46 protein-coding genes (2 of these 46 cut by a window edge) are annotated in these 57,671 nt (G+C 57.2%); 29 read left to right on the top strand and 17 right to left on the bottom strand.

The features are described from left to right. The 4 genes in view from IEY52_RS16160 to IEY52_RS16145 are tightly spaced (at most 10 nt apart) and all read left to right on the top strand, a layout consistent with a single transcriptional unit that may run on beyond the window. Positions 1–1,226: the 3' portion of an ABC transporter substrate-binding protein gene (locus tag IEY52_RS16160; RefSeq protein WP_189004179.1), read on the top strand. It extends 34 nt beyond the left edge of the window; only the last 1,226 of its 1,260 coding nucleotides appear in the window; the start codon falls outside the window, past its left edge; it ends in the stop codon at positions 1,224–1,226. Then, positions 1,226–2,158, top strand: coding sequence for a carbohydrate ABC transporter permease (locus IEY52_RS16155; protein WP_229684847.1), 933 nt, complete (start codon positions 1,226–1,228; stop codon positions 2,156–2,158). Before IEY52_RS16160 ends, IEY52_RS16155 begins: the two co-directional genes overlap by 1 nt. 10 nt (positions 2,159–2,168) lie before the next feature. Next, the gene (locus tag IEY52_RS16150; RefSeq protein ID WP_189004176.1) at positions 2,169–2,996 is read left to right on the top strand and encodes a carbohydrate ABC transporter permease; all 828 of its coding nucleotides are present in this window, start codon (positions 2,169–2,171) and stop codon (positions 2,994–2,996) included. Then, the gene (locus IEY52_RS16145) at positions 2,993–4,429 is read left to right on the top strand and encodes a glycoside hydrolase family 32 protein (protein ID WP_189004174.1); all 1,437 of its coding nucleotides are present in this window, start codon (positions 2,993–2,995) and stop codon (positions 4,427–4,429) included. The genes IEY52_RS16150 and IEY52_RS16145 overlap by 4 nt, the downstream gene beginning before the upstream one ends. 70 nt (positions 4,430–4,499) lie before the next feature. Here the strand turns inward: IEY52_RS16145 and IEY52_RS16140 are convergent, their stop codons facing one another. Beyond that, complete coding sequence (locus tag IEY52_RS16140) at positions 4,500–6,146, bottom strand: tetratricopeptide repeat protein (RefSeq protein WP_189004172.1); 1,647 nt, start codon at positions 6,144–6,146, stop codon at positions 4,500–4,502. Positions 6,147–6,739: 593 nt separating this feature from the next. Between IEY52_RS16140 and IEY52_RS16135 the strand changes: the two genes are divergently transcribed. Further along, a complete protein-coding gene (locus IEY52_RS16135) occupies positions 6,740–9,097 on the top strand; it encodes a diguanylate cyclase domain-containing protein (protein ID WP_189004170.1) in 2,358 nt (785 codons plus the stop codon). Between the two features lie 53 nt (positions 9,098–9,150). Here IEY52_RS16135 and IEY52_RS16130 read toward each other — a convergent pair whose 3' ends face one another. The 5 genes from IEY52_RS16130 to IEY52_RS16110 all read right to left on the bottom strand — a co-directional run bounded on the left by IEY52_RS16130 (position 9,151) and on the right by IEY52_RS16110 (position 15,272). Then, on the bottom strand, positions 9,151–9,675 hold the full coding sequence (locus IEY52_RS16130; RefSeq protein ID WP_189004167.1) for a hypothetical protein: 525 nt from the start codon (positions 9,673–9,675) through the stop codon (positions 9,151–9,153). 276 nt (positions 9,676–9,951) lie between these two features. Continuing rightward, a complete protein-coding gene (locus IEY52_RS16125; RefSeq protein WP_229684846.1) occupies positions 9,952–11,472 on the bottom strand; it encodes a sugar ABC transporter ATP-binding protein in 1,521 nt (506 codons plus the stop codon). A 506-nt stretch (positions 11,473–11,978) separates the two neighbouring features. Beyond that, positions 11,979–12,983 (bottom strand): LacI family DNA-binding transcriptional regulator, encoded by a 1,005-nt coding sequence (locus IEY52_RS16120; RefSeq protein ID WP_189004165.1) that lies wholly within the window; start codon positions 12,981–12,983, stop codon positions 11,979–11,981. A 333-nt stretch (positions 12,984–13,316) separates the two neighbouring features. Next, on the bottom strand, positions 13,317–14,903 hold the full coding sequence (locus IEY52_RS16115; protein ID WP_189004163.1) for a sugar ABC transporter ATP-binding protein: 1,587 nt from the start codon (positions 14,901–14,903) through the stop codon (positions 13,317–13,319). A gap of 15 nt (positions 14,904–14,918) precedes the next feature. Next, on the bottom strand, positions 14,919–15,272 hold the full coding sequence (locus IEY52_RS16110; RefSeq protein ID WP_189004161.1) for a hypothetical protein: 354 nt from the start codon (positions 15,270–15,272) through the stop codon (positions 14,919–14,921). A gap of 168 nt (positions 15,273–15,440) precedes the next feature. Between IEY52_RS16110 and IEY52_RS16105 the strand changes: the two genes are divergently transcribed. The 13 genes from IEY52_RS16105 to IEY52_RS16045 all read left to right on the top strand — a co-directional run bounded on the left by IEY52_RS16105 (position 15,441) and on the right by IEY52_RS16045 (position 32,518). Beyond that, on the top strand, positions 15,441–16,412 hold the full coding sequence (locus IEY52_RS16105; RefSeq protein ID WP_189004159.1) for a sugar ABC transporter substrate-binding protein: 972 nt from the start codon (positions 15,441–15,443) through the stop codon (positions 16,410–16,412). Positions 16,413–16,542: 130 nt separating this feature from the next. Next, positions 16,543–17,538, top strand: coding sequence for an ABC transporter permease (locus IEY52_RS16100; RefSeq protein WP_189004157.1), 996 nt, complete (start codon positions 16,543–16,545; stop codon positions 17,536–17,538). Between the two features lie 4 nt (positions 17,539–17,542). Beyond that, positions 17,543–18,001 carry an RbsD/FucU family protein gene (locus IEY52_RS16095; RefSeq protein WP_189004155.1) on the top strand — a complete coding sequence of 153 codons (459 nt, stop codon included), beginning with the start codon at positions 17,543–17,545 and terminating at the stop codon, positions 17,999–18,001. 683 nt (positions 18,002–18,684) lie between these two features. Further along, a complete protein-coding gene (locus IEY52_RS16090; protein ID WP_189004153.1) occupies positions 18,685–20,733 on the top strand; it encodes a glycoside hydrolase family 32 protein in 2,049 nt (682 codons plus the stop codon). A 30-nt stretch (positions 20,734–20,763) separates the two neighbouring features. Further along, on the top strand, positions 20,764–21,396 hold the full coding sequence (locus IEY52_RS16085; RefSeq protein WP_189004151.1) for a hypothetical protein: 633 nt from the start codon (positions 20,764–20,766) through the stop codon (positions 21,394–21,396). 541 nt (positions 21,397–21,937) lie between these two features. Further along, positions 21,938–23,977 (top strand): glycoside hydrolase family 32 protein, encoded by a 2,040-nt coding sequence (locus IEY52_RS16080; RefSeq protein ID WP_189004148.1) that lies wholly within the window; start codon positions 21,938–21,940, stop codon positions 23,975–23,977. Between the two features lie 228 nt (positions 23,978–24,205). Next, on the top strand, positions 24,206–25,219 hold the full coding sequence (locus tag IEY52_RS16075; protein ID WP_189004146.1) for a LacI family DNA-binding transcriptional regulator: 1,014 nt from the start codon (positions 24,206–24,208) through the stop codon (positions 25,217–25,219). A 102-nt stretch (positions 25,220–25,321) separates the two neighbouring features. Next, positions 25,322–26,572 (top strand): ABC transporter substrate-binding protein, encoded by a 1,251-nt coding sequence (locus IEY52_RS16070; protein WP_189004144.1) that lies wholly within the window; start codon positions 25,322–25,324, stop codon positions 26,570–26,572. An 83-nt stretch (positions 26,573–26,655) separates the two neighbouring features. Next, complete coding sequence (locus IEY52_RS16065) at positions 26,656–27,771, top strand: carbohydrate ABC transporter permease (protein ID WP_229684845.1); 1,116 nt, start codon at positions 26,656–26,658, stop codon at positions 27,769–27,771. Further along, positions 27,768–28,682, top strand: coding sequence for a carbohydrate ABC transporter permease (locus tag IEY52_RS16060; RefSeq protein WP_189004142.1), 915 nt, complete (start codon positions 27,768–27,770; stop codon positions 28,680–28,682). The genes IEY52_RS16065 and IEY52_RS16060 overlap by 4 nt, the downstream gene beginning before the upstream one ends. Positions 28,683–28,684: 2 nt before the next feature. Then, positions 28,685–30,115, top strand: a complete 1,431-nt coding sequence (locus tag IEY52_RS16055; RefSeq protein ID WP_189004140.1) for a glycoside hydrolase family 32 protein — start codon at positions 28,685–28,687, stop codon at positions 30,113–30,115. 122 nt (positions 30,116–30,237) lie between these two features. Beyond that, positions 30,238–31,428, top strand: coding sequence for an ROK family transcriptional regulator (locus IEY52_RS16050; protein ID WP_189004138.1), 1,191 nt, complete (start codon positions 30,238–30,240; stop codon positions 31,426–31,428). A gap of 190 nt (positions 31,429–31,618) precedes the next feature. Then, entirely contained in the window at positions 31,619–32,518 is a 900-nt protein-coding gene (locus IEY52_RS16045; protein WP_189004136.1) for a LysR family transcriptional regulator, read from the top strand. 7 nt (positions 32,519–32,525) lie between these two features. Here IEY52_RS16045 and IEY52_RS16040 read toward each other — a convergent pair whose 3' ends face one another. Next, positions 32,526–32,864 carry a hypothetical protein gene (locus IEY52_RS16040; protein ID WP_189004134.1) on the bottom strand — a complete coding sequence of 113 codons (339 nt, stop codon included), beginning with the start codon at positions 32,862–32,864 and terminating at the stop codon, positions 32,526–32,528. Positions 32,865–33,201: 337 nt separating this feature from the next. Between IEY52_RS16040 and msrB the strand changes: the two genes are divergently transcribed. From msrB to IEY52_RS16025, 3 genes are read left to right on the top strand one after another with little or no spacing between them, the layout of a single operon-like run. Next, a complete protein-coding gene (gene msrB / locus IEY52_RS16035; protein WP_189004132.1) occupies positions 33,202–33,615 on the top strand; it encodes a peptide-methionine (R)-S-oxide reductase MsrB in 414 nt (137 codons plus the stop codon). A gap of 27 nt (positions 33,616–33,642) precedes the next feature. Further along, the gene (locus IEY52_RS16030; protein ID WP_189004130.1) at positions 33,643–34,641 is read left to right on the top strand and encodes a LacI family DNA-binding transcriptional regulator; all 999 of its coding nucleotides are present in this window, start codon (positions 33,643–33,645) and stop codon (positions 34,639–34,641) included. A gap of 39 nt (positions 34,642–34,680) precedes the next feature. Further along, on the top strand, positions 34,681–35,484 hold the full coding sequence (locus IEY52_RS16025; protein WP_189004128.1) for a carbon-nitrogen hydrolase family protein: 804 nt from the start codon (positions 34,681–34,683) through the stop codon (positions 35,482–35,484). A gap of 129 nt (positions 35,485–35,613) precedes the next feature. Here the strand turns inward: IEY52_RS16025 and IEY52_RS16020 are convergent, their stop codons facing one another. Further along, on the bottom strand, positions 35,614–36,045 hold the full coding sequence (locus tag IEY52_RS16020) for a MerR family transcriptional regulator (protein WP_189004126.1): 432 nt from the start codon (positions 36,043–36,045) through the stop codon (positions 35,614–35,616). A gap of 193 nt (positions 36,046–36,238) precedes the next feature. Continuing rightward, positions 36,239–36,667 carry an ester cyclase gene (locus tag IEY52_RS16015; RefSeq protein WP_189004124.1) on the bottom strand — a complete coding sequence of 143 codons (429 nt, stop codon included), beginning with the start codon at positions 36,665–36,667 and terminating at the stop codon, positions 36,239–36,241. A gap of 231 nt (positions 36,668–36,898) precedes the next feature. Here IEY52_RS16015 and IEY52_RS16010 point away from each other — a divergent pair, with 231 nt between their 5' ends. Next, entirely contained in the window at positions 36,899–37,768 is an 870-nt protein-coding gene (locus IEY52_RS16010) for an SDR family oxidoreductase (RefSeq protein ID WP_189004122.1), read from the top strand. Positions 37,769–37,786: 18 nt separating this feature from the next. On the opposite strand, the gene IEY52_RS16005 is transcribed toward IEY52_RS16010, so the two are convergent. From IEY52_RS16005 to IEY52_RS15995, 3 genes are all read right to left on the bottom strand, one after another. Beyond that, the gene (locus tag IEY52_RS16005; RefSeq protein ID WP_189004119.1) at positions 37,787–38,782 is read right to left on the bottom strand and encodes a glycoside hydrolase family 76 protein; all 996 of its coding nucleotides are present in this window, start codon (positions 38,780–38,782) and stop codon (positions 37,787–37,789) included. 3 nt (positions 38,783–38,785) lie between these two features. Then, on the bottom strand, positions 38,786–40,303 hold the full coding sequence (locus tag IEY52_RS16000; RefSeq protein ID WP_189004116.1) for a glycoside hydrolase family 76 protein: 1,518 nt from the start codon (positions 40,301–40,303) through the stop codon (positions 38,786–38,788). Positions 40,304–40,545: 242 nt separating this feature from the next. Next, the gene (locus IEY52_RS15995) at positions 40,546–41,616 is read right to left on the bottom strand and encodes a LacI family DNA-binding transcriptional regulator (protein ID WP_229684844.1); all 1,071 of its coding nucleotides are present in this window, start codon (positions 41,614–41,616) and stop codon (positions 40,546–40,548) included. A gap of 438 nt (positions 41,617–42,054) precedes the next feature. On the opposite strand from IEY52_RS15995, the gene IEY52_RS15990 reads away from it, so the two are divergent. The 5 genes from IEY52_RS15990 (at position 42,055) to IEY52_RS15970 (ending at position 47,645) form a co-directional block, all read left to right on the top strand. Next, positions 42,055–42,999, top strand: coding sequence for a carbohydrate ABC transporter permease (locus IEY52_RS15990; protein WP_229684843.1), 945 nt, complete (start codon positions 42,055–42,057; stop codon positions 42,997–42,999). Positions 43,000–43,017: 18 nt separating this feature from the next. Continuing rightward, the gene (locus IEY52_RS15985; RefSeq protein WP_229684842.1) at positions 43,018–43,914 is read left to right on the top strand and encodes a carbohydrate ABC transporter permease; all 897 of its coding nucleotides are present in this window, start codon (positions 43,018–43,020) and stop codon (positions 43,912–43,914) included. A gap of 107 nt (positions 43,915–44,021) precedes the next feature. Next, entirely contained in the window at positions 44,022–45,302 is a 1,281-nt protein-coding gene (locus tag IEY52_RS15980) for an ABC transporter substrate-binding protein (protein WP_189004111.1), read from the top strand. Positions 45,303–45,375: 73 nt separating this feature from the next. Continuing rightward, positions 45,376–46,725: a glycoside hydrolase family 125 protein gene (locus IEY52_RS15975; protein ID WP_189004109.1), complete on the top strand. Its 1,350-nt coding sequence runs from the start codon at positions 45,376–45,378 to the stop codon at positions 46,723–46,725. Next, positions 46,722–47,645, top strand: a complete 924-nt coding sequence (locus tag IEY52_RS15970) for an ROK family protein (RefSeq protein WP_189004107.1) — start codon at positions 46,722–46,724, stop codon at positions 47,643–47,645. Before IEY52_RS15975 ends, IEY52_RS15970 begins: the two co-directional genes overlap by 4 nt. Before the next feature lie 42 nt (positions 47,646–47,687). On the opposite strand, the gene IEY52_RS15965 is transcribed toward IEY52_RS15970, so the two are convergent. After that, positions 47,688–48,158 carry an SRPBCC family protein gene (locus tag IEY52_RS15965; protein ID WP_189004104.1) on the bottom strand — a complete coding sequence of 157 codons (471 nt, stop codon included), beginning with the start codon at positions 48,156–48,158 and terminating at the stop codon, positions 47,688–47,690. Positions 48,159–48,666: 508 nt separating this feature from the next. On the opposite strand from IEY52_RS15965, the gene IEY52_RS15960 reads away from it, so the two are divergent. Continuing rightward, positions 48,667–49,134 carry a VOC family protein gene (locus IEY52_RS15960; protein ID WP_229684841.1) on the top strand — a complete coding sequence of 156 codons (468 nt, stop codon included), beginning with the start codon at positions 48,667–48,669 and terminating at the stop codon, positions 49,132–49,134. Between the two features lie 331 nt (positions 49,135–49,465). On the opposite strand, the gene IEY52_RS15955 is transcribed toward IEY52_RS15960, so the two are convergent. The 3 genes from IEY52_RS15955 to IEY52_RS15945 form a co-directional block, all read right to left on the bottom strand. Further along, on the bottom strand, positions 49,466–54,220 hold the full coding sequence (locus tag IEY52_RS15955) for a DUF5724 domain-containing protein (protein WP_189004102.1): 4,755 nt from the start codon (positions 54,218–54,220) through the stop codon (positions 49,466–49,468). A gap of 1 nt (position 54,221) precedes the next feature. After that, positions 54,222–54,626, bottom strand: a complete 405-nt coding sequence (locus IEY52_RS15950; protein ID WP_189004100.1) for a hypothetical protein — start codon at positions 54,624–54,626, stop codon at positions 54,222–54,224. 96 nt (positions 54,627–54,722) lie between these two features. Beyond that, positions 54,723–55,856, bottom strand: a complete 1,134-nt coding sequence (locus tag IEY52_RS15945) for a diaminopropionate ammonia-lyase (RefSeq protein ID WP_189004098.1) — start codon at positions 55,854–55,856, stop codon at positions 54,723–54,725. Positions 55,857–55,945: 89 nt separating this feature from the next. On the opposite strand from IEY52_RS15945, the gene IEY52_RS15940 reads away from it, so the two are divergent. After that, positions 55,946–56,587, top strand: coding sequence for a hypothetical protein (locus IEY52_RS15940; RefSeq protein ID WP_189004096.1), 642 nt, complete (start codon positions 55,946–55,948; stop codon positions 56,585–56,587). Between the two features lie 21 nt (positions 56,588–56,608). Here IEY52_RS15940 and IEY52_RS15935 read toward each other — a convergent pair whose 3' ends face one another. Next, on the bottom strand, positions 56,609–57,671 hold the 3' portion of the coding sequence (locus IEY52_RS15935) for an ArgE/DapE family deacylase (protein ID WP_189004094.1). It continues 80 nt past the right edge of the window; the window shows 1,063 of its 1,143 coding nt (coding positions 81–1,143); the start codon falls outside the window, past its right edge — the gene reads right to left on this strand; its stop codon occupies positions 56,609–56,611.

Genomic DNA, 57,671 nt, shown 5'->3' with positions numbered 1-57,671 from the left:
CTCTCGCCCTGCTTGCCCAGGCCGCCCAGGCCGAAACCCTCACCGTGCTGGTGGAAGGGGGAGGCTTCCAGTTGCAGGAAGCCATCGCCAAAAAATGGGAAAAAACCACCGGAAACAAAGTCACTTTTGTGAATGTGCCCTACGCCGGGGTGCTGGAAAAGCTCTCTGCAGAGATGGCTTCCGGTAGCGCTTCATTTGATGTGGCGACGGTGGATGTGGCCTGGCTTCCCATGCTGCAGGGTTTTGCAGAACCCCTGGACAGCCTCTTCACTGCAGCGGTGAGGAAAGACATCTTCCCGGCTTTGTTGGCAGATGCCCAGTACGGCGGTCACTACATTGGCATGCCCACCTGGACCAACGCCGAAATCCTGCTCTACCGCAAAGACCTCTTTGCAGACCCCAGAAACAAAGCAGACTTCAAAAAGCAGTTCGGATACGACCTCAAAGTCCCCACCACCTGGAAAACCTTTCAGGATGCTGCAAAATTCTTCACGCGGGACACCAACAAAGACGGCATCATCGACCTGTACGGCACCGATGTCAAAGGCAAGGTGGAAACCGAATTCCTGGCCTACGCCCTGCAGGCCGGAGCGAAGGGCCTCTTTGTGGACGACAAAGGCAACGCTTTAAAGCAGTACCGCAATGAATACGTCTCTGCCCTGAAGTACCTGACCGACCTGTACCGCACCCAGAAGGTTTCCCCTCAACCCCTGGATGTGGACTGGAACGCCGCCCAGCAGCTCTTTTACCAGGGCAAGAGCGCCATGACCATCTTCTGGGCACATGCCTACAAGCTCACCCCCGAAGACTCAAAAGTGGAAGGCAAAGTCGGCGCGGCCCCCATCATTGGAGGGAAGTCAGGCGCAGCCGCCATTGCCGGGTCCTGGTACAACATCGTGCCAAAGACCTCCAAAAAGAAAGCCCTGGCAGAAGAATTCGTCAAGTTCGCCTACCAGAACAACGTGCTGGGTCTGGATGCCCCACTGGGACTGGCTGCCCGCAAATCCGCCTTCGCCTCCTACCAGAAAAAACCCGGTTATGAGCACCTCTCTGCCCTGATCAAAACCCTGAACTTCAAGAACACCGCCGGACGCCCCAGGGTGGAAAGCTGGCAGCAGATCACCGATGAGGTGCTGGTCCCCATGATCCAGGACGCTTTCTCTGGCAAGAAAACCCCCGAGCAGGCCGTGGACTGGGCCCTTTCCGAAGTCGAGAATTACCGCTGATGGTCAGCCGTGGCGGCCAGACGCACACCCGTCCCCGGAAACCCCGGCGGGGCCTCTCCGATCAGAATTACGTCCTCATGCTGCTGCTGCCCGCCGCGATTTTCATTGGCATCTTCATGCTCTATCCGCTGGGGATTCTGGTGTACAACAGCTTCCAGCACATCAAACTCACCAATCCCGACAGCAGCACTTTCGCGGGCCTGCAAAATTACCTGGAACTCTTTTCCTCCAGTCGGGTCAGAACTTCGGTGGGCAGAACCCTGCAGTACACCGCTGTCACCCTGCTTGCCGAATTCCTGCTCGGGTTCACCTCTGCACTGCTTTTCTCCTTCCTGGGCAGGAAATCCGACCTGATGCGCACCGTCTTCCTCTTCCCGCTGATGATCTCCCCCCTGGTGGGGGGGATCCTGTGGCGCTTCATGCTGATCGACAATTTCGGCATTGTGAACTGGGTGCTGTACTGGATGCACCTGATCAAAACCCCCAACGACATCAACTGGCTGAGCAGCCCTGACCTGGCCATCTACTCGGTGACTTTGCCCGATGTGTGGCTCACCACCTGCTTCGTTTCCATGATCCTTTACGCCGGGCTGCAGAACATCCCTGTTGAACTCAAAGAAGCCGCCAACATCGACGGAGCCAGTCCTTTGCAGGTGTTCATGCACATCATCCTGCCGCTTTTAAGGCCCGTGATTGCCGTGGTGCTGATCTTGCGCGGCATCGACGCAGCCCGCACCTTCGACATCATCTGGGTGATGACCGGAGGCGGCCCGCAGTTCTCCACCGATGTGCTGAGCCTGCAAATTTACCGCGAAATGGTGCGTTACGGAGACCTCGGGTCCTCTTCTGCCACCGCGACATTGTTTCTGGTGGGCTTACTCATCGCCAGCCTGACGCTCTTTTTCTCCATCTGGAAGCCCGGAAAGCACTGAGGAGGATGCCATGACCCCCCGCCTGACCCTGCAATTGATCGCTGGATTTGCCATCCTGCTGTTCCTCTCCGCCTACGTGTTTCCCTACTTCTACCTGCTCTCCACCTCTTTAAAGCCTGCAGTGGACGCCATCACCGTGCCGCCCACTTTGCTGCCAGAGGCCTTCAGTTTGCAGAATTACCTGACCGTGCTGGCCAACCCTGGCACCCTCAAATCCTTCTCCAACAGCCTGATCATTGCGCTGTGCAGCACGCTGCTTTCCCTGGTGCTCTCGGTGCCAGCAGCTTACGGGATCACCCGCTATTCCACCGTTCCCGGCAGGCTTTTTCTGGTGCTGGCCCTGTGTGCCCGCATGATTCCCTACATCTCCATCGGGGTGCCCCTGTTCAATTTCATGAAGAACCTGCACCTGATCGACACCCACCTGGCGGTGATTCTGGCCCACACCACCATCAATTTGCCCTTATCGATCTGGCTGATGTGCAGTTTCTTTGAAGGCTTCCCAACCGCCATTGAAGAAGCCGCACGGGTGGATGGTTGCTCCCGTTTCGGTGCCCTGATCCGGGTGATTGTGCCTGTTGCGAGTGGAGGCATTGCGGTGACCGCGATTTTCGCCTTCCTGACCTCCTGGAATGAGTTTCTGTTTTCGCTTCTCCTCACCACTGTGAATGCCAAAACTGCCCCCATCGCCATCGCAGAATTCAACACCCAGTACAGCGTGGACTGGGGGGCCATGGCGGCCATGTCCATCCTGTTTTCCCTTCCGGTGATGCTGTTTTCCTTCTTCATGCAGAAGCGCATCGTGTCGGGCCTGACCATGGGAGCCGTGAAGCAATGATTCAGGAAACCTCAGTCCAGGCGCTGTTTCAGGAGCAGCACCGCCCCCAGTACCACTTTTCTGCTGCAAAGAACTGGCTCAACGATCCCAACGGCCTGATCTTTTTGAACGGGGAATACCATCTTTTTTACCAGTACAACCCTCACGGCACCGACTGGGGCAACATGAGCTGGGGACACGCCGTGTCAAAAGACCTGATCCACTGGGAAGAGTTGCCTGTGGCCCTGCAAGACGATGGGGAAACCATGGTTTTTTCAGGAAGCTGCGTGCTGGACCAGGAAAACACTTCTGGGTTTGGCAGTTTGGAAAACCCACCCCTGGTTGCCCTGTACACCGGACACCAGCGCAGTACGGAAATTCAGGTGCAGTGCCTCGCTTACAGCCTGGATCAGGGCAGAAGCTGGACCAGACACGGCACCGTTCTGGATGAGCAAAAAACGGCTTTTCGGGACCCCAAAGTGTTCTGGCATGAAGCCTGTAACTGCTGGGTGATGTTGCTGGCCCTCCCAGAAGACCACCAGATTGCCTTTTACCACTCCGATGACCTGAAAAACTGGACCCTGCAAAGCCACTTTGGACCCACCGGTCACACCGGAGGCATCTGGGAGGTCCCGGATCTCTTCGAACTGGAAACCGAACAGGGCAGCACCCACTGGGTGCTCAAAGTGGATGTCTTCCCCGGAGGACCGCATGGCGGATCGGGATGCCAGTACTGGGTGGGGCACTTCGATGGTGAAACTTTTGCGCCCACCCAGGATGCCAGATGGGTGGACCACGGCAAGGACTTCTATGCTGCCCTCAGTGTGGCCAACCATCCCGAACGCACCGTCTGGCTGGGCTGGATGAACAACTGGCAATACGCCAGAAAACTGGACTTTCATGCCTGGAACGGCCAGATGTCCATCCCCAGAAGCCTGTCTCTGAAAAGCGGTGAAACCGGACTGGAACTGGTGCAGCATCCCATTTCTGAACTTTCTCAGTTGCGCCTGTCCTCTCAGCGCTTGCCTTCCCCCACCTTGCAACCCCATCAGGAGGTGCTGCTTCACGCCCAAGGGCACGCTGCACTGGAACTGCACCTGGAAATCCAGCCCCAGGACACTGCAGAATTTGGCCTCAACTTCCGTTTTTGTGGGTTTCTGGAAATGCAGCTGGGTTACCAGCAGGACGAGCTTTTCCTGCGCAGAAACAGTGCCTTTCCAGAAGAAGGCTTCAATGGCCTCCACACCGCACCCCTCACCCTGAAAAACGATCCCCTGAAGCTGCGCATTCTGCTGGACTGGTCTTCCATCGAGGTTTTTGCAGAGGGCGGGCGGGTGGTGTTTTCCGAGGTGCTGTATCCCAATTGCGGCCCGGTCAGCATCTCCTGCTACAGCACCCGTGGAACGGTGCAGGTGCTCTCTGGGATGGTGTGTGAACTGCAAAGTTACCGCTGAGCAGGGACAAAGGGTCCAGCAACCAAAAAGGGAAGACCGCGTTTCGGGTCTTCCCTGGAATTCTGGATTTTCAGCTGTGCATGATGCGACCATTGAAATCCAGTACCCACTCGCTGCCACTGGAGGGCAAAAACACCTGGTCTGATTTCTGGTTTTTCTCCAGGTGCTCCTGCACATCGAGCACCACCCGGTACTTGGATTCAATGCTGTACAAACGGGTGTTCTTGTCATACTCGATCCACAACAACCCCACTTTTTCGGCCACCTGGTGTTTGATCTGGTGGAAGTAATTCTTGGCCTTGATGGGATCCAAATCTTCAAAAACATGGGTCAGGATGCTGTTGAGGGAGACTTTCTTGTGCAGCAAGATGTAAACGATGAGCTCCAGGGATTTGCTGAGGGGCAATTTGAGGTCCCGGCCATTGTACTGGATGCGTTCTGTGCCCAGGGTCTGGATTTCCAGCTGGTTGCTGCTCACCTTGGGGAGCAAATCCGGGTATTTGACGTTGATGAAATCAAACACCTCTTCAATGATGATCCAATCTTCAAAAGTGCCGTTGCACTGGTCTGTGCGAACCATGAACTGCACCAGTTCGTCCACAGCGGCTTCAAAGCGTTCCGGGAAGTGCTTGCGGAACACCTCGCAGCGGTACATGTACACCCGCATGGTTTCCAGCAAAACGTCACTGGATTCTGCGTAAGCCAGGGCTTCATCGCTGAGCCGGAGGGCTTCCTGTGGGGTCAGGGAGTCATCCATGTAAGCCAGCTGACACTTCAGCACGCTTTCGTCGATGCCAGCGGTGGCATGGGGCTTCATTTTGTTGAGCATGACCCACATTTTCTGTGGCATCTTCAATTTGTAGTAAATCATGGACAGGTACCCATAAATGATGCTCAGGTTTTCCCTCATCACAGCCTGCCTGGCTCTGGAGAGGGCCTCTTCAAAGTACTTGCGGGCTTCTTGAAGTTGTCCATAACACATGAAGATCCGACCAATGGACACTGTGGAAATCACGACGTGGCGTGGATTGTTGCTGCCCTCAATGATCTCCAGGGCCAGATCGACCATGCCGTCCAGATCGGTGTTGTCCAGGTTGGTCAGCATGATGATCAATTTGATTTGCCATTTGTATTTGGTCTGGCAGAGTTCTTCTGCCCTGGACAGGTAATAAACCCGTTTGTCTTCGTTGCCCACTGCTGCATGCAGGTTGGAACACATCAACAGGACTTCAGAGGCATAAAACTTGAATTCAGGGGCGGTCTGAATGACCTGCCAGCTTTTCTCAATGTTCAGCAGGGCCACCTTGACATTGTTGTTTAAAGAATGCACCAGGGCGAGGTTGCGGTACCAGATGGCCTGATTGAACTTGCTGAACTGGGAGACATCCAGGGTGTTGACCAGTTGCCACATCTCTTCGGGTTTGCCCAGCATGTAATGAAGCGGCACCAGATCAATCTGGGCTTCTTCATAGCCCATTTCAATGGCCCTGAGCAGGTGTTCATAGGCCCGTTCACGTTGCCCCAGAATCGCACAGCACAGGCTCATCCAGCGTTCGTCTTGCCTGGTGGGTTTGTCCAGCGTGTTGTAGAGCTGTTGTCCCAGTTCATGCTCAAACATCAAATGGCAGAGTTGCAGGTCACATTCGGGTTCAAAATCTGGCTCAATGGTTCTCGCCTGTAAACGCATTTCCTGAAGTTGTTGTTGCAGTGTTGACATGACATCCCTTTCCTGTCCCATCTGAAGCGCACAAACGGCCCGGTTCCTGGTCCCAGATCAAGCTCTGAAAATGGATCTGGGCGGACACATTGAAATGTATTGTCAACCATTGAATACTTGATGTCCTGCAAATGCATTGGGCTTGCATGCCTGATCATTCAGCCCATCTCGCTGTTTTGAAAACATGTGCTGCCAGCGCAAGAGGACAGTGAACATGTTGAGATGAAGCAGGCAAGAAAGGCATGCCCATTTATTTTAAAGGGTTTGGGATGAAAGTCATCTGAGCCATTTAGAACAATGCCAGAGAGGTTCTGGCTTGCCTTTCCGGGAGAACCACATGGAAATGCAGAAAAACGCAGGGGCCATGTGGCCCCTGCTGCAGGTGTTGTGCCCATGATCGCCATTTTCGCTTTCCTGACAACAGAGACTGTCATAACAGCTTGTTTTTGATTTTTTCTCCAAAGGTGTAACAGGGTAAGTATCCTGACAGGCTGTTTTCGTTACCCTGAATTCAACCCATCCAGGTTTCGGTGCATCCAGATGTGCCTGTTCTGGTCTGCCTGTGCTGGCAGACCCCGGGGAGGAATTGCAGCATGAAGAAAACCCGCTGGACCCCCACCCCTTCCCACCGCATTTCTGTGGACCTCAAAGCCTGCTGCCGCATGTTTCAGGTGCCCCTGTGGCTGATGACCCTGGACGGACAGGTGGAGGAAATCAGCGATCAGGCCGTGAAAACCCACCAGCTCAGCCGGGAGAACCTGATCGGGCATCCCATTTTTGTGTCCTCGGTGTGGGAGGCCCGCACCCTTGCCCTGTTGCAGCAGGAGGTGCAGCAGTTCAGCCACAGCAAAACCCTGGACCTCACCCTGTCTGATCCAGATGGCATTTTCAGGACCTTTCAGTTCCGTCTGGAAGCCGTGGTGCACGATGGGAACCCGCTGGCTTTGCTGCTGTATCTGGTGTCTGGTCTGGATCCGGCGGTGGCTTTGCAGGAGGTGTGCGAGCAGAGCGACCTGGGGCTGGCAGTGGTGACAGAGCAGGGTGAAGTGGTGTGGCACAATGCGGGTTTCCTGCGCCTTTTGCAGCAGGGTACGGCTGGACTGGACGCTTTGCAGGTGCAGCATTTCCCTGAATTGCCACTGGACCTCGCCGCCACACAGCCGTTCAGTCGCACCCTTTCCCTGAAACGGGGTCGCCAGGTCAACTGGCTGCACCTGACTGGAAGCCCGATGGTCCTGTCAGGTCAGAAGCACCTGTCTGTGATGCTGCAGGATGTCACCGCGTTCCAGCAGCAACTGGCAAGGCAACAGGTGCAGGAGGTGCAGGTGCAACTGGCGGTGTCTGCAGGCAGCATGGTGCCCTGGACGCTGGACGTGCAGAGCCAGGCCTTGCAGTTTGATTCGGTGATGGTGCCTTTGCAGCCAACCTTTTCCCTGACCCTGGACAGCGGGCTGGACTGGATTCACCCGGAAGACCAGGAAAAGGTGCGCTGGACGGTTCGGCAGGCCCGTTCAGGATTGCCCTTTCAGGTGGAGTGCCGCCTGATGCTGCCCTCGGGCGGAATCCGGCAATTGAAGATCTCTGGTCAGCAGGTTGTGCAGGCCGGCCGGGAGGTGTTGGTGGGCTGCTGCTGGGATTTTACGGAACAGCACAATTTGCAACAGGAATTGCAGGAAGCGTACCGCATCGCCCAGTTCAGCCGCTGGAGGGTTCACCTGCCTTCAGGCACGCTGGAATGGAACGCTGAACTGCTGCACCTGCTGGGTTTGCCCGCTCCCCTGCCAAAAGAACATTGGGAGCAGGTGCTCACCCCGCAAAGCTGGCAGCGCCTGCAGGACCTGAAAAACGCCTTGCAGAAAGATGCCAGCCAGAAAGACACCAGCTACTTTCAGCTGGATCTGGAGGTGCACCTCCCTGAACAGCCCACCCTGTGGCTGAATGTGCGGGGCAGGGTGGTGTGCACTGTGCAGGGTCAGCCCGAATTTGTTCACGGCACCGTGCAGAACATCACCGAAATGGTGCAGGCCAGACAGCAAATGCAGGCCCTCTCACGCCGTCTGGTGCTGGCCACCGAAACCGGAGGCATCGGCATCTGGGAACTGCACCCCCACAGCATGGAACTGGAGCTCGATCCCACCCTGCAGGAATTCTTTGGGGTGCAGCAGGCCCACGGGCACATCACCCTGGACTTTTACGCCTTCAGTGAGCGCTATGTGCACCCCGACGATCAACCGCTGCTGGAAGGCATTTTTCGCCGTCTGACGGCAGAAGAAGGACGGCCAGAGACCACCCAGAGTGTGGATTTCCGGGTCAAATCCCTGCTGGGTCAGGAGAAGGTGCTGCGCTTTTACGCGCAGGTGGTGCAGGAGAACACCCACAGGCGCATTCTGGGCACCGCCCAGGACATCACCGAGCAAAAGCAGGCCGAGCAGCGCATCCGCCACCAGGCCCACCATGACCCCCTCACCGATCTGCCCAACCGCCGCCTGTTCTTCGAGTTGCTTTCCCAGCAGGTCCGGGAGCATGCCCGCACCCAGGAGAAATCTGCCGTGCTGTTCATTGATCTGGATCGGTTTAAAGAGGTCAACGACACCTACGGGCACCAGGCCGGAGACCAGCTTTTGCTGGAGGTCACCCGCCGCCTGAGGGAGTGCACCCGCAGCAGCGATGTGCTGGCCAGGCTGGCCGGGGATGAATTCGTGATCCTGCTGACCCGCCTCTCGGACCGCCAGACTGCCGCCATGATTGCAGACCGCATCCTGCACCTGCTGAACAAACCGGTGCAGGTGGGTCGCAACGAGGCCCACATCTCGGCCAGCATCGGGATTGCCCTCTTTCCACAAGATGCCGACGATGCCGAAACCCTGATGATCCACGCCGACCAGTCCATGTACCACGCCAAGAAAAACGGCAAGAACCAGTACCATTTCTTTGAGGGAAATCGGGTTTAGCCCTCAAAAGAAAAGCCGGGACCTGTGGGGTCCCGGTCTGGGTCTGGTCATGTTCAGAACAAATTTTTCAGCTTCTGTCTGACGACTTTCAGTTCTTCCTGGGTCAGCACGGGCTGCTTGGTGGCTTTCAGGTGCGGCCCGAAGCTTTCCCATGTGAGCAGTTTCACCCCGATGAAGTCCCACTGGCGGGGGTGTTTGCTGTCGTAAAACCCGTCTCTGGCTTCTTCTGCGTCGATGAGCTGGCGGTGCAGCATGATGGGGATGACCGGGCAGTTCAGCATGCGTTTCAGGTTCACGGTGCTTTTCAGGATGCTTTCGGCCAGTTTGCTGATGTTCTCGTTGTTGATCACCAGCCGGTAGCGGTAATGGTCCACCACCCCGTAGACCGTCTGGGGAAAGACCACATGCACCCCGTACACCGACAGAAACACGTACAGGTTGGTGAAGTGCCCGAGGTGCACGTGCTCGATCATTTCCCACTCGTCGCCCAGAGAGTAAAGGGCTTCTTCAAATTTGGAGGTCTTGGGGAGGTTCTGTGCGCTCAGCATGGCATGTCGTTCGGTGTCGCTACCGCTCATGGTTCTTTCTCCTTCTGCAAAAACGGGAGGTGCGGATGAAGATGTCCTGGTCCCAGGTGGTGGGCCGGACGGCCATCAGAAGGGGAGGGATGGCAGGCGCCATCCGTCTGGAGGGGTAGAAAATCAGAAGTGGAAGAGGTTCCAAAAACAGTGTAGCGCACCCATGCAAGCTGAACAACAGCTGAAATCTTAAGCGTTCGGTAAGGAAAAAGTAACGTCCAGAAAACCAGAAAAGGAGTGTGCAGGAGGTCTTCTGGACGCTGAGAGGGTGCTGCTTTACGCTCCGACCAGGGCTGAAGGAATGTACTCCGCTCCGGTGGCCATGCGCATGATGTTGTCCTGCTCGATTTCCTTGCCACTCACCTCCCCGACGATTTCACCTTCACGCATCACCAGGATGCGGTCTGCAAGGCCCATCACTTCCAGCAGTTCGCTGCTGATGCAGATCACCGCCACGCCCTTTGCGGCCAGTTCGCCCATCATGCGGTAGATTTCGCTCTTGGCCCCCACATCCACCCCACGGGTCGGTTCGTCCAGAATCAGCACTCTGGGCTGAATCTCCATCCAGCGGGCCAGCAGCAGTTTCTGCTGGTTGCCTCCCGACAGATCAATGGCCAGATCCCTGGGACTGCTGACCTTCAGGGCCATGGACTGAATGGCGTCTTTGGTCAGTTTCTCCAGCACCCTGTAATTCAGCAGGCCCCACTTGCTGTGTTTTTCCAGCACGTTCATCCCGATGTTTTCCAGGGCGCTCATCTGCAGGAAGAGTCCCTGCGATTTGCGGTCCTCTGGCAGGTAGCCAATGCCAGCCCTTACGGCATCCTGGGGGGAACGGATGTTCAGTTTTTCGCCTTGCAGCCACACCTCGCCAGAAGACCTGGGGTCTGCACCAAAGAGCAACCTCGCCAGTTCGGTGCGGCCTGCACCCACCAGTCCGGCAATCCCCAGAATCTCTCCGGCATGCACTTCAAACGAGCAGGGATGCACCACCCCTTTGCTGGAGAGGTTGTCCACTTTCAGCATCACCTCGCCAATGTGGGAGAGTTTGCTGCGCTGGTAGAAATCGGTGAGTTCGCGGCCCACCATCATGTGCACGATGCGGTCCGGGTCGATTTCATGCTTCTGCAGGGTGCCCACGTAGGTGCCGTCCCGGATGACAGACACCCGGTCTGCCAGTTCATAGACCTCGGGCATGCGGTGCGAGATGTAAATGATGGCGATGCCCTCATCGCGCAGTTGCCGGATCAGGGCAAACAGACGCTCGGTTTCGCGGTCTGAAAGGGTGGCGGTGGGCTCGTCCATGATCAAAACTTTGCTCTTGTGCACCAGTGCGCGGGCAATTTCCACCAGTTGCTGCTCTGCAATGGACAGTTCACTGGCCATGGTGTGCGAATTGAAGCGTGCCCCCAGTTTCTCCAGCACTTTGGCGGTCTCGGTGTGCATGTGGGCAAAATCCACAAAACCCAGCGCATTCTGGGGCTGTGCCCCCATGAACACGTTCTCTGCCACATTCAAATGAATGGCGATGCTGAGCTCCTGGTAAATCAGGTTGATGCCTTCTTTGCGGGCCTGCACAGGGTTCTTGATGTGCACTTCCTTGCCGTCAATTTGCACGCTGCCGGTGTCACTGGAGTACACCCCGGCCAGAATTTTCATCAGGGTGGATTTGCCTGCACCGTTTTCACCCATCAGGGCCAGCACCTCTCCGGCGTAGGCTTGCAGTTGCACCCCCTTCAGGGCGTAGAAGTTGCCGAAGCGTTTCGAGATGTCTTTCATGTCCAGCATGGGTTTCTTCATTTGACGGGTCCTTTGGAAAGCAAAACGAGAGCGTTCTGGGGAAGGGCTTGAAGGGGAGAAAATGGAGCCAGCGATCCCTGCTCAAAGGGGCAGGTCGCCAGAAAGGGCTGAACCGGGACAGCAGGTGTCGCAGGATCCATCCATGCAGGATGACCGGTTGTGGGTTGTGTCTGTGGGCAAGGTGAACGGGTCTTGTGTCTGTCTGGTCATTGTGACACACCCTCTGCAAGATGGCAAGGTTTATTCTGCAAACTTGTTTGCAATTTTCATGAAATCTTGCATTTGAGGGTTTGCAGGGGGAAAGATGCCGAGCGACCCAGCGGTCACAAACCGCTTTGGACCGCGTCGTCGGGTCAAGAAGGGCCGAGGGCCGAGGGCAACAGATCAAAACATGGAATTGATCAATGTAGGGGGCACGCCTCGCCCCTATTGGACGAAATTTCAAACCAGACCTGCAGGGGGGCAGCGTGCTGCGCCCTCTCGGCAGGAAGGGTTTTAAATCCCCCTCAGCGCAAACGTTCGGTGGATCCCCGCACAATCAGCTGTGTGGGGAGGCGGATGTTCAGTGGTGGAAGCACAAATTCCCGTTGCAGGTTCTGCATCAGGATGCCGCAGGCCACCCGGCCCATCTCGTAAGGGGACTGGGCCACCACGGTCAGGGGAGGCTGCAGGATTTTGGCCCAGGGGGGATCATCGAAACCCACCACGGAGACATCCTGGGGCACTTTCAGTTTCAGGTCCTGCAGCGCAGTCAAAGTCCCGATCATCATGTCTGCATTGCCAACAAAAAGCGCAGTGGGACGGGGCTCTTTGGGCAGGGCCATCAGTTTGCGGGTGACTTCTGCTGCCCCAGATTCCAGACCGTACCCATAAGTGATCCAGCGGGGGTCCCGCAGCAACCCTGCCAGCGCGAGGGCCTGCTGGTATCCTTCCAGGCGTTCTGCTGTGCTGGACATGTCTGGAGGTCCACCAATGAACCCAATTTTCTTGTGCCCCAGCGAAATCAGGTGGTCCATGGCCAGCACGGTGCCCCGCACGTTTTCCGCCAGCACCTGACCCACCCCGGAGAATCCCGAAGCACAGTCCAGTTCCACCACGGGCACTTCTGCAAGCTCTTTCAGGTGGTTCAGGGTGCCTTTGGTCGGCACGATCAGCAGGCCCTGGATTTTCTGCTGCATGGCGACTTTCAGGAAGCGCTCTTCTTTCAGTTCGTCTTCCTCGGTGTCGTACAAAAGCACGTTGCAGCCGTGCTGGTCTGCCACGGCCTGCACCCCCTTGGCGAGGGTGGCATAAAAAGGATTTTCCAGATCGGTGACCAGCAGCGCAATGGACGTGGAGGCCTGCTGTTTGACCAGCCTGGCCTGCTGAATGGCCTGATACCCCAGCTGGTGGGCCACCGCCAGAATGCGGTCCCGGGTGTCCTGGGAAACCATGTCCGGCCTGCTGAGTGCCCTGGACACCGTGCTCGGGGACACCCCCGCTTCTTTTGCCACGTCTTCAATCGTCGCCATATCGTTTACCCTCAGATTCTATCCGATCTTGTTGTGGTGTGAAGGGGTGTTTTGTGCGTTGGGACGGGGGTGAAAGAATGCCGAGGGCCGAGGGCCGAGGGCCGAGGGCATTTGATCTGAATGGGTGGAGCCCATCAGGGCCTTGCTGGAAGGGTTTCTGAAGCCGTTGCATCGGAATTTGGGAAGAAAGAAGGTTTCTTGCAAGCGAATTGCTTCCTGTGGCATCACCACATGTGTTCAGCAGAACCCAGCCTGAAAGAGATCGTTGCCCTCGGCCCTCGGCTCTCGGCTCTCGGCTCTTGTCTTTCGGCCCTCGGCCCTCGGCTTTACCCCTCACAGCACATGCCTCTTCTTCCAGTCCTCAGGCGTGAAGCCCTTCAAACCTGTAGCAAACTCCATGATGTGTTCCAGGGTGATGCTTTCTCCGCGTGCAGGATCGATTTCTCCCACCAGTTCGCCTTCTTTCATCACCAGCACCCGGTCTGCGATCTGTACCAGTTCTGCGCTGTCTGAGGAGATGAACAGGATGGTCATGCCAGATGCTGCAAGGCTGGAGAGGGTGCGGTACAGTTCGGCACGGGTGGCCACATCAATTCCGGCGGTGGGTTCGTCCAGCAGCAGGATTCTGGGGTTCAGGGACAGGTAGCGGGCCAGCAGCAGTTTCTGCTGGTTGCCACCAGATAGGTCTTCCACGGTGGTGTGCAGGCTGGAGAGTTTGATGTTGAGGCGTGTGACGGTGTTTTTGACCTGTCTGGCCACCTCGGAGAAGTTCAGCAGGCCCATGTGGGAGTGGCGTTCCAGCACCCCGATGGAGATGTTTTCGGAGACACTCAGGCGAGCAAACAGGCCGTCGTTCACGCGGTCTTCCGGGACATAAACCATGCCTGCCTGGATGGCGTCTCTGGGGCTTTTGAGGTCCAGCATGTTGCCTTGCAGCCAGATTTTGCCGCTTTTGAGGGGAGAGACCCCGCAGATCAGCCTGGCCAGTTCGGTGCGCCCGGAGCCCACCAGGCCACCCAGTCCCACTATTTCCCCTTCTCTGAGGGTCAGGGAGGTGGGTTTGATTTTCTTGCCATCTGTGACCTGAATGAGTTCCAGAACGGGTTTTCTGGGGGTGCCCTGGGGGTTTTTCTGGAATTCCTGCAGGGATTGTCCCAGCATCATCTGCACCAGTTTTTCGGCGTTGATGCCTGCCCGCCTGGGGTCCACGGGGGAACGGTTGGGGTCTTCGGGTCCGCGTTGCACGGTGCCGATCAGCACGCCATTTCTGAGCACACTGACCCGGTCTGCCAGGTTGTAGACCTCCGACATGCGGTGCGAAATGTACACGATGCCCAGACCCTGCCCCCGCAGGTGTTTGATGATTTCAAAGAGCCGCTGGCTTTCGTGCTCACTCAGCGCTGCAGTGGGTTCGTCCAGCACCAGCACGCGGGGTTTGAAGGCCAGGGCGCGGGCAATTTCCACCAGTTGCCCTTCTGCACGGGACAAATCTCCCACCAGGGCGTCTGGCGAGAAGGTGGCCCCGACCTGTTCCAGCACCTGCTGGGTGATTTTGCGCATCTGCTGGAAACTGAGGAGTCCCCACTGGGTTTTTTCTGCGCCCAGGAAGATGTTCTCGGTGACTTTCATGTTGAGGGCCAGGTTGGGTTCCTGGTAGATCAAATGGATGCCCATGCCCCGTGCAGAGCGCGGGTCTTTCATGCGCACGGCTTTGCCATCGATGAAAATCTGGCCTTCGCTGGGCTGGTAGGCCCCCACCAGCACTTTCATCAGGGTGGATTTGCCCGCGCCGTTTTCGCCCATCAGGGCCAGCACCTCGCCGGGGTACAGCACCAGGTTGACCTGATGCAGGGCTTTGACGCCTGGAAAGTGTTTGCTGATGGCGCGCATCTCTAAGAGGGGAGGCTGGATCGTGGACATGAAGGCTCCTGACCATTATGGCAAAACCGCAGCAAGGTCATCCAGCAGGGTCATGCAAATGCATGCAAGAAGGGTGTGCAGCGTCTGGGTCTTGTTCTGATTGTACTGAAATTGCAGCCACTTTGGTTTTCTGTGGGAATGTTCACAATGTGCTGCTGGTGCAAATGGGGCAGGAAAGGGCTTGCAGAACAGGTGTTTTGCTTCACAAGCGGTTTGTACCGGGTACATTGAAGGTGGAGTAAAGCATTTGTTTTGATTGATTGTCTGCCTTTCGATCAGGCTATGGGAAGCGGTTCCATGTGGTTTTTTCATCCATTGCAAAGACTTTTCTGCAACTTGCAGTGAGAGTTTGCAGAAATATTTCTGCAAATGTGCAGGGTTTGTAATGCATGCAGCGATTGACCTGGGTGAAAACTTCGAGTACAGTCCATGTCAGGACCGCAACAACTTCACCCCACAAAACGTGCAAAAGAGCTGCACACCATACCCCTGGTGTGACCGCCAGTTCTGTTGTCTGTCCACAGGAGAGAAACCACCATGAACATGAAACGTCTGTCTGCCCTGTCTGTGCTGCTCACCGCCACCGTTGCCTTCGCTGCCGACCAGCCCATCATTGGCCTGATCACCAAAACCGAAACCAACCCCTTCTTTGTGAAGATGAAAGAAGGCGCACAGAAAGCCGCCAAGGCCAAAGGTGCCAAACTGCTGACCGGAGCAGGCAAAGCAGACGGAGACAACGCCGGACAGGTGACTGCTCTGGAAAACATGATCGCTGCCGGAGCAAAAACCATCCTGATCACCCCCAACAACGCGCAGGCCATCGTGCCCGCTCTGGAAAAAGCCCGCAAGCAGGGCGTGATGGTGATTGCCCTGGACAGCCCCACCGACCCTGAAAGCGCCGTGGACGCCCTGTTCGCCACCGACAACTACAAAGCAGGCATGTTGATCGGACAATACGCCAAGGCTGCTTTTGGCAACAAACCCGTGAAGATCGCCACCCTGGACCTCTTCCCTGGACACCCCGTGGGCATCGACCGTCACAATGGCTTCCTGAATGGCTATGGCATCAAAAACGACAAAGATGCCCGCGTGGTGTGCATGCAGGACAGTTACGGCGACCAGGCCAAAGGCCAGACCGCCATGGAGAACTGCCTGCAGAAAGACCCCGAAATCAACCTGGTGTACACCATCAACGAACCCGCCGCTGCAGGTGCTTATCAGGCCCTCAAAGCCATTGGCCGCGAAAAAGAAGTGATGATCGTCTCCATTGACGGTGGTTGCACCGGAGTGAAGAACGTGCAGGCCGGAGTGATCGCTGCCACCTCCCAGCAGTACCCCCTGAAAATGGCTTCTCTGGGCGTGGAGGCCGGGGTAAACTATATCTTGACCGGCAAAAAGACCACAGGCTACACCGACACGGGCGTCACCCTGATCACCGACAAACGCATGAAAGGGGTGCCCAGCAAAGACACCAAGTTCGGCCTCAACAACTGCTGGGGTGTGAAGTAAGACCTTTCAAATTGTGACGGCACAGCAGCGTCAGGAAAGCAGGATCAGGTGAAACCGCTGACTGACATCTTTCATCCATCCACACAGGGGAGAAGGTCAAAAAACCTTCTCCCTGGAAAGGCCTTTCACCATGACCATCCAGAACACCAGCAAAGCCCGCACCACAGGGGGCAATCCCGTGCTTAAACGCCTCAACAGCCTGAATTTGCTGGGTCCCATCGTGGCCCTTCTGCTTGCCAGCGCTTTCTTCGCCACCCAGTCGGACCGTTTTCTCAGCGGGCAGAACTTCTCCCTGATTTTGCAACAGGTGATGGTGGTCGGGGTGATGGCCATTGGCCAGACCCTGATCATCCTGACCGCGGGCATTGACCTGTCCTGCGGGATGGTGATGGTGCTCGGAACCATCGTGATGACCAAACTGGCGGTGGAATCTGGCCTCAACCCCATCCTGGCCATCATGGCGGGTGCACTGGTCTCCACAGCGGTGGGCTTCTTGAACGGGCTGCTGGTGACCCGTATTAAACTGCCGCCTTTCATCGTGACCCTGGGCACCTACAACATCGCCTTTGCCATCACCCAGATCTACTCCAACGCCCAGACCCAGACCGGACTGCCTGCCGCCCTGACCTTCTTTGGCAACACCTTTCACATTGGGGGCACCGCCATCACCTACGGCACCGTGCTGATGATTGTGCTGTACATCGTGGTGTGGATTTTCCTGACCGAAACCGCCCCTGGCCGCCACATTTACGCTGTGGGCAACAACCCCGAAGCTGCCCGTCTGACCGGCATTCCCACCAACCGTGTGCTGCTGGGCGTGTACACCATGGCTGGATTGATTTACAGCGTTGCAGGCCTCTTGCTGGTGTCCCGCACCGGAGTGGGCGACCCCAACGCCGGAGCCACCGACAACCTCGACACCATCACCGCAGTGGTGCTGGGCGGAACCAGCCTGTTCGGTGGGCGCGGCATGATCTTCGGAACCCTGCTGGGCGCACTGATCGTGGGTGTGTTCAGAAACGGCCTCACCCTGACCGGCGTCCCCTCGGTGTACCAGATCCTGATCACCGGCATTCTGGTGATTCTGGCCGTGGCTGCAGACCAGCTCACCCGCAAGAAAGCCTGAACGCATGCTCAGAGGCATCGATCCCCTGCTTTCCCCGGAGCTTTTGAAACTGCTCTGCGAGATGGGGCATGGAGACGAACTGTTCGTGGTGGATGCCAATTTCACAGCGTCCACCCTCGCCAGGGGCCGCCCGATCCTCAGGCTGGACGGCATTTCGCTTCAGCGGGCCTGTGAAGCGATTCTGTCGGTGTTCCCGCTGGACCAGGTGAAACACCCAGTGGGCTACATGCAGGTCTGCAACGCCCCAGAAGGTTTTGTCAATTCCGCCCAGCAGGACGTTTTACAGGTGCTGGCACAACACGAGATCAGGCCGGAGCAATGTGAACCCATCGAACGCTTCGCTTTTTACGAACGGACCCAGAACGCCTACGCTTTTGTGGTGACCGGAGAGCTGCGCACCTACGCCAACTTCTGCTTCAAAAAAGGCGTGGTGGTGCCAGAACCCACAGGGGCTTTTGTTTGAACTGAAACCTGAGGTCTGCGCCGGGATCCAGCGTTTTGGGGATCCCGGTTTTTTGATGCTGAGGGCGCAGGGCCGAGGGCCGAGGGCCGAGAGCCCAGGGTCAGAAATCTGAACCGAGGACTGTAGGGGCGAGGCATGCCTCGCCCCGTGGCAGAAATCTATGAGGGGTTGAAGGTAAGCTGCTGGATTCATCAGGTGCAGAAATCTAAAATCGCACCTGTAGGGGCGAGGCACGCCTCGCCCAGTGGAAGAAACCTCAGGCCTCGCCCAGCACAAGAAGCCGTGCTCTGGACATCAAACCACAAACGCCTCTGCCCGATTCCAGACCTCCTCAAACCCTGGTTTGCTTGCATCTTCTCGAATAAATTTGCAAGAAAATTCAGAAAAACTGAATAAAAACCTCAATGGATTTTCTGATATTTTCTCAAAGAGAGAACGTATCAGAAATAAAATATTCTTATCTGGATGTCAAATTTATAAACCCGGTTCAATTGAATAATTTTGAATTTTTATGCTTGACAGGACAACGTTGACTGTGTACGCTCGTAACAGACACCCTTACAACCTGAATTTCTGGCCTGATCTTCCAAGATCCAAAAGGCCACCACCCGTGGGTCGTGGATGAAAGGCCCACAGGTGCCTCTTTCGTCATCCTCTGGCTGTCTTACACGAAAGGAAACCTGATGACTGTGAAACCCATTGCCGCAAGTTTGTTGCTCACCCTTGGCCTGACCCTCACCGCCTGCTCTTCGGTGTCGGTGCCCCCACCGGGTGGATTTCAGCCGCCAAATGCCAGTTACAACGAACAGTGGCGTCCAAAGCTGCATTACACCCCGCAACGCAACTGGATGAACGACCCCAACGGCATGGTCTACCTGAATGGGGAATACCACCTCTTTTACCAGTACAATCCGCAGGGCATCAAATGGGGCCACATGAGCTGGGGGCATGCGGTTTCACGTGACCTGATCCATTGGGAAGAATTGCCCATTGCCATTCCTGAAGCTCCAGACATCGCCATTTTCTCTGGGTCGGTGGTGTATGACAGAAACAACACCTCCGGGTTTGGCACCACTGCAAACCCGCCACTGGTGGCACTCTTCACGGGCTGGAACAAATCCAACAACAACCAGTCGCAGTATGCGGCGTACTCGCTGGACCAGGGGCGCACCTGGACCCGCTATGGCACGGCTCCGGTGCTGGACATTGGCAGCACCGAATCCCGCGACCCCAAGGTCTTCTGGCATGCCGCCACCAGCAAGTGGATCATGGTTTTCGCACGGGCCACCGACCACAAGGTCGCAATTTATGGTTCCACCAACCTCAAAAACTGGACTTACCTGAGCGACTTTGGACCGCTGGGTGCAGGCACAGCACCGGGTCAACTCTGGGAGGTTCCTGATCTGGTGCAACTCCCCATCGATGGCAACACCGCCAACCAGAAGTGGGCCTTGCTGCTGAGCATCAACGGAGGAACGCTGTGGGGTGGCTCTGGGATGCAGTATTTCCTGGGGAATTTCAATGGGGTCACCTTCACCCCTGACCCCCTGCCTGCCGTGAATGAACCCGGAGGGGTGCTGTACCAGGACTTTGAGGGCAGCACCTATGGAAGCTGGACGGTCACCGGAAATGCTTTCGGTGCGGGGCCAGCCCAGGGCACCCTGCCCGATCAACAGGTGGTCACAGGCTACAGGGGCAGCAGACTGGTCAACACCTTTTTGAACGGAGACAGCACCACCGGAACCCTCACCAGCCCGGATTTTGTGATTGGCAAACCTTACATTTCCTTCCTGATTGGCGGGGGAAACCACCCTGGAGAAACGGCTTTCAATTTGATTGTGGATGGCAAAGTGGTGCGCAGTGCCACCGGACAGAATGAGGAACTGCTGCGCTGGAACGCCTTTGATGTCACGGCCCTGCAAGGCAAGACCGCCAGACTGCAAATTGTGGACACCCACACCGGACAGTGGGGCCACATCAACATCGACCAGATTGTGTTCTCGGACAATGCTTTTACGGAGAACGACAACCGGGTGCTGTGGGCGGATTTCGGACGGGATTTTTACGCGGCCTCCACCTTTGACAACCACCCCACTGGAGACAAGGTGTGGATCGGCTGGATGAGCAACTGGCAGTACGCCGAGAAGGTGCCCACCTACCCCTGGCGCAGTGCCATGACTTTGCCCCGCAAGCTGACCCTCAAGACCACACCAGACGGCATCCGTTTGCATCAGGAACCTGTGGCGGCCCTGACCACCCAGCATGCCGCCAGCCTAAAGTTCACCAATTTGCCCCTCTCGCAGATGAGACAGAACCTCACGGCTGCAGGGGTCAGGGGCAAAACCCTGGAAGTGCTGCTGGAAGTGGACACCACCGGACCCGGCAGCATCGGGCTGAAAATGCACACCTCTGCTTTTGAGGAAACCGTGCTGCAGTACAACCCCATCACCCAGAAGCTCTCTCTGGACCACCAGAAATCCGGGGATTCCAGTTTCGATCCGGGCCTTTCAGAGGTGCATGTGGCCACTTTGCGCAACACCGGAACCCTGAAACTGCGTGTGGTGCTGGACACCTCCTCGATTGAAGTCTTTGCCCAGGATGGCAAATTGGTGTTCACGGATTTGCTGCTCTCCAGCCCCAGCAGCGATGGTTTCGAGCTGTACAGCAGCAGCGGAGATCCGCTGGTCAAGAACCTGGAAGTGTACGAACTGAAAACCATCTGGAACCCCTGAGATCTGCCCTGAAGCACGGAAAGGAAATGCATGTCCAAGATTCAAACGTTCAATCCCAAATGGTCTTTGTTGTGTCTGGTCGCGGGTGGTCTGGTGTCCTGCTCCAATCTGGCAGGTGCCCTCATTCCCCCGCAAACCTTGCAGGACAACCCGCTGGGCATCAACCAGACGGCCATCCAGACCAGACCCGGCAACATTCTGGATTACACAGCTGCACCTTTCGGGGATTACGTGGCCCAGAGTCCTGCCCCCAACACCGTTGAGGTGGGCATTGTGATCAGCAAGGTCACGGTGAACGCCTCCTGCCTGACCCTTCCGGCCAGTTTCAGCGTCACGCTGCGGGACATCAAGGTGCAGGTGCGGGACCAGTCCGACACCTTTGCCCAGAAAGCCACCATCAAAGGCACCACCGAGAACCCCATCACCGTGACGGCTTCCAACAAAGTGCTGCGGCCAGAACTCAGCGTGTATGCGTATGCGCTTGCTGCCCCCAAAACCATCAAGATCATCTATGACCGGCAGCTTTACAACATCGTGACCTCAGGCGGGGCCAATGTTGCTCGCCTGACCGGAACGCTGGAGATTGCGGATCCGAACCTGGTGGGCTGCAGGGTGGGGGCCCTGGTGGACAGCAATTATGTGAAGCTGAGCAATTTTGGCTGAGCCAAAAACAGAAACCTTGAACGAGACTGTAGGGGCGCAGCGTGCTGCGCCCTGCGGAAGAAATGTTGAACGCAGTCGTAAAAGGCTCACCCTACTGTCAAAACCCCCTCTGGAACAACAATTCATCTTTCTGATCCTCCAGAATCACCCCTCGGGAAAGGCAGGGATGCAAAAGTGCATCCCTGCCCAAACACACCCAATCAATGCAATTTCTTGCATAAAATTTCAAAACGGCTCACAGGGACGTTGCTTGGTCTCTGGGAAATTTCCAATTCAAACGATAATAATCCATATGAAGCCCTGATCCATCAATGCATCTTCTTTCATTTCTTGCATGCAAGAGTGTTGACAACGTTGCCCCCGATCCGTATCCTCTAAGCAAGGCTCTACATTCCCACCCTTTCAAAAGGCACAAGGCTGCTTTCTACATTCCAGACCTGAAATTCTGATCAGGCTGCTGGGAGGTCTGCTGTTGTGCTGCATTTCCACAGGCACAGGGCAAGTCCCTGGGTCTCTGAGGTGTTGAGCCAGGAAAGGTCCCATGAACAGAAAACCCCACCTCCCCCTCCTGACGGCCCTGCTTTCCCTGACCCTGGGCAGCTGTGCCACCATCGCCCAGCCCGGAAACACGTTTCCTTTGCCCAGAGCCACCTACGATGAGCAGTGGCGGCCCCAGGTTCATTTCACCCCTCAACGCAACTGGATGAACGACCCCAACGGTCTGGTGTACCTGGATGGGGAATACCACCTGTTCTTCCAGCACAACCCTTACGGCAACGTCTGGGGCCACATGAGCTGGGGGCATGCCGTTTCAAAGGATCTGGTGCACTGGGAAGAACTCCCCGTGGCCATCCCCGAAGCAGAGGACATCGCCATTTTCTCGGGGGCTGCCGTTTACGACAGAGACAACACCTCCGGTCTGGGGACCGCAGCAAAACCCCCACTGGTGGCCATTTTCACCGGATGGAACAAGAGCACCAACAACCAGTCGCAGTACCTGGCCTCCTCTGTGGACAGAGGGCGCACCTGGACGCGCTATGGCAAGGATCCTGTGCTGAACATTGGCAGCACCGAATCCCGTGACCCCAAGGTGTTCTGGCATGCCGAAAGCAATCAGTGGATCATGGTGTTTGCCAAAGCCAGAGAACACAAGGTGGCCATTTACGGCTCCAAAGACCTCAAAACCTGGACGTTCCTCAGCGATTTTGGTCCTCTGGGTTCTGAAGGCGACGTGTGGGAGGTCCCCGACCTGATCCAGCTTCCAGTGGATGGCAACAGCAGCAAGAAAAAATGGGTGATGGTGGTCAGCGTCAACGGCGGCTCGCTGTATGGGGGCTCTGGGATGCAGTATTTCCCTGGGGATTTCAACGGCACCACCTTTACCCCCGATCCCCTTCCCGCGGTGACTGAGCCTGCAGGAGAAGTTTTTGCGGACTTTGAAGGCGCAGATTATGGCGGCTGGGAGAAAACCGGGGACGCTTTCGGAACAGGTCCAGCCCACGGTTCCCTGACCGGACAGAGCCCTGTGACGGGCTTCAAAGGCTCAGGTCTGGTCAACACCTTCCTGAATTTTGACCAGGGCACCGGAACCCTCACCAGCCCGGAGTTTACGCTCAACAAGCCTTTCATCACCTTCCTGATCGGTGGGGGGAACCATCCTGGTGAAACGGCCTTCAACCTGATCATCGACGGCAAAGTGGTGCGAAGTGCCACCGGGCAGGACTCCGAGGCCCTGCGCAGCAAGTTCTTCGATGTGGCAGAGTTCAAAGGCAAGAAAGCCCGCCTGCAGATCGTGGATTCCCACACTGGAGGCTGGGGTCACATTCTGATCGACCACATCAAATTCACCGAGGCCGTGGTCAACGACATGGAATTCAAGACCCTCTGGGCCGATTTTGGCAAGGACTTCTACGCTGGTGTGACCTACAGCAACTTGCCCACAGACGACAAAATCTGGATTGGCTGGCTGAGCAACTGGCAGTACGCAGGGCAACTCCCCACCTATCCCTGGAGAAACGCCCAGTCCTTCCCGCGCAAACTGTCCCTGAAAACCACCCCGGAAGGTGTGCGGCTGTTTCAGGAACCCATCGAGGCCCTCAAAAACCAGCGTGGGGCCAGATTTTCGGTGCAGAACCTCCTGGTTTCAAAGGTCAACGAGCGCCTGATGTCTGCTGCGGTGCGTGGGAAATCTCTGGAGGTGCTGCTGGAAGTGGAAACCGCTTCCCTGCAGAATGTGGGCCTGAAACTGCACCAGTCCAGCAAAGAGGAAACCGTGGTGTCTTACAGCCCACTGGCAGAACGCATCAGTCTGGACCGCTCAAAAGCAGGGGAGGGGAGCTTCAACATCGGTTTCCCGGAAGTGCACGCTGCGCCGCTGAAAGATGTGGGCAGCACCCTCAAGCTGCACATTTTGCTGGACACCTCCTCGATTGAGGTTTTTGCTGAAGACGGCAAGGTGGTGTTCAGTGACCTGACCTTATCGAGCCCCAGCAGTGACGGCCTGGAACTGTTCAGCACCGGAGGGGACGCTGTGGTGAAAAACCTGGAGGTCTACGAGCTGAAATCCATCTGGAAGAAGTAAAAGGCCCTGCTGCAGGGGACTGTGTTGGGGTGGACGGCCTTCTGGCAGGTCCACCCTGCAATTCCAGCGTCTGGCAAAAAGTTTCTTGCATCTCTGCAATTTCTTGCATAAAATGCACAGGGTGTAAACAGGGATTTTTCATCCAGAACGAAGAATTCTTCATGCATAAAGCTTGACAATTCTTGCAGAGATGGGTATGCTGAGATCACTTCAAAGGAGAGATTGTTCATGACCAAAAGGGCCACCCTGGCCGACATTGCCCGCAAGGTGGGGGTTTCCGAGTCCACCGTATCCAGGGCACTGGCTGGCAGCGAACTCATCTCAGACGACACCCGCCTGAGGATTGCCCGTGTTGCAGAACAACTGGGCTACCAACTTCCCGTGCTGGCCCGCTCTGTGCGGGGCGCAAAAACCCAGGTGGTGGCCCACCTGACCGACACCCCCACCCTGGAATTCCATGCAAGACTTGCACAGGGCCTGCACGAAGCTGCCCTGCGCCACAACCACCTGCTGGTCACGCATCCCTCGCCGCCAGATGGCTTCCGGGAGGAACAGTACCTGCAGATCCTCTCGGCGCTGGCCCCGGTGGGCGTGGTGGCCACCCCCACCACCAGCAACCTCTCTTTGATCCAGACCCTGGCCCAGAAATTCCCACTGGTCACGCTGGACCGTGATGTGGAGGTCGGGCTGCATGCCGTACTGCTGGACAACAAGCAGGCCATGCGCCAGGGCATCGAGCACCTGGTGGAACTCGGGCACACCCGCATTGCGCTGCTGGTGGGCAAGGACCCCATGACCGTCAGTTTCGAGCGCAGGCAGGGCTACCTGGATTCTTTGCGTGCCCTGCACCTCCCCATCGACCCCAGCCTGATGGTGCGCGAGGAATTCACCGAGGCCGGAGGCTACCGCGCCGCCCGTGATTTGCTGGACAACCGCCTGGAGTGCCCTTTCACCGCCATGATCGCCACCAATGGAGACATGACCCTGGGCATGATGCGGGCCGTCAAAGATGTGGGCCTGAAGGTTCCGCAGGACCTCTCCATCGTGGGTTTTGACGATTCCCGTTACCACCTGCTGATGGATCCGCCGCTCACGGTGATCACCCAGCCTGCCTATGAAATGGGAGAGCACGCAGCGAATTTGCTGTTCGACCATCTGGACCATCCCGAAGTGCACACGGCACGGGTGCGGCGCATGCCTGCCTCGCTGGTGCTGCGGAAATCCACCAGCTTTGTGCGCTGAACTTCACCTGCTGCCCTTACCTTGCTGAACCTGCGTTTTGCAGGTCTGGCTGGCCTGTCCCTTTCCCCAGAAACAATTTCGATCCATCCAAAGGAGCAAAAGATGAACAGAACGTTGCTGTCGGCCCTGCTTTTTCTCGGCTTTTCCGTGAGCGCTTACGCTGAACCTGTCACCATCAACATGTGGCGGCATGAAACCGGTGACGATGAGGTGAATGCCAACAAAGCCGCCATTGAGCGCTTCAACGCCTCTCAGAGCAAATACAAAGTGGTCTACGAGAGCCTCCCCAAAGGCTCCTACACCCAGGCGATCACTGCAGCAGCACTGGCCAACAACCTGCCCTGCATTTTCGACATGGACCAACCCACCGTGCCCAACTTTGCATGGTCGGGGTACATCCGGCCCCTGGATGCTTACCTGGATGCCAGGCTCAAAAAGACCATCAACGCAGGAGGCAAAGGAGAATTCAGAGGCAAACTCTACTCGGTGGGGCAATTCGATGTGGCCCTGGGCATTTTTGCCAGAAAATCCGCCCTCAGCAAAGCCGGAATACGCATTCCCAGTGCTGCAAAACCCTGGACCCTGGAAGAATTCAACGCTGCACTCTCCACCCTCAAAGCCTCTGGAGACTGGGAATATCCCATCGAAATCCACAACGGCTATGACGGCGAATGGTGGACCTACGCTTTCTCTCCCTGGTTGCAGTCTTTCGGCGGAGATTTGCTGAACCCCAAAGACCTCACCGAAGCAGAAGGCACCCTGAACGGCCCTGCTGCAGTGAAATTCGGGCAGTGGTTCCAGGGTCTTTTTGCAAAAGGCTACGCCAACAAGAAACCCGCAGACGATCAGGCGTTCCTGCTCGGACGGGTGCCGCTGGACTACACCGGAAGCTGGGCTTTCTCGGACTTCTCCAAAAAATGGGGGAGCGACCTTGTGGTGCTTCCTCCACCCAACTTCGGGAAGGGACCCAAAATTGGGGCGGCAAGCTGGCAGTGGGGCATTTCCACCAGTTGCAAAAATCCCGAAGGTGCAGCGGCCTACATCAACTTCATGATGTCTCCAAAAGAGGTGGCCACCATGAGCGACAAGACCAGCCTGATTCCCACCACCACCGGAGCTGCGCCCCTCACAAAGGACTACAACAGCAAAGGCAAGGCCCGCTTCTACTACGAATTCAGCAAGCGCTTTGCGGTCAGCCGCCCAGCCACCCCCGGTTATCCCTTTGTCACCAGCACCTTTGAAAAAGCCATGCGGGCCATTGTGCAGGGAGCCAACGTGCAGGACACCCTGGATGACGCCGTGGACCTGATCGAGCGCAACATCAAAGACAACAAGGGTTACGGCCTGAATTGAAGCCCGTGACAGCCCGATTTTGATGGGCAGATTTTGACAGCCAGAAGGGTGGGGCCTCCCCACCCCACCTTTCAGGAGGAGCCATGACCACCCCCACTTTTGAGAGCACAAATGTGCACCCCACAAAACCCAGAAAGAAAAATTCCTTTCCAGACTTCAAATCTGCCCTCTGGATGTCTGCGCCTGCACTGCTGGGCCTCTTTGTTTTCATCGTGCTGCCGTTTTTGCTGGCCATCCTGTTCAGTTTTTCCAACCAGCGCCTGATGTCTCCCAACCCCACCGAATTTGTGGGCTTCAGGAATTATGACCGCCTGCTCAGCGTGCGCATGCTGACCCTGCAACCCGAAAAAGACGAAGCCGGAAAAATCCTGCTGGACGAAACCGGACAGCCCACCTACCCCAGAATCCGCAGTGTGCTGCGCTCAGATGAAAATCTAAGGGAATTCAAGGAACTGTTCACGGTTTCCCTGTTCGGGCAGCGCACCGCTGTGGTTGCCAAGGACCCCATCTTCTGGATCGGTTTGCTGAACATCCTCAAATTCTCCCTGATGGTGGTGCCCTTGCAGTGCGGCATTGCCCTGCTGCTGGCCTTTCTGATCAACCAGAAACTGCCCGGCATGCAGGTGTTTCGCACCATCTTTTTCTCTCCGGTGGTGACCTCCATGGTGGTGATTGCCATCGTGTGGACTTTTCTGTACGACCGTCAGGTGGGCCTGATCAACCAGATGCTCTCTGCCCTCTCTTTCGGGCACATTGCACCCATTGACTGGCTGGGAGAGGAAAAAATTGCCCTGCTCTCCATCGTGATCATGTCTGCATGGCAGGGGATGGGGTTTCAGATGGTGGTTTTTCTGGCGGGCCTGCAAAGCATTCCCGAAGAACTTTATGAAGCTGCAGAACTCGATGGTGCAGGTGGCTGGCAGAAATTCCGGTTCATCACGCTGCCCGGCCTCAGAAACACCCTGAATTTTGTGCTGACCACCACCACCATCGGGGCCCTGGGTTTGTTCACCCAGGTGGATGTGATGACCCAGGGAGGCCCCAACAACAGCACCGTCACGGTGATGATGCACGCGGTGAGGTCCGGGTACCAGGAGCAGGACATTGCGTATGGCTCGACCATTTCGGTGGTGCTTTTTGTGCTGGTGCTGCTGATTGCCCTGGTGCAGCGCCGCCTGAGCATGGGAGGCCAGAGATGAGCCTCACCACCCAGACCACCCACACCCCCTCCAGAAAAGCAGGCAAAAGAACAGCAGCCCTGCTGACCTATCTGATCCTGATCTTCTTCAGTTTCCTGTTCATTTTTCCGGTGCTGTTCATGGTGGTGTCCAGTTTCAAGGACAACCCTGGCATCTTTTCCGATTTGCGTTCTTTAAAAGCCTTTCTGCCTGTGGGCAACGTCAGCCTGGACAATTTTGCCTACATTTTTGAGCGGGGAAACATCCTGCTGTACTTCAAGAACTCCCTGATCGTTTCCGGGGTGACGGTGGTGCTCTCCATTCTGGTCAACAGCATGGCTGCATTTGCGCTGGCAAGGCTGCGCTGGAAAGGCCGCACCCTGATTCTGGGTTTTGTGATTGCCCTGATGATCGTGCCCTTCGATGCCATTGCGATTCCCCTGCTGCTGCTGGTCAGCAAATTCCCGGTGCTTCACATTGGCGCAGACGGCATCAACTTCTCGGGCACCTGGCTGAACACCCAAACCGTGCAGATCGTGCCTTTTGTGGCCAGTGCCTTCAACATCTTTCTGTTCTACCAGTTCTTCCTGGACATCCCCCGTGAACTGGACGAGGCCGCCTCCATCGACGGAGCCACCCCCTGGCAGATTTACTGGAAGATCGTGATGCCCATTGCCCGTCCGGTGGTGGCCACCTGCGCGATTCTGGGCTTCCTGGCGATGTGGAACCAGTACCTCTGGCCGATCATGACCGTGCAGAGCACCGCAGCCAGACCCCTGCAACCGGGCATTCAGGAGTTCTTCGGACGCACCACCCAGTGGGGACAGGTGCTGGCCTACACCAGCCTGATCACCCTGCCGATGTTGCTGGTGTTTCTGATGTTCCAGAAGTGGTTCGTGAAAAGTGTGGCCACCAACGGCCTGAAAGGATGAGCATGACCCAGATGACCTTCGATGTGCAAGATGCGTTAAACATCCGCAAAAGTTTTCAGGGAGACCGTTTCCGGCCCCGCTACCACTTCATGCCCCCCCACAACTGGATGAACGATCCCAACGGGGTGTCCTGCATCGATGGGGAATACCACATTTTTTACCAGCACAACCCCACGGACCCCACCTGGGGCAACATGACCTGGGGACACGCCAGAAGCAGGGATTTGCTGCACTGGGAAGATTTGCCACACGCCATTGCACCCACCCCGGGCAGTTTCGATGAAGACGGGTGTTTCTCTGGCACCCTCTTCAGCGAAAAAGGCAAACACACCCTGTATTACACCGGCTACCACTTTGACCGCCAGACCCAGTGCACCGCCAGCAGCCTGGACCTGATCCACTGGGAGAAAAACAAACACAACCCCATCCTGCCCCATGCTCCTGAAGGGGTTGGACCGAACGACTTCCGGGACCCCTGGGTGTTCAGGCACCAGGGCATGGTGTACATGCTGGTGGGGGCCTCCATCGATTCGGAACTGGGATCAGCTTTGCTGTACGCCAGAGAACCCGACGAAAGCTGGCTGTACCTGGGCGAACTGTTCCGTGCCCCCCACCGCAAGTACGGTTCAATGTGGGAGTGCCCCAATTTCTTCCAGATCGGCGAGAAGTGGATCCTGATCGTGTCGGTGTGGCCCAAGCTGAAAGTGCATGTTTTTGTGGGCACCTTCCAGGAAGGCAGATTTCATCCAGAGTGGGACGATGATCTGGACAGGGATTCCAGCAGCTATGCCCACCTGACCTGTCAGGACCATCTGGGTCGTTACATCAACTGGGGCTGGATTGATGAACAGCGTGATCGGGACCTCATGCAGGCTGCTGGATGGGCCGGAGTGATGTCTTTGCCCCGCATGCTGGACCTGGACGACCAGGGCCACCTGACCCTCAGCCCGGTGCCTGAACTGCAAAAACTCAGGCAGCAGGAACGCAGCTTTTCGGGACTTGTGCGGGCAGGAGACAGCAACCCCCGGTCCCAATTTAAAGCCACCCACAGTGAAATCGAGGTGACCTTTGACCTGCAGGACCAGAAACCCGTTGGGATTTGCCTGCTGACCGCGCCAGATGGCAGCGAGGAAACCCGCCTGATGTATGACCCGCTGGCCCGCAAGCTCACCCTGGACCGCTCCAGGTGTTCCCTGAATCCCAAAACCTCCCGCCAGAACCAGTCTGTGCCGCTGTACCTGAGACCTGCTGAAAAACTGCAACTCAGGATCTTCATCGATGGGAGCGTGCTGGAAATCTACGCCAATGAAAGGGTGTGCCTGACCAGTCGCATTTACCCAACCCTGGAATCCAGCGTGTACAGCAAGATCTTCGCCCAGGGGGATGCCAGCTGGGAACTGAAGGTGTGGGACCTGGCCAGCATCTGGGAGTGAGGCTGTGGACTGCACGGGTCAGGATCGGTGTGTATCTGGAGATGGTTTTTCAGAAGCCTCTTTAAAAACCCTCTACAAGAAACACCCGCTTATGCATCTGGTCCATGCCATAAAATAAGCCCATGCTGTCAGGCACCAACATTGAACATGCCCGCCTTCACAACCGCCGGGTGGTGCTGGAAGCCATTCGTTTGCATCACCCGCTGTCCAGAGCAGACATTGCCAGAAAGACCGGACTGACCCTGCAGGCCGTTTCCAACATCGTGGCCGAGCTTGCAGACCAGGGCATCGTGGAAGTCCTGGGCAAGAAACATGGGGGCAGAGGACAGCCCTCGGTGCAGTTGCAACTCCGACCAGATGGTGCTTACTCCATTGGCCTGCATCTGGACCGCGACCACGTGATGGGATTGATCCTGGACCTCTCAGGACAGGTGCGGCACCGGGTGGTGCACGACATCAAATACCCGCACCCCCACAGCACGGTTCCCCTCTTGCTGGAGATGGTGCAGATGTTCAAAACCCTGCCTGGCGTGGATGCACAGCGCATCTGGGGAGTGGGAATGGCCCTGCCTGCCCCGGTGGAAAGCGAACGGGGCTTGCTGCTCTCTCCAGCAAATTTTCCTGGCTGGGATGGTTTTGCTTTCCGGGAAGAACTGCAGCAGCACTTTCAGCTTCCCCTGTTTCTGGAAAATGACGCCACCGCTGCCGCCATTGGGGAACGCTGGTATGGGGCCGGACGGGAACACCAGGATTTCTTTTACATCTACTTCGGGCTGGGCATTGGAGGGGGGATGCTGCTGGGCAACCAGCCTTACCATGGCGGCTGGGGCAACACCGGAGAAATCGGGCACATTCCTGTGGAAAAAGACGGCCTGCCCTGCAGTTGCGGAGGTCGGGGTTGTCTGGAACGCTATGCAGGGCTGGGTGCCCTTTACGGACAGCTGGAACAGGCTGGGTTGATGGTCCAGCACCCCCAGGACCTGCTGGCCCTTTACGAGCAGCAGCACCCGGTGGTTTTGAGCTGGCTGGAACAGGCTGGAGAGTACCTTGCCATGGGCATTGTGACCCTGGAAAACCTGATGAACCCCGAAGTGGTCTTCCTGGGGGGCAGGTTGCCCGATCCTCTGCTGGCAGAACTGATTTCCCGGATTCGCCAACACAGTGAGAGCAGACGCATGACGGGCATGGTGCGGCACTCTGCTTTGCGTCAGGCAGCCCTTTCTTTTGATGCGGCCTGCTATGGGGCAGCCAGTTTGCCTTTGTTCTCCGGGCTTTCACCGACCACCGGGGTGCTGTTCAAGACGAGGCAGTGAATCCTGTAAACCTGAGTCAATTGAACCAAAGGGGGTGGTGTGTTCTGCCCTCGGCCCCCGGCATTTTTCCACCTGCCCATCCCAGCAAAGCCCCTTTGAGCAGCAGGGGTGTATGCTCAGGCAAGAGGGACTCTAAACCTCTGAATCGGTCTCTTTCGCTCTAAATTTCCCTTGCTTCCCAGGATGACCCATGGCACCCCCCAGACCCACCCTTTCCCAGCTCCAGTGTTTCGTGGCGGTCAGTGATGCAGGCAGTTTCAATGAAGCTGCGGCCCGCACGGGCATGTCCCAGAGCAGCCTCAGTGAGGCCGTGCAGACGCTGGAAAAACACCTGAAATGCTCGCTTTTGCACCGCAGCCGCAGCGGGATCACCCTCACAGAGGCAGGGTCACGTGCCCTGGAACATGCCCGCATTGCTTTGCTGGCCGTGGAAGACCTCACCCGTGCTGTGGAAGACCCGCAAGAACTGACCGGCACGGTGCGGATTGTTTCCCTGCGCAGCGTGGCCTCCAAATTGCTGCCTCCGGTGCTGGTGCGCCTCAGGCACGACCATCCGCGCCTGAATGTGGTGGTGCTGGAATCTGAGAGCCACGCTTCTGCAGGAGAGGCCATGCTGATGCGCGGAGAAGCAGACATCGGCCTGCTGACCCATCCCCCCCAGGCCTCATTGCTGTCCTGGCCCATTTTTCACGATGAATGGCTGGCGATTTATGCCCGTACCCGCCAGCAGAAACCCCGCAGTTGGCAGGATTACCACGGGCAGAATTTCCTGATGAACGGGGGGGCTCCGCAAACCCTGGTGATGATCGAGGATTTCTTCGAGCAGCATGGGATCTCAGATGTGCGGATCCAGCAATTTCAGGACGACACGGTGCTGCTGGCCATGGCGGAACATGACCTGGGCATCACTTTGCTGCCGGGTCTGGCGATTCCCCACCTGCCCGACAACCTGGAAACCTCGCCTTTGCCAGCTCCCTTGCCCCGAACCATCTCGGTGCTGGTGTTGCCCAGACGTTCCAGCCTGCCCACCTTGCAGGTGGTGATTTCGGCTTTGCTGGAAGCGTATCCGCCCGAGCAGGTCCGGCGCTGATGGAGGGTCAGGCAGCGGTGTCTTGCAGCAGCACATGCACTTCCAGCAGCAGGCCGTAAGCCAGCAGCAGGTGCTCGGTGATGGGTTGCCCTTGCAGCATCTGGTTTGCCTGCGAGATGCGTTCTTTGACCAGTTGCAGTTTGAAATGCAGGTTCAGCACCGACCAGGGATCCCAGCGTTTGAAGCGCTGGGTTTTCTGACCCGGAATCAGGGGGTGCAGTTCACGTGCGGTGTTTTCCAGATGCCTGTGCAAATCATGCAGGTGCAGGGCAGGGTTGGTGTCGTGGGCTTCCAGCAGCACCACCGCCTGCTTCAGATGGTGTCTGATCCAGAAAAGCCTCAGCATGACGTTCTCCGCATGTCTGCTTCTGAAAGTACACCCTGAACCTGACTGCTGGCTGATCGGCTGTGTGTGCCAGGGGTCATTTCTGTCCTGCTGAGGGAAACCTGTGCAGAGGAGAACAGGGGTGGCCTTCGGGGGATGAAGCTGGCAACAGAAGGCAGCAAAGAGGGGACTGCATGCTTTCATTGTAGGGGTTCTTGAGCGGTCAGGAACTTGACCTTCAGATCTGCAAGGTCAGCCCTTGAGAGAAGCCTGATTTCTGGTGTGTGACCTGTGGATTTGACCACAGCAGAAGAGGTTTTTTTGAGGCACACTGCCAGAGAGCATCAGAAAGGAAACCATGAACCAGAACGATGACCTGCAAACCCTGCCCACCACCGAGGCCGAATGGCAGCAAAAGCTCACCCCCGAGCAATTCCGGGTGCTGCGTCAGGCTGGAACCGAAAGGGCGTTCACCGGAAAATACGTCAACACGGACATCAACGGAGTGTACCGCTGCGCGGCTTGCGGCAACGTGCTCTTTGAAAGTACCAGCAAATACCACTCGGGTTGCGGCTGGCCCAGCTTCACCGAGGCTGTGCGCCCGGAAGCTGTGGAACTGCTGGAAGACCGCTCCCATGGCATGGTCCGCACAGAAGTGCGTTGCGCCAGATGCCATTCCCACCTGGGCCACGTGTTTGAAGATGGTCCCAGAGACCGTGGCGGGCTGCGTTATTGCATGAACAGTGTGGCGCTGGATTTGCAGCCTGAATGAGGCTCCATCCCGTACCATGGAAACAACATGGCCAAGCTCACCATCAAAGATGTCGCCAGACATGCCGGAGTGCAACCCAGCACGGTGTCGCGGGCCATCAACAACCATCCAGACATCAACGCAGACACCAAAGCCCGCATTTTGCAAAGCATTCGGGACCTGGGGTACATTCCAGACCGGGCCGCCAAGAATTTCCGCACCCGCAAGATGCGCAGCATCAGTTTATTGCTGCCCATGACCGGGAGTGATTTTTACAACCGCCTGATCAACAGCATTGATGAGACCCTGGAAGACTACGATTACGATGCTGGCATTTTCCCCTTGCTTTCGGAACGCCGCCTGTCCAGGTATCAGGACCCCTCCGCCTTGCCTTACCACACCGATGGTCTGGTGTTCGCTTCCCTGAATCCCAGCCACCTTTATGAAAGCCTCTTCACCATTCAGGGGCTTCCTGCAGTGGTGCTGGACATCATCACCCCTGATTTTGACAACGTGACGGTCAACAATGAACTGGGTGGGCACCTCGCTGGAAAGCACCTGCAGGAACGCCCAGCCCAGACATTTGTGATCAATGTGGAAGAGCGCTTTCACACCCCATTTGCCAGCGGGGTTTTTGCAGAGCGCCTGAAGGGCTTTCGGGCAGCCCAGCAGGAAGCGGGACTGGACTTCCCGGACAGCCAGGTGTTCACCAGCGAATTCACCCTGGACAGTGCCCGTGACGCCGCCCGCAAGGTGCTGGACCTGCGGGAAGGCAACATCAATGTGTTCACCACCTGTGATTTTTTTGCGTATGGTCTGCTGGAAGAAGTGAAACTGGCGGGCCTCACCCTGGGAGAAGAGGTGCGGGTGGTGGGCTTTGATGACGAGAAACAGGCGCAAAGTCTGGGCCTCACCACCCTCCGGCAGCCTGTGGAGGAGATGGGGCGCATGGTGACCCGCCTGCTGATGGACCGCATTCAGGACCCTGAGCTTCCCATCCGCAGTGTGCAGTTCAAGCCTGAATTGCAGGTGCGCCGGACCACCTGACTGGCACAATGCTGCTGGGTTGGGTACGCTGGAAGCCACATGTCTGACCTTGCTTCCTCTTCCAGCCCTGAAATTCGGCGCATGGCCCTCTGCCATCTGGCCCCTGTTCCAGATGATCTGCAGCACAACCGGCGCACCATTGAACGTGCCCTTGAGCAGGCCGCCAACCTGGGAGCACACTGGATCGTCACCCCGGAACTCAGCAGCTGCGGTTACCAGTTTGCCCGCCACCTCGGCACCGACTGGATCACCGTGCAGCCCGATCCCTGGGTCAAAACCCTGATGCAGTTTGCTGCAGAACATCAGGTGCACCTGTTTCTGGGCCATGCAGAAGCAGATGTGCACACTGGCAAGCTGCACAATGCTGTGCTGGCCATTTCCGATCAGGGAGAACTGCTGGGCAGTGCCCGCAAGCACAACGTGCTGCCCGGATCGGAAGGCTGGTCCACCAGGAGCCAGCAAGCCGCCGTGTTCGAGGTGCAGGACATCAAAGTGGGGGTGCTGATCTGCGCCGATGCCTACACCTCGAAGGTGTCCCGGGAACTGCTGGCCCAGGGGGCACAGATGATCCTGGCTCCATCTGCTTGGGGTCCAGGTTTGCATGGTCCAGAAGGAGAATGGGAAAGCCGCTCACTGGACACCGGGATTCCTGTGGTGGTGTGCAACCGCACCGGAGCAGAAGGGAACCTGAGCTTTGAGGGATCCACTTCGGGCTTCATCCGGGCTGGAAAACGCGAGAAAGTCTTTGAGCCTGCAGGACCTGCTTTGATCCTGCTGGACTGGACAGTGCAGGACGGTCAGGTGGTTGTGCTTTCTGGACGGGAAGTGCCACTGGAAGTTTAGAAGCCGAGGGCCGAGGGCCGAGAGCGCAGGGCAAAAGCATGTTGCCTTGAAGGGTTTGATCACCTGCCAGCTCAAAGCCAGAGCTTCACAGGTTGCCCTCTGCCCTTGGCCCTGTGCTCTCGGCTTTTCTCAGTCCAGTTCCCGCCCCACCACCTCCTGCACATCCCCCTTTCTTAAAGCCCGTTCGATGTCGTCGTAGTGCTGCAATTTCAATTCAATGGCCGCAGAAGACTGCTGCAGTTTCTGAATTTGCTCCTGGATCTGCTGGTGATGCTCCTCCAGAATGGCTTTGCGTTGAGGGGCACTTTCTTCCCCTTGAAGGGCCAGTTGCACGTAACGCTGGATTTTTTCCAGGGGCATGCCAGTGCTGCGCAAATGGATCAGAAATTTCAGCCAGCGCATTTGCTGCTCGGAATACCTGCGGTGGTTGCTGGAACGGTCACGTTCAGGCATCACCAGCCCCAGTTTTTCGTAGTAGCGCAGGGTGTCTTCGGAGAGGCCAGAGGCTTCCACGGCTTCTCGCATGGTCAAAAAAATGGGGGTGAGGGCAGGGGAGGTCATGCTTTAAGTGTAGAACCTGGAGTGCGCTCCAGGTCCAGAGGTCAGGAAAGCATTTCAGTTGCTGGGTTTGACATCTGGGCAGGAGCACAGAACCAGGAACACTCGCACGCGCACACACCAGCAAAAGCCACACAAATGGAGCTGTGTGGCTGGTTGTTGCAACATCCGCTGTCTGTGCCTGTGCTTTGCGCCTTCAACGCGGTCCGAGGGGTCCCTCAACACCAATCTGCTTGAGCAGGGTCAGGGTGTCCCACATGGTCCACAGCTCTGCAATCTTGTCTCCCTCGAACCGTGCAAAGTTGGCCATGGAGATCGTGACTTCATTGCCAGTTGGGGCAATCCCCAGAAACGTTCCAGTGTGCCTGGCATGGTGAATGATGCGGTAGGCAGCATGGTCCCCTTCCACCACCAGATGGTCAATCCTCATCTTGTGCTCGCTGAAAGCCTCCTGGAAGGTCCGGGCCAGCTGTCCGTGGGCGTCATGGCCCACCACATCCCCAAAAGTCAGGGTGTGGGTGACCCGGTGCGGGTGGGAGGAATCCTGAAAAACATCTGGATTGTTTCCGTGCCACATCTCTTCGTTTTCCTGACGGATGACTTTGCGCATGTGCTGGTGGTCCATGGTGATCCTCCTTGAGACTGGGGTCAAAACGATGGAAGGGTGTTGGAGCCGGTTTTGAATCTGGATGGTACAGCGAGTCTAGCACGATTCAGAAGGGTTGCAGAAAAAAGCCCCCAAAAAAGGCATGTTTCCACCCCAGCCATCTGCCATGGGTGTGTGCTTGCACTGGCAGATTCACCTTGCTGGTTCAGGGCTTGACCTGGAGTTGACTCCAGGTTCTACCATGCATTTATGAAAACCGCACTGATCACAGGAACATCCACAGGCATCGGACAGGACACCGCCCTCACGCTGGCCCGCGCAGGACTGACAGTCATTGCCACCATGCGCGACCCCTCCAGAGGGCAGATCCTGCTGGACCATGCCCAGGCAGAGGGGCTTGCGCTGGAAGTGCAGCAACTGGATGTGCAAAACCCCCAGCAGATCACAGAAGTTGTAAATGGCATCCTGCAGCGTTATGGCCAGCTGGATGTGCTGATCAACAACGCCGGGGCAGGCTACCTGGGCACCACAGAAGAAACCCCAGTTGAAGACCTGATGAAAGTGCTTGACGTGAATTTCATTGGGGCTTACCGGCTCACCCAGGCGGTTTTGCCCCACATGCGGGAACGCGGTCAGGGCCACATCCTCAGTGTGAGCAGCATTGGGGGCCTGATCGGTCAACCTTTCAATGATGCGTACTGCGCAGCAAAATTTGCCCTGGAAGGCATGATGGAAAGCCTCGCTGCCGTGATGCAGTTTTATGGGGTGCGGGTCTCCCTGATCGAACCCGGCCCGGTCAACACCGCTTTTGTGGCCAATGTGGGAGGTCAACTGACCGGAGGTGCCCTGACCTCTCCCGAACAAACCAGCCCTTACCAGGCCCTGAGGGAAGCCTACCTGAATGGGTCCGCAGAGGTGTTCAGCAGCATGGGCCAGACCGGAGCAGACGTGGCAGAGGTGATTTTGCAGGCCATCAACGCAGAAAACCCCCACCTGCGGTACCAGACTTCTGGAACCATCCAGCACCTTGCTTCCCTGAAATACGTGGACCCAACAGGGGATTCGGTGCTGAAACTCAATTCCAGCCGTCTGGCAGCAGCAGGTTTGGAGATCAAATAAAGCCCAGATCGAACAAAATCAGCGCAATTTGTGCGCAGCTTCCAGCAGCATCAGACCGCTCAGGTGGGTGCTGAGGGTGTCGGGTTGATCCGGGTGCTCCCAGTCCGGTCCGTAAGGTCCAGACCCGGAGAAATGCCGGGTTTGCGCTGAGATCCAATCGCGGTAGGGGGCATCCGGGCAGTGCAGCGCCAGAAGGGTCAGGTACCGGATCAGGATGCCCTTGAAAAGCCCACCATCCTGGTTGCCTTCATCCGGGTAAAAGCCTGCACTGGTCTGCAGATCCAGGCTGGCCTCCGCAATGCGTTTTGCGTCCTGCAGGTAGGCAGAGTCTCCAGTGATCTGGTGCAGTTCCAGCGCTGCCCCGATGCCCGTTCCCTGGTTGTAGGTGAACAGCCAGCCCCGGTCAATGCTGCCATCCTGCTGCCGGTTCAGGCCGTCCCAGATGCACCCGGTCTGGGGGTCCATCAGGTTCTGGATGGTCCAGTGGTAGATCTTCCGGCTGAATTCCAGATCTGCAGGATTTCCTTTCAGGCGGTACAATCGGGCAGCCAGAATGGCTGCAGGAAAATTGGCAGGGGCATTTTTGTAATCCAGCTGGGTTTTCTTCCAGGCAATCCCTCCACCGCAGTGGTCGTTCCAGCCGTGCTGAATGTCGTGCCACAGGGCATCTACAGCCTGCAGGTGTTCTGCTTTCTGGGTGTATTTGTACAGCCTGAGCAGGGCCAGAGCAAGCCATTCCATATCGTCGTAATAATCATTGGTGATGGCCCCGGTGCGCCGCAGCATGCCTGCATGGAGTTTTTCGGCCTGCTGCAAATAAATGGGGTTCTGGCTGCGTTCAAACCCGTCAATGAGCGCATCAATGGTGTGCGCGAACCACCAGTAATGGTAGAGATCGGTGGTTTCTTGCGGGTTGCTGTGGTGGCGGTACAGCCCGGTGTTTTCATCCCAGAAACTTTGCAGGGTGCGCTGGGCAGCTTCGGCTTGCTGGGTCAAATTTGAGGTCCGGGTCATGTTTCATTTCACCTGCAGTGAGTCCAGATTGAGGTAATTGTCGCTGGCTTTGGAGCCGTCAAAAATCAGCGAGATGGTGTTGTCTCCGGCATTTAAAGGCACACTGAAACTGACGGTGCTCCACCTGTCCCAGCCTCTGGTTCCCGTGAACAGCAAATTGTTGGCCCGTCCCTGACCGTTCACGTACAGGTAACGCACGGCATCCCCTGCACCTGTGGCATAACGGAAAGTGAGGGTGTAACGCTTTGCAGCAGGCGCATTTACATGGAAATCCAGCCATTGCCCGTCATGGTTCCACCCTGCCACATACCCTGTGCCGGTGTATCCAGCAGAGGAGCTTTCGGTGGGAATGTTGTGCAGGGTGGCCTTTTCAGCTTCGTAGAGGGTGCCTGTGGTGGCAGGAGGGGTGGTGGCCTCACCGCCGTTGTTCAGCAGGGCAATGCCGCTGAGCAGCAAAGAAGCTGCAGACTGGGTGGCCTGATTCACCGTGCCCACTGGACCTTTCCAGATGAACCCCAGCCCGTTGTTGCTGTCTCTGGAAGTCGTCCACACCGAATTGGCATTGGTGTTCAGGAAGGTCAGGAAGCCCTGCTGGGGTGGGTTTTTGGGGTCTGCCTGCACCAGACGCACCAGCCCTTGCGCAAACATCCCCTTGAAGATCAGGTGGTCTGCCCCGGGGCAACTGCTGGTTTCACAGGCGGCTTCTTTGAGGATGTTTCCGGGGTACACCTGATTCTGGATGGTGCCCGTGGCAATTTTTTCTGCTGCAGAGAGGTACTGGCGGTCTCCGGCAAAGCGGTACAGTTCGACCAGCGCACCCAGAATCACCCCCTGGTTGTAAGTCCAGGTCAGGCCCTGGTCGTTCTGGCAGGACGCGTTCAGGCCATCGTTGATGCGGTTCTGGCTGTTGATCATCCCGCTGTTCTTGAACCAGTTCCAGGTTTTCATGGCCCAGTCGTAATAGCTGCCTGCTCCCGTTCCGTTGCCTGCCCTGCGGTGCAGTTTGGCCGCAGACAGCAAAAACAGTTCGTTGGTGATGGCATTCTTGTTCTGTCTGGCATTGGTCCAGTAGATGCCCCCTCCGCACACGCTGTCCCAGCCTGCTTTGTTCACATCGAAGAGGTTTTTTGCTTCCTGCAGGTACTTGGGGTCCCCGGTCACGTCATAGGCCCGCAGCCAGGTGTTGAGGTACCAGCCGTTGTCGTCGTAGTAATCCGAACGCCGACCCTGGTAACGCCAGAAGGATTTCTCGATCACGTTGAGGAACTTCAGGTCGCGGGTGCGCTCGTAGGTGTTGATGATGCTGTCCAGACCCACCGCAGGCTGCCAGGATTCCCCGCTGGGCGCAATCCACACCCCGGTGAGGGGATCAAAGTAGGACAACAGGGCATTGGTAGAGGCAAGGTCCCGGTCTTCAGCCACGCCCTGGGGCAGGGATTCCGGGCCTGGAGTGCTGGTCTGGGCACAGGCACTGAGCAGGGAAGTGAGCAGCAGAACGGAAAAACCCAGTCGGTGTTTCATGAAAATCTCCAATCAGAAAGTCAGTTCAAAAGAACTGCGAGAAGGGCCAGCAGACAGCCTGCACACAGAAGCCACACAGACAGCACAGGACTGTCTTTCCAGGAAGAAAAGACAACAGAAATCCAGAAATTTGAGGGAATGAAACCAGTTAAGGCCATCCTGAAAGGAAATCAGGACACAGGTCGGTCTGGCTGGTTCTTATGACAGCGATGTCAGAACAGTACTGCAAAAATGCAGGGGCGTCAATACCCCGAAGGCAACCCCACCCGTCCAGGCCCCCGGACCACCACTTCCACCTCGATGATGCGGGTCTGGGGTGGGCTGGTGTCACCGTCCAGGCGGGCAAAAAGCATTTCTGCGGCCACCCTTCCCATCTGGATGGTGTCGTAGCGCACCACCGTGACCTCGAAGGGGAGCATGTCTGCGAGTTCAAAATCGTCGAAGCCTGCGAGGTCCAGCCATTTTCCGCTGCTGGTGAGGCCTTTCAGGACCCCGATGCTCAGGCGGTTGTTGGTGGCAAAAATCGCTGTGGGAGGGTTGGGAAGCTTCAAGAGGTTCAGGGTGGCCTGTTCTGCCTGCTGGGGGTCATGGCACCCCACCACCACCAGCGAACGGTCATAAGTGATGTTTGCAGCGGCCAGGGCCTGACGGTAGCCGTTCATGCGCTCCAGTCCGGTGTGCACGTAAGGGTGGCCGTCCACAAAGGCGATTCTGCTGTGGCCTCTGGCAATCAGGTGTTCCACGGCTTGATAAGCGCCTCCCCGGTTGTCCAGCAGCACCATGTCGGCCTGGATGCCTTCCGGGGGGCGGTCCATGAAAACCACCGGTTCGCTGATGCGCTGGGCATTCAGGTAGGTGTGGTCTCCGGCGGCAGGCACCACCAGCAGACCGTCCACGCTGCGTTGCAGCAGGGTGTTGACCAATTCTTTTTCCCTGAGGGCGTCTTCTTCACTGCTGCCTGCGATGACCAGACATCCGCGCCCTCTCGCCACTTCTTCGATGCCGCGGGCCAGGCTGGAATAAAAGGGGTTGCTGATGTCTTCGGTGACCAGGCCCAGGGTGGAGGTGGTCTGTCCGGGGCGCAGGCTGCGGGCAATTTCGTTGCGCCGGAAGCCCATTTCCTGGATGGCGGCCTGCACCCTTGCTGCAGTGGCGCTTTCCACATTGGGTTCGTTGTTGACCACCCGTGAGACGGTCTTCAGGCTGACCCCGGCCACATTTGCCACGTCCTGCATGGTGGGTTTGCGGGGAATGGAGGGGGCTGGTGTGGGCTCAGGGGCAGGGGTGGGGATGGAGACGCGCTTTCGGGTCACGGTGGGAAGGCTCCTTCTGGAAGTCTTACGTTGTCATGATGCTAAGCTTTTGGCGGGCTGCTGTCAAGGGAAATGCCTTGCAGGAGCGCAAGAACGGTGTGTCAGACTGTGCAGATCGGCCGCACGCAGAGAATCCTTTCGATGGATGAGGGAGCAGGGCGAACTGCAGAGAAGAAACCTCAAAAAACATTTCTGGGACACCTGACTTGCTTTTCTTCTGTCAAAACGGAGCTTTTGCTCTGAACCGGATCCAACTTTGTGGGATCCCTTGACAAACCTTTGAAAACAGACTTATAGTGACGACAACGCTGTCATGAACAAGCCATTGCTGTACCCTGCCGGGTGCAAGCCCTGAACCTGCCTTCAAAAGCCAGAGCACGGGCATCCCCTGCAGTCCTGCCGCTTTGCCCTGATTTGCCCCTGAAAGGAGCCTTTGCCGTGACCAAAAAAGCCCGGCCCTCTGACCTCGATGGTCCCACCCTGGCCCCCCTCACCGCCCGAAAATCCCCCAGTCAGGACAGCTGGCTCGGGTATTTGTTCATCCTGCCGGGCATTCTGGGCTTCCTGCTTTTTGTGGCCTATCCACTCGTCACCTCCGGGTATTACGCCCTCACCGAGTGGAACGGGGCCACCGAGCCGCGCTTCATTGGCTTCGAGAACTTCCGTTATCTGTTTCAGGACGACCCTTCCTTCTGGCCTTCTTTGAAAGCCACGGGGCTTTTCATGGTGCTGAGCGTGCCCTCTGGGCTTTTGATTGGACTTTTGCTGGCCGTGCTGGTCAACCGCAACTTGCCAGGCATTCGCATGATTCGCACGGTGCTCTATCTGCCCGTGGTCTTGCCTGCTGTGGCCAGCCTGACCCTCTGGAAGTTCATCTACAACCCCGATTTCGGTCTGGCCAACCAGATGCTGGGTTTCCTGCACCTGCCCACCCGGTTGTGGCTGGGAGATGTGAACCTCGCCCTGCCTTCGCTGGTCCTGATTGGGTTGTGGGGTGCGGGTGGAAGCATGGTGATTTTCCTGGCCGGATTGCAAGCCGTTCCAAAAGAGCTGTATGAAGCTGCCACGCTGGACGGTGCAAATCCCACCACCACCCTGCTGAAAATCACCATGCCCATGATGAGCCCCATCCTCTTCATGCAACTGATCACCGGAATGATCTCCGCGCTGCAGGCCTTCTCCCAGGCGCAAATCCTCACGCGGGGTGGTCCCAACCTCAGCACCAACTTCCTGATGTACGACATTTACGTCAATGCCTTCGAAAACCAGCAGTTCGGTCTGGCGACGGCCCAGTGCTGGGTGCTGCTGCTCCTGATTGTGGCCCTCACCGTGCTGGTGTTCCGTTTTTCCAGCACCTTCGTGTTCGCAGAGAACGAGAACTGATTTCAGGAGAGGATGCCCATGTCCCAGTTGACCCCCACCCGTCCTGGCCAGAAATCCAGCCAGAGAAGCCGCACCTGGACCCCCGCCCATGTTTTCAGCGTTGTGCTGCTGCTCCTTGTTTGCCTGACCATGCTGTTCCCGCTGTTCTGGATGATCACCACGGCTTTAAAGAGCAACAGTGCCATCTACCAGATTCCCCCCAGACTCTGGCCCGAAGAATTCCACTGGGAGAACTTCATCAACGGGTTCAAAGCCATCAACTTTGGCAAATTGTTCCTGAATTCCAGCATTCTGGCGGTTTTGAATGTGGTGGGCAGCGTGTTCTCCTCGATGGTGATTGCCTATGGTCTGTCCCGCATCCGCTTTCCGGGCCGCAAGGTGTGGTTTTACATCTTCATTGGCAGCATGATGCTTCCTGCGATTGTCACCACCGTGCCCCTGTTCAAACTGTTTCTGTCCATTGGCTGGTACCAGACCTGGTGGCCGCTGATTGTCCCTGCCTTTCTGGGCAATCCCTTCTTCATTTTTCTGGCTTACCAGTACTACTTTTCCATCCCCCTTTCCATTGATGAGGCTGCAAGAATGGACGGTGCAAACCACTGGATCATCTTCACCCGCATCATGGTGCCCCTGACCCGTCCGGTGTGGATTGCCATGTGTGTGTATGCCTTCCAGGGCTCCTGGAACGATTACCTCAACCCCCTGATCTACCTGCCCTTCTCGCCCGAGAAATGGCCCCTGTCCGTGGGCATGGCGTCTTTTGCTGGTGGGTTTGCCGGGGTGGCCGCCACCCGCTGGAATGAGTTCATGGCGACCAATTTGCTGTACATGCTGCCTTCTCTGGTGGTGTTCTTCGTGGCCCAGAACCACTTCATGGCCGGGATGGGTGCACTCAGTTCCCGTTCCAGCAAGTAAGCGCTGACAAAACTTTCCATCCCCTGATGTTCCTGCTGAATCTGCAGGATGGGACCCTTACGGCCCAATTCACCCCCTCACATGCCCCTCTTTAAAGGAGAGAAACCATGAAAACCCCCCGCACCCTGCAAGCCCTTTCTGCCCTCACCCTTGTTTTGCTGACCACCAGCGCATTTGCCCAGAGCAAAACAAAGGTCACCATCATGACCTGGGAAGGCAACAGCACCAATCAGAGCATCATGAATGCCCTGTCAGACTTTGAAAAACAGAACCCAGACATTGATGTGGAACTGGTCAATGTGCCCGCAGGGGGCTACGACCAGGCCCGCAACGGTCTGATCCAGGCCAAAAAACTCCCGGATCTGTTCTGGGTCGGGAACGATCAGGTGCTGGATTACGCCCGTCAGGGGATCCTCTTCGACTGGAGCAAATACGCTGCCAAAGAGAAAGCCCTGATGGCCCGTTTTGCCCCTGGCTCCATTGACAATTACAAGCTGGACGGCAAACTTTATGGCCTTCCCAGCCTGATGAACACCTACGGTTACTTCTACAATGCAGACCTCTTCAAACAGGCCGGAGTGCCGCTGCCAAAAGCCAACTGGACCTACAGGGAGTTCTTCGATGCCGCCCGCAAACTGACCGTCAAGGACGGCAACCGCACCGTGCGTTACGGGGTGTACGGACCGTTGAACGGCATTGAAACCCTCAGCCAGTATTCCCTTTCTGCAGGAGGGGTGGCCCTGGCAGACCGCATCCTGAACACCAGCAAAGTCACCATCACCCCGCAGATGGTGGAAGGGGCAAAAATGTGGTCTGCCGCCATCAAAGACGGCATCGTGACGCCCCGCACCTACCCATCAGATGGCATGACCGAGGTGTTCCTGTCTGGCAAGATTCCCATGCTGGGCGCAGGACAGTGGCTGGCATCCGGTTTCCTGGACAGCAAACCCAATTTCAAATGGGGCTTTGCGCCCATGCCCATCGTGAAGAACAAGGTGCACATTCTGGACGCAGTGGGCATCGCCAGTCCCAGTTACATCAAGAACCCCGATGCCGTCTGGAAGGTGCTCAAGTACCTGGACACCAAAGCCTGGGAAAAAGTGCTTGTTGATGCGCCTGTGGCCCCTGCCGCCTACGTTCCGGCCTCCAAGCCCTACTACGACAAACTCAAAGCTGCTGGGGTGTCCTCCCTGGCCAGTTCGGTGGATGCGATGGTCCGTGCCCAGAGCAAGGTCGGGGTGCGCTTCCTGGCTCCGGCATGGTCCGGCAAGGCCAACGACGTGATCGGGGCCGTCTACAACGACATCATCTCTGGCAATGTGGACATCCAGAACGGTCTGGACAAAATGGCCGCAGACATCAACACCCTCATTCAGAAGAGCCACTGACCCTTGCAGGGGGCTGGCCACCTGACAGCCAGCCCCCTCCATTTTCACTGCCCTGCAAAGCGAGGAACCCACCATGTCCCACCACCCAGTCCTGCAAGCCGTGATCCGTGAGGTGACCGGACAGCTCACCTCCCACCCCCAGGTGGCCGAAGCTTTCCAGAACTGCTACCCCAACACCTTCGACACCACCATCCAGAGCTGTGCAGATGGCAGCACCTTTGTGATCACCGGAGACATTCCCGCCATGTGGCTCAGGGATTCTGCCGCCCAGGTCAGCCCGTATTTGCCCCTGGTGCAGGACCATCCCCAGATCCGCGAGATCATCCGGGGCCTGATCGTTCGGCAGGCGCAATGCTTGCTGCTGGACCCCTACGCCAATGCCTTCAACCAGAACCCCAGTGGCCCCGGTCACAAACAGGACCGTCCTGAACCCAGCCCATGGGTGTGGGAACGCAAATTCGAGCTGGATTCCCTGTGCTACCCCATCCGGCTGGCCCACCAGTACTGGACCCTCACCGGAGACCGTTCTGTGCTGCTGGGCGATTTCCGCCAGATGCTGGATGTGGTTTTGCACACCATGCGCACCGAGCAGCACCACGAAGAGGAGTCCCCTTACCGTTTCGAGCGCCCCGATCCCTTGCTCCCCTCAGACACGCTGGAAAGGGAAGGCCTGGGAAGCCCCACCGCCTACACGGGCATGGTCTGGTCGGGGTTCCGTCCCAGCGACGATGCCTGCACCCACCATTACCTGATTCCGGCCAACATGTTTGCCTGGGTGTCTCTGGGGCAGGTGGTGCAGTGGGCAGAGGAGGTCTACCAGGACGAAAATCTGGCCTTTGAGGCCCGCAGCCTGATGCATGACATTCAGCAAGGCATCCGTGAGTACGGCACCTTCCAGCACCCTGAATTTGGCAAAATCTACGCTTACGAGGCAGATGGTCTGGGAAACCAGCTTTTCATGGACGATGCCAACGTGCCCAGTTTGCTGTCCCTGCCCTACCTGGGATACTGCCCTGCGGACGATCCCATCTACCTGAACACCCGCCGTTTCATCCTCAGCAAGCACAACCCGTTTTATTTTCAGGGGCGTTTCTTGCAGGGGATTGGCAGCCCCCACACCCCCGGAGGTCTGGTCTGGCCCATTGCACTAAGCATGCAGGGTCTGACCTCACTGGACCGCCAGGAACGCCTGGCTTTGATCCGGCAACTGGTCAGCACCACTGCAGGCACCGGATTCATGCATGAGGGTGTGCACCCCGAAGACCCCCACCATTTCACCCGCCCCTGGTTTGCCTGGGCCAACAGCCTGTTCGCAGATTTCGTGCTGAAATCCCTGCAGCTTGGAGACTGGGACGAGGTGCCTACAGACCTGTATGCCCAGAGCGCCCTGCAAACAGCGGGCAGCAGAAAGGACCACCTGTGACAAACTTCTTCTGTCAGCCCACCCTCAGCCTGGATGTGGGCGGAAGCCACGTGACCGCCAGTGTGGTGCAGGCACCCCATGGCTCTGTGCTGCTCACCCCTCCGGTGCGGTTTGAGTTGCACGAAGACCACGCTGCAGATCGGCTGCTGGACGCCTGGGCGCAGGTGGCAGTGCAAGCCTGGCAACACTGCAATTTGCAGGTGCAGGGCATCGGGGTGGGCATGCCGGGGCCTTTTGATTACCAGACTTCAGAAGCCCGCTTTACGGGAAAATTTCGTTCCCTGAACGGTGTGCAAGTGACGGAGGAATTGCGTCAACGCTGGGCAGGCACTCCCCTGGCAGATTTACCGCTGCATTACCTCAACGATGCTGCAGCCTTCACGCTTGGGGAAGCAGTTGCGGGTTTTGCAAAGCGAGATGGTCGGGTGCTGGGCATCACACTGGGCACCGGACTGGGCAGCGGTTTTGTGATCGACCGCCATGTGCTGGCGGGTGGAATGGGCATTGCCCGCGAAGGCCAGATTGGCTGGGAACCCTACCTGGACGCCACCGCAGAAGATTACGTGTCCACGGGCAGGCTCAAGGCCGATTACTGGCGCTGGGGCGGAGAGCGCATCAGCCCTGCTGAAATCGCCCGCCGCGCCGAACAGGGAGACGATGCTGCCCAGCAGGTCTTCCGTCAATTCGGCACCCACCTGGGCAGCATTGTCTCCGAATGGGTGCAGCGTTTCTCGCCGGATGCTGTGGTGTTCGGAGGGGGGATCTCACGGGCCTGGGGCTGCTTTTCTCCTCAATTGACCCGTCAGGTGCCTTCAAAAGTCAAACTGTATGCCAGCCACCTGATGGAAAACGCTGCTCTGATCGGAGCTGCAGCCCACACCCAGAGTCAGCTGGATTTCTTGCTGCTGAACAGGCTGTGAGCTGGCCCGTTGCTGCAGTTGCCTGAGTTCAATCTGCAGGGGTCAATTGGTCGGCTGGGACCTGCCTGACAGAGGCCCCTGGCGCTGGGGCTGGGTGCCCTGAGCAACATCAAACATTTTTCGCATGCGCACGGCGGCCCGGTTTTTCAGCTGGTCTTTGTGGTTTCGCACCAGCATTTTGCTGAGAACAGCTCCAGACAGGGTCACATCCTGCTCAACCACCGTGAGGCTGTCCTGCACAGAAAGGTCCCATTTGACCAGCAATTCAGTGCCATGCTGGTAGGTCACAGAGAGCACCAGGCTTTCCAGGGGCTGAAGTTTCACGATGCAGAAATTCTGCTTGCTGCCATCTTTGAAGAGGATGCTGCCCTTTGCCCCCTGCTTGAAAGGACCAGTCATTTTGACATCCTCAATGTCGGGGTCCCAGGTGGCCCAGTGTTTGACCTGGGCGAGCAGAGACCAGAGGGTTTCGCGGTTGAAGGGGACGCCTGCTTTGAGGGTGGTGATGTGCATGATGGCTCCTGAGAAGAAGGTGCAAGGCAGCAGGTCAGACGCCGCTTGGTGTCGATGGTCACAAGTTGAGCAGCGTCCTGCAAGTCTGAGAGCGGACTTTTGTGTGTTCAGATGTTGTTCATAGTGTTGCACATGTGAGGCCTGTTTGTCTATTCCCTGAGGACCGGCTGGAAGCTTGAAGAATGAAGAACAATTTGGGAACATTTGCGTTTTGTTCAGGATCTTCGGGAAAAATCTCTTGAAATAGCCTCCAGGGCATGTCTATTTTGCGGACCGCATACTGAATCCACTCCATAGGGTGGCTATTGGAGTAAAATTGTTTTTGGAACAATACTGAACAAATTTTGAACATCCCTGACTGAAATGACATGCGAAGACGGATGAAAGGTTGCAGGTGTGATCAAAACCTGCAGATCCTCTCCCTTTTGCTGTCTGTGAGATGGAGCCAGAAGGTGGCCCTCTGCTTTCTGCCTCATGCTATCTTGGTGAAAACCCAACGGAGGCACCCATGACCCGGCATCCCATCATCACAGGTCTGTTTGAAACCCACATCAACGTCAGCCAGCTGGAAACCTCCATGCAGTTTTACGGAGAGGTGCTGGGTCTGGAGCTGGCCCACCTGGAAGAACAGCGTCGCATCGCGTTTTACTGGATGGGAGGGAGGGGAGAGTCCATGCTGGGTTTGTGGGAAACCCCTCCTGCAGAAGTGGCAAGGCAGCATTTCGCTTTCCGTTCCACCCTGGAAGGGCTGGAGAAAGCCGCCTCATACCTGAAAGACAAAGGCCTGCAGGGCTACAACTTCCTGGGTGACGGCACAGACCGCCCGATGGTCTTCGGCTGGATGCCCGCCCTGGCCCTGTATTTCCGCGACCCGGACGGGCACTCTCTGGAATTCATCACCATGCTGGAAGGGAAGGCCCGACCCGATGTGGGGGTCATTTCTCTGGAAGACTGGCAGGCCCTGCAGAACGGTTAAGACAGCCAAACAGCAAAACAGCCCGGAGCAACCGGGTTGTTTCGTCTGGTCGGTTCTGGTGTCACCCTGGTAGGTGTTGGTGATGGCATCGCTGACCACCAGTGCATAAGCCTTGCCATTGGCGCTGGCCGAACCGTTCAGCTTCAAGGTCATGGCGCAAACTGAAACCTGCCCGCTGGACGGTCTCACTGAGGTCCCAGGCTGCCCAGGCCTGAGGGAAGACAGCGGGAAGACAGCGGAATGAAAACCAGCCCATAAAAAGACCACAGCATGCTGTGGTCTTTTTATGGGCTGGTTTTTGTTTTTTTTGTTTTTTTTGGGGTCTGCTGTCTCAGGTGAGCTGTTCCAGAATGCTGGGATCCTGAATCTGGCGGTCTTTTGCCAGCAGCAGCACCTTGGAGATCACCTCGGCGGTTTTGGGGTCGTTGTCTGCAAAGGGCAGGAAAATGCGTCCGCGGTGCTGGGAATGCACCGGAAGGATGCAGAGGGCTCCTCCTGGGTGGCGGTGCACGGTGCCTGAGCCCAGATGCACCGAGTAATCTGCGTGATGTCCCTGAATCAGGGCGTGGACTGCTTTCAGTTGCACATTGTCGATCTTCAGCAGCCTGAGGGTTTCCTGGATCAGGCGACTGCGCATCTCCACGGTGGATTGGCTGGCTTCGGGGTCCACGCCACCCACATGTGCCACACTGACAATCAAATCCACATCCCGCATGACTTCGCTGAAAATGCGTGGTGGGACGCTGGAAATGGGCAGGGGTTCCCACTTGCCCCGTTCGGTGAAGACCACCTGTGAAACCGTGAGCCCTTCAATGTCCAGAGGCGTGTAAAAGCCTTCCTGGAAGTAAAGCCACACGTTCAGCCCCTCACTGTGGAAGGTTTTTCTGGCCCCTTCTTCAGGCACCGTGACCCAGTTGCGGGTCTTCAAAAGGGCCAGGGCCTGTCTGGGATTGAGTTGCTGACCCTCGTAACGTTTGCTGCTGGTTCCTTCCAGTTCCTGCGCGGTGGGCAGGTAGTATTCCCGGAAGATCTGCTTGAAAGGCTGCTGGATCTGCTTTTCAAAGCAGTGCTGCTGCCATTCCCGCCACTGACCCGAGGTGAGCAGGTCATGGGCATGGGCAATGCGGTACCCTTCGTCGGTGAGGGGGGAACTGCCATCCAGGGTGTTCAGGACGCTGCCATCTGAGAAACCCAGCTTCTGCTCGCCCTGCACCCACAGCAGGTTTTGCAGCATGGGCCGGACCACCGGATGGGTGAACAGCGTCTGCACTTCTTTCAAAGAAAAGTGGTCCCCGCGCACCATGGCCTGCTCGAAGGCCTCCCGCATGCGGGATTTCTGCTGCTCCAGATGTTGCTTGCTTTGCAGCAATTCCACCACTTCAGGGTTTTTACGCAGGGCCGGAGGAATGTTCTTGAGGGGTTTCCCGGCCTTCTGGATGTCAATGTGGGGGGTGCCTTCTTCATCCACCCTGAGGGTGAGGGTCACTGTGTCCAGGGTGACCTGCTGACCGTTGAGGTTTTGCACCTCCAGCGTTTCCATCTGCCACATCAGGCGCTCGGGGTCGGCAAAACCTGCACTTCTGGCCAGGTTGTGCAGCCCGATGCGGGAAGCGAGCTGTTCACTGGCCTGTTTCATGGCCCCGAATTGCTTGCTCTCTTTCAGGAAAGCCTGCAGGATGCGGTAGCGCTGCAGCACCACCCCTTCTTGCTGTGCAGGCAAAAGTCCCAGTGCCCGCACGCTGTCCTGGTGGCGTTTGGTCTTGATGCTCTGGACCATTTCGCGTTCATCTGCCTGACCCAGAATGGCTCTGGCGTAAAGCTCTGCCCGTTTCTGGGCTCCGGTGCTGGACAGGTACCGGGAGGCTTTCAGCAGCTCTGCAAAATGGTTTTCTCCCAGCGCAGCAATCATGGCTTTGAACCACTGCACATCCACCGCGCCATCCAGCAGGTCCTGGGCAGAGAGGGGGGTGCGCTCTGCAATTTCGGCCTCCCACACTTCCCGCACCTGCTGGTCCACAAAGTATCCGGTGTCTCTGGTGTGGGCATGCAGCCAGTAAATGGCCGCCGTCAGGCCCGTCCAGCCCAGGTGTTTTTCCACCAGATCGGCCCACTGTGGGGCATAAACCGCCAGTTCCAGCAATCGGCTGTCACTCAGGCCCTGTTCTTTTGCCAGCGCAGAAAACCCTTCTGGGGTGTCCTGGGGTGCCGGGAAAGACACCCGGATCAGGTGGCTGTACACCGCGGTTTTGCTTTCGGTGTTCTGCACGTGGCCACGGGTCATGGTTTCCTTGCCCAGACCTTTCAGCAACTTCAGGGTCAGGTCCATGCCCTGCACCGAGCGCAATTGACTGGCGGGCAAACTGGCAGCGGTGGGCAAATCTGCCCGATGCAATTCGATTTGCAGAATCCGGCTTCGGATGCGTTCCACGAGTTCCAGAAGCTCAGGGGCAGGCTGGTCTTTGAAGTTTCTGGCGGTCAGGGCGGCAAGGTCACGGAAACCGGGGTTCCAGCCGTACTGGTTGTTGTCTTCCCTGGGTCCGATCAGGTGGTCCAGCACATCGTGTTCAGAAGCAAAGCCATGCTCCCAGGCTTTCAGCACCAGGGGAAGCTCAGGCCGGAGTTTTGGCAGGTGGGCAAAACCACGGTTGCTGTACAGCTCCAGGTTCCACAGGCGCTTCACCTGGTCCGGGGTTGGGTTCTGGTGCAGCAGGTAAAGCTCCCTGGAATAAGGCCTGGGATCCTGCAGGCCGCCGTAGGTTTCTTTTTTGGGCACCAGCAGGGGATCCAGCAAACTGAGTTCACTTTCTTGCAGGTCCAGCAGGAAATCCACAGCCTCTGCAGGAAGGGTTTCACCTTTCAGGAACTCCAGGATTTCCAGAATCAGGTTCTGGGACTTCAGCGCAGGCAGTTTGAGGTCTGGCAGCAGGACATGTCTGGCCTCTTCCCCGAAACGCTGTCTGGTTTTCACCTCCTGGATCCATTTCAGTTGCTCCAGATCGTGGGGTTGTGGATCGGGACGGGCGGCCCACCACTTCTGCCACACCTCTGCCAGTGGGAAGGTTTCCTGCTGGTCCAGACGGTAACTGTGGGGGTGCTCAATGAGGTTTCCCAGCAGGAAAGTCTGCATTTCTCCGTTGTGTATTTTCAGGTGAATTTCGGTGTCTGCATGGGAAAAGATCAGACGGTCCAGTTCTTTCAGCCACTGCACCATTTCCAGACGCTGGTAATTGCGCTGCACAAATTGGGGAAGGGTGAACCTGGAAAGCTGCTGCGGATCGAACAACCCCAGACCGTTTTGCAGGGTCAGTTGCTCATCTGGCAGACGCAATCCTTCATAAAGCTGGGCTTCGTTGGCATTTTTGGGAGCAAAGGTCTCCAGCACTTCACCCAGCACGCCCTGCACTTCCGGTTCACTGGATTTTTCTTTGACCATTTGACCCAGTAGGTCCAGCCCGGCCAGCCGCACATCGGTTTTCTTCTGGGTGGTCAGCCGCCTGACCGAGGCCACCTGTCCAGAGGTGGGCTGTTTCAGCAGCAACTGGCTGGCTTTCTGCCGCACATCTGCACCTTTGCGGGAGAACAAATTTTCCAGGGACTGAATTTCTTCTTCAAACAGGCTCTGTTTTTCCAGGGCTTCAAAGGCGCACCGCCGAATGTGCTCGTCGGTGTGTCCCAGCGATTGCACCAGATGTTCCCTGAGGGGGCCTGCTTGCAGTCTGGATTTGCCCAGATCCCGCAGCACCTGACCATGCTGCCACGAACCCATGCTGGCAAAGTAAGGCAGCAGATCAGACTTCGGGCGCTGGCCCAGGGCTTGCGGCAACAGATTGAACACTGCACTGCGTGGAGAAATCCAGCCCAGCCAGGGCCACACCAGCGGCTCCAGTTTTCCTTCTTTGGGCAGCTTTTCCCCGAGGTTCACCAGTTCCATGAAAAGGGCTTCTGGGGTCTCCTGGCGGGCAAACTGCTGGGAAATGCCCAGCGAGGCCACCCGGAGGTCGCTGTCCCGCATCAGGGTCAAAAGGTGTTCTGCGAATTCGGGCAGGCCTGTGCTCTGCATCACCTGTGCAGCAGCGTAACGCCTTTCCACATCGGGATCCTGCAGCAGGTCCTGGCCCAGACGCAGCACTTCACGGGCATCTCTGAAGCCCACCACCATCAGGGCCATGTAGAGTTGCTGACCGTTGCCCTTCTGCAGGGCATTTTGCAGGGCTTCGGGGTCTTCCAGCAGGTTCAGGAAAGTGCTCAGCTGGGTTTCCAGCATTTTGCGTTCGGTGACATCCCCGTGAAGCCCCAGCCACACGGCAACAGCCCGCATCACGGCAGAGAAGCGCAGCAAATCTTCTGCAAGGATCAGTTTCACCATGCGCAGGAAAGCTTCTGGGTGGGCTTCATCCACGGTTTCCAGCACCACCTGCCGGAGGCCCTCCTGCTTCTGTGCAGCCAGCAGCAGTTTTTCAGTGAAAATCCAGGCCTCTGGATTGTTGCTGCTCAGCAGGGCACGGGTCACATGCCTGCCCATCAGACCCACTTCGTGTTCAGAGGCTGCAGTGTCCTTGAGAATCTGCAGGACCTCTTGATCCCCCTGGTTGATGGCAGCAGCAAGCAGGTACCCCAGGGTGTCCCCGTGGTAACTGCTGAGGTGTCCTGCCCAGGCGACCATCCAGGACAAATCCTGATCGTAGTGGCGGGTGAGTTGCCACAGGTCCAGCATCCACTGCCATTTTTTCTGGAACTGGATGATGTGGTTTGTCACCCGAAAAGATTTGCGGCTGTAACCCAGCTGGTAGGGCAGGGTGTCCAGCAACTGCCAGGTGGCTTCAACCTGTGCTGCAAAACGGGGGAACAGCACCTGAAACACCTGCAGGCGCTCTGCTTCCACCATGTTCTGCAGGGTTTGCTGCAACTGTTTTTGCAGGTTCTGGTGTTTCTCGGGTTGGTGGTAAGAGCTCAGGGTGTCCAGTTCATGCAAGCCCAGGGCAAACGTTCTGGCCGTTTCAGGGGCTTTTGCTGCACGATCTTTGTACCCATCTTTCCATTTGATCTGCAGTTCCTTCAGGGTTTTCTGTGCGTCTTCGGCCCGCATGTCAGCCCCCCACCAGTGGGGTCAGGCGCAGGAACATGATCCTTGCATCTTCTGGCAAATTCAGGGTTTCGGAGAGGTCTTCCAGCTGGTTTTCCCCCAGAAACACGTAATACAGGCCGTCTTTGAATGCTGTAATGGCCACCTGCTGGGCTTCAAACACATCTGCCTGCTGCTGGGTTTCCAGACCCCCCGAGGTGATTTTTCCAACCTCCAGCCCTTTTTGCAGGCTTTCCGGGGTGAGCAGCTTAAACAGTTGTCCATCCTGCTGTCGCTGGTTGAAGGCTTCCACCTGTTCCCGCACCACTTCTTCAATCAGTTCCTGCAGGGTCAGGGTGCTTCGGGAGAGGGTGAGGGACACGGGTTCAAAGGCTTTTTTTCGGCCCAGAATGCGGCTTTCAAGAATCATGGGAGGCACCTCGGTGTGAAATCAATTGTAACATCCATCAGTATATTCTGTTTTTAACATAATTTCTAGATGTGTTCTGTTTTTGATTGTATTTGCTCAGCCCTGCACAATCCTCTGGTGGTTTTCTGGATCGGTGGCCCCTTCGGTGGAAACCACCAGCACAGTGCTCTCTGCAGTCAGGCCCAGGTTTTCCCGGAACAGTTCTGCTTCTGGGTGGGACATCAGGGCCAGCAAACCTGCCACACCTGCAGCTCCACTTTCGCCAGAAACCACCCCCTCTTTGGCCAGCAGGCGCATGGCGTCTTCAGCAAAGGCATCTGGAACGGCCACCGCTGCAGACAGACCTCCCTGCAAAAAAGGCCATGCCAGAGGAGAGGTGTGCCCACAGTTCAGTCCGGCCATGCTGGAAAGGTGGGGGCCAGGCGCAGCGGTCAGGGTGCCCTGTTGCAAGCTTCTGAGCACACAATCGGCCTGCAGAGGTTCCACACCCACAATGCGGGTGTTTTGATCCGCAACTGCATAATGCTGAATGACCGCAGCAGCCAGCGAACCCACCCCCATCTGCACCGCCACCAGATCGGGCTGAGCGGCCTGTACATCCTGCAACTGCAGGTCAATTTCCTCAAAGATGGTGCTGTACCCCTCCACCACCCAGCCCGGAACGCGGGTGTAGCCTTCCCAGCTGGTGTCGCTGATCACCAGATGCCGCTCACTGGCAAACTCTGCTGCCGCCAGGACCGCATCGTCATAAGATCCAGCGATGACCTCCACGGTTGCCCCTTCGCTCTCAATGGCTTTCCGCCTTGCCGGAACCATGTCCTCTGGAACCAGAATGTGGGCCTGCAGTCCCAGCCAGTGGGCCGTTCGGGCCACTGCCCTCCCATGGTTGCCATCGGTGGCGGCCACCAGGGTGAGGGGCAAAAAAGGTTTCAGCTGGTCCGCGAGGTCTTGCAGGGTTTCCCAGCTTTTGAAGGGACCAAAACGCGTCTGGAGTTCCCGGTAAGTGGCCCAGCTTGCCCCCAGAATCTTGTAGGCAGGAAGCCCCAGACGGTGCTGCTCGTCTTTCACCCACACCTGCTTTACGCCCAGCACCTGGGCCAGAAGGGGCACAGAAACCAGAGGGGTCTGCTGGTAACCGGGAAGCCTGCAGTGAAAATCCAGCAGGTCAGGATGTGCTGTCCGGGGAAAGGTCTGGGTGTGAGGGGCAAAGTAGAAACGGGGTTCTGTCATGGGGTTTTGCATCCTTCCCTGGGATCTGGGCACGAGAGGACTGAGGGGTCTGGCGGTCTTGAGTCCACAGGACAGATACACTGAAGAAGATGCCCAGGAAATCCACTGCTGTGCCTCCTGAAAAAGCAAAACTCTTGCAGGATCTGATCAGTCGGTTTGATGCACTGGTCCAGCAGGATGGATTTGAACTTCAAGCAGAAGGCAGAGAAACAACCTGGGTTCGCAAACAGCAGGCCGGAGAAGCCAGCATTCACCTGAATGCTTCCTTCAAAAAACGCAGCTGGAGGTTGGGTTTGACCCTCAGGCAGGTTTATGTGGATGCGGGTCTGGAACGCTGCGTTCTGAGAACCCATTTGCAGCTGCTGAATCCAGAGCGTTTTGCCGCTCACCTCATCCTGGCAGATCCGCTGGACCTGGAAAGAAGAACCCTGGATTTGCAGGACGGATTTTGGAATGAGGTGCTTCCTTTCTTTGCTGCTGTGGACACCATCCAGAAAGGCATAGAGGTGATTTTGCAACACAGCGACTGGTTCATAGGCCCCAGCCGCTGGAAGCCCTTTTTGCTGGCAGATCAACTGGCTGGTCTGCTGGAGGTTTCCGAAACGACAGCGATTCGCCAGCGCATTGCTGCAGCAGTTCAACATAAACATGCTGGAAATCCTGAAATGCTGGCCTCCTGGGAACAGGTTCAGGCAAGTCTCCTGCAGAAAAGACCCCCAGAGTACGACTGACTTTTTCACAAAGGCCCCGGATCAAACAGATTGGCAAAATGCCCGAATGCTGCGCACCAGCACCTCACAGCACTGCTGAACAGATTCAAGTTCCACCCATTCTTCGGTGGCGTGTGCACCTGCCCCGGAGGGTCCAAAAACCACTGCTGGAATGCCTGCCTGTTGCAAGAGGGCAGATTCCATCCAGAAGGTCATGCCCTGGAGTGCCGGAGGGTGCTGCAGCACCTGGGTGGCTTCCTGCAGAACAACCTGCACAATCGGGGCCTCTGCAGGAACCTCGAAGCCAGGACGGTGCAGGGTGGTCTGGTGCTGGACCGCAAAGCTGGCGTCTGCATGGCTGAGTTCGAACAGCAGGGCTTGCAACTCAGCCTCGATCTGGGGTACCTCCTCATGGGGCAAGGTGCGCCTTTCTATCTGCAGAACGCATTTCTCCGGGTAGCTGGAGAGCTCCTGACCCCCCTGAATCAGGGAGGCATGCACCGATCCATGGCCCAGCAGGGGATGGGCAGGTCTGGCCTGCAGGTCCTGCTGCCACTGCTCGATTTTGCCCAGCACCCGTCCCATGTGAGCAATGGCATCTGTGCCCAGATCGGGGCGGGAACCATGGGCGGCTTTTCCTGTGGTGGTGATCTCATGCCAGGTGAAACCTTTGTGGGCAATGCACAGCGCAAGTTCGGTGGGTTCCGTGACGATGGCTGCATCTGCAGAAATGGTCTTTAAAGCGTGCTGCATGCCGATGCTGGCGTATTCTTCATCTGCCACGGCGGTGAGAATCACATCTCCTGCAAGCTGCAGGTCCCTGGCTTTTAACAGGGCCACCATGCAGGCCGCAAGGCCCCCTTTCATGTCGTAGGCCCCGCGCCCATACAGCCTGCCGTTTTCGATGCGGGGCACAAAAGGATTTTGCATGCCAGCTGTTCCCACCACATCCAGATGGGCATTGAGCAGCAGGCTGCGCCCGTTGCCTGTTCCCAGAACCCGAGCGATCACATTGTAGCGGCCTGGTGCAACCTGCTGGCGCTCGGCCGGGATGCCCTGGTCTTGAAACCACCTTTCCACAAAAAGGGAAATCTCACCTTCCCCT

It is taken from the genome of Deinococcus roseus, assembly GCF_014646895.1.
Lineage (GTDB): Bacteria > Deinococcota > Deinococci > Deinococcales > Deinococcaceae > Deinococcus_C > Deinococcus_C roseus.
The sequence above is the reverse complement of the archived record's forward strand: the minus strand, read 5'-3'. Positions and strand labels throughout refer to the sequence as shown.

Coding starts and splice junctions, on each gene's coding strand:
- IEY52_RS16155 (WP_229684847.1), top strand. CDS start 1,226: ATGGTCAGCCGTGGCGGCCAGACGCACACCCGTCCCCGGAAACCCCGG.
- IEY52_RS16150 (WP_189004176.1), top strand. CDS start 2,169: ATGACCCCCCGCCTGACCCTGCAATTGATCGCTGGATTTGCCATCCTG.
- IEY52_RS16145 (WP_189004174.1), top strand. CDS start 2,993: ATGATTCAGGAAACCTCAGTCCAGGCGCTGTTTCAGGAGCAGCACCGC.
- IEY52_RS16140 (WP_189004172.1), bottom strand. CDS start 6,146: ATGTCAACACTGCAACAACAACTTCAGGAAATGCGTTTACAGGCGAGA.
- IEY52_RS16135 (WP_189004170.1), top strand. CDS start 6,740: ATGAAGAAAACCCGCTGGACCCCCACCCCTTCCCACCGCATTTCTGTG.
- IEY52_RS16130 (WP_189004167.1), bottom strand. CDS start 9,675: ATGAGCGGTAGCGACACCGAACGACATGCCATGCTGAGCGCACAGAAC.
- IEY52_RS16125 (WP_229684846.1), bottom strand. CDS start 11,472: ATGAAGAAACCCATGCTGGACATGAAAGACATCTCGAAACGCTTCGGC.
- IEY52_RS16120 (WP_189004165.1), bottom strand. CDS start 12,983: ATGGCGACGATTGAAGACGTGGCAAAAGAAGCGGGGGTGTCCCCGAGC.
- IEY52_RS16115 (WP_189004163.1), bottom strand. CDS start 14,903: ATGTCCACGATCCAGCCTCCCCTCTTAGAGATGCGCGCCATCAGCAAA.
- IEY52_RS16105 (WP_189004159.1), top strand. CDS start 15,441: ATGAACATGAAACGTCTGTCTGCCCTGTCTGTGCTGCTCACCGCCACC.
- IEY52_RS16100 (WP_189004157.1), top strand. CDS start 16,543: ATGACCATCCAGAACACCAGCAAAGCCCGCACCACAGGGGGCAATCCC.
- IEY52_RS16095 (WP_189004155.1), top strand. CDS start 17,543: ATGCTCAGAGGCATCGATCCCCTGCTTTCCCCGGAGCTTTTGAAACTG.
- IEY52_RS16090 (WP_189004153.1), top strand. CDS start 18,685: ATGACTGTGAAACCCATTGCCGCAAGTTTGTTGCTCACCCTTGGCCTG.
- IEY52_RS16085 (WP_189004151.1), top strand. CDS start 20,764: ATGTCCAAGATTCAAACGTTCAATCCCAAATGGTCTTTGTTGTGTCTG.
- IEY52_RS16080 (WP_189004148.1), top strand. CDS start 21,938: ATGAACAGAAAACCCCACCTCCCCCTCCTGACGGCCCTGCTTTCCCTG.
- IEY52_RS16075 (WP_189004146.1), top strand. CDS start 24,206: ATGACCAAAAGGGCCACCCTGGCCGACATTGCCCGCAAGGTGGGGGTT.
- IEY52_RS16070 (WP_189004144.1), top strand. CDS start 25,322: ATGAACAGAACGTTGCTGTCGGCCCTGCTTTTTCTCGGCTTTTCCGTG.
- IEY52_RS16065 (WP_229684845.1), top strand. CDS start 26,656: ATGACCACCCCCACTTTTGAGAGCACAAATGTGCACCCCACAAAACCC.
- IEY52_RS16060 (WP_189004142.1), top strand. CDS start 27,768: ATGAGCCTCACCACCCAGACCACCCACACCCCCTCCAGAAAAGCAGGC.
- IEY52_RS16055 (WP_189004140.1), top strand. CDS start 28,685: ATGACCCAGATGACCTTCGATGTGCAAGATGCGTTAAACATCCGCAAA.
- IEY52_RS16050 (WP_189004138.1), top strand. CDS start 30,238: ATGCTGTCAGGCACCAACATTGAACATGCCCGCCTTCACAACCGCCGG.
- IEY52_RS16045 (WP_189004136.1), top strand. CDS start 31,619: ATGGCACCCCCCAGACCCACCCTTTCCCAGCTCCAGTGTTTCGTGGCG.
- IEY52_RS16040 (WP_189004134.1), bottom strand. CDS start 32,864: ATGCTGAGGCTTTTCTGGATCAGACACCATCTGAAGCAGGCGGTGGTG.
- msrB (WP_189004132.1), top strand. CDS start 33,202: ATGAACCAGAACGATGACCTGCAAACCCTGCCCACCACCGAGGCCGAA.
- IEY52_RS16030 (WP_189004130.1), top strand. CDS start 33,643: ATGGCCAAGCTCACCATCAAAGATGTCGCCAGACATGCCGGAGTGCAA.
- IEY52_RS16025 (WP_189004128.1), top strand. CDS start 34,681: ATGTCTGACCTTGCTTCCTCTTCCAGCCCTGAAATTCGGCGCATGGCC.
- IEY52_RS16020 (WP_189004126.1), bottom strand. CDS start 36,045: ATGACCTCCCCTGCCCTCACCCCCATTTTTTTGACCATGCGAGAAGCC.
- IEY52_RS16015 (WP_189004124.1), bottom strand. CDS start 36,667: ATGGACCACCAGCACATGCGCAAAGTCATCCGTCAGGAAAACGAAGAG.
- IEY52_RS16010 (WP_189004122.1), top strand. CDS start 36,899: ATGAAAACCGCACTGATCACAGGAACATCCACAGGCATCGGACAGGAC.
- IEY52_RS16005 (WP_189004119.1), bottom strand. CDS start 38,782: ATGACCCGGACCTCAAATTTGACCCAGCAAGCCGAAGCTGCCCAGCGC.
- IEY52_RS16000 (WP_189004116.1), bottom strand. CDS start 40,303: ATGAAACACCGACTGGGTTTTTCCGTTCTGCTGCTCACTTCCCTGCTC.
- IEY52_RS15985 (WP_229684842.1), top strand. CDS start 43,018: ATGTCCCAGTTGACCCCCACCCGTCCTGGCCAGAAATCCAGCCAGAGA.
- IEY52_RS15980 (WP_189004111.1), top strand. CDS start 44,022: ATGAAAACCCCCCGCACCCTGCAAGCCCTTTCTGCCCTCACCCTTGTT.
- IEY52_RS15975 (WP_189004109.1), top strand. CDS start 45,376: ATGTCCCACCACCCAGTCCTGCAAGCCGTGATCCGTGAGGTGACCGGA.
- IEY52_RS15965 (WP_189004104.1), bottom strand. CDS start 48,158: ATGCACATCACCACCCTCAAAGCAGGCGTCCCCTTCAACCGCGAAACC.
- IEY52_RS15960 (WP_229684841.1), top strand. CDS start 48,667: ATGACCCGGCATCCCATCATCACAGGTCTGTTTGAAACCCACATCAAC.
- IEY52_RS15955 (WP_189004102.1), bottom strand. CDS start 54,220: ATGCGGGCCGAAGACGCACAGAAAACCCTGAAGGAACTGCAGATCAAA.
- IEY52_RS15950 (WP_189004100.1), bottom strand. CDS start 54,626: ATGATTCTTGAAAGCCGCATTCTGGGCCGAAAAAAAGCCTTTGAACCC.
- IEY52_RS15945 (WP_189004098.1), bottom strand. CDS start 55,856: ATGACAGAACCCCGTTTCTACTTTGCCCCTCACACCCAGACCTTTCCC.
- IEY52_RS15940 (WP_189004096.1), top strand. CDS start 55,946: ATGCCCAGGAAATCCACTGCTGTGCCTCCTGAAAAAGCAAAACTCTTG.